The organism is Paractinoplanes deccanensis, from assembly GCF_016862115.1.
In the GTDB taxonomy this organism is placed as follows: Bacteria; Actinomycetota; Actinomycetes; order Mycobacteriales; family Micromonosporaceae; genus Actinoplanes; species Actinoplanes deccanensis.
Map to the genome: position 1 here is coordinate 1 of NZ_BOMI01000070.1, position 54,723 is coordinate 54,723.

The 54,723-nt window shown below is 73.7% G+C and carries 56 protein-coding genes and 1 pseudogene; 33 read left to right on the forward strand and 24 right to left on the reverse strand.

The annotated features are described in order from the left end of the window. Positions 1-72: 72 nt before the first annotated feature. From Ade02nite_RS18650 to Ade02nite_RS18695, 11 genes and pseudogenes are all read left to right on the forward strand, one after another. Positions 73-1,311: a cupin domain-containing protein gene (locus Ade02nite_RS18650; protein WP_203764776.1), complete on the forward strand. Its 1,239-nt coding sequence runs from the start codon at positions 73-75 to the stop codon at positions 1,309-1,311. A gap of 70 nt (positions 1,312-1,381) precedes the next feature. Then, the gene (locus tag Ade02nite_RS18655) at positions 1,382-1,792 is read left to right on the forward strand and encodes a response regulator (RefSeq protein WP_203764778.1); all 411 of its coding nucleotides are present in this window, start codon (positions 1,382-1,384) and stop codon (positions 1,790-1,792) included. Between the two features lie 121 nt (positions 1,793-1,913). After that, entirely contained in the window at positions 1,914-2,093 is a 180-nt protein-coding gene (locus tag Ade02nite_RS18660) for a Flp family type IVb pilin (protein ID WP_239168866.1), read from the forward strand. 20 nt (positions 2,094-2,113) lie between these two features. After that, a pseudogene (locus tag Ade02nite_RS50730) lies at positions 2,114-2,218 on the forward strand (TadE/TadG family type IV pilus assembly protein); the annotation flags it as partial. Positions 2,219-2,272: 54 nt separating this feature from the next. Continuing rightward, entirely contained in the window at positions 2,273-2,482 is a 210-nt protein-coding gene (locus tag Ade02nite_RS49355) for a hypothetical protein (protein ID WP_239168867.1), read from the forward strand. Beyond that, complete coding sequence (locus Ade02nite_RS18670) at positions 2,470-3,516, forward strand: pilus assembly protein TadG-related protein (protein WP_203764780.1); 1,047 nt, start codon at positions 2,470-2,472, stop codon at positions 3,514-3,516. Before Ade02nite_RS49355 ends, Ade02nite_RS18670 begins: the two co-directional genes overlap by 13 nt. A 23-nt stretch (positions 3,517-3,539) precedes the next feature. Continuing rightward, positions 3,540-4,337 carry an RcpC/CpaB family pilus assembly protein gene (locus tag Ade02nite_RS18675; protein WP_203764782.1) on the forward strand — a complete coding sequence of 266 codons (798 nt, stop codon included), beginning with the start codon at positions 3,540-3,542 and terminating at the stop codon, positions 4,335-4,337. Then, positions 4,334-5,506: a CpaE/TadZ family protein gene (locus Ade02nite_RS18680; protein ID WP_203764789.1), complete on the forward strand. Its 1,173-nt coding sequence runs from the start codon at positions 4,334-4,336 to the stop codon at positions 5,504-5,506. The genes Ade02nite_RS18675 and Ade02nite_RS18680 overlap by 4 nt, the downstream gene beginning before the upstream one ends. Next, complete coding sequence (locus Ade02nite_RS18685; protein ID WP_203764792.1) at positions 5,503-6,840, forward strand: TadA family conjugal transfer-associated ATPase; 1,338 nt, start codon at positions 5,503-5,505, stop codon at positions 6,838-6,840. Before Ade02nite_RS18680 ends, Ade02nite_RS18685 begins: the two co-directional genes overlap by 4 nt. Beyond that, on the forward strand, positions 6,837-7,802 hold the full coding sequence (locus tag Ade02nite_RS18690; protein ID WP_203764797.1) for a type II secretion system F family protein: 966 nt from the start codon (positions 6,837-6,839) through the stop codon (positions 7,800-7,802). The genes Ade02nite_RS18685 and Ade02nite_RS18690 overlap by 4 nt, the downstream gene beginning before the upstream one ends. Next, positions 7,803-8,708: a type II secretion system F family protein gene (locus Ade02nite_RS18695; protein WP_203764800.1), complete on the forward strand. Its 906-nt coding sequence runs from the start codon at positions 7,803-7,805 to the stop codon at positions 8,706-8,708. A 35-nt stretch (positions 8,709-8,743) separates the two neighbouring features. Here the strand turns inward: Ade02nite_RS18695 and Ade02nite_RS18700 are convergent, their stop codons facing one another. The 8 genes from Ade02nite_RS18700 to Ade02nite_RS18735 form a co-directional block, all read right to left on the reverse strand. Then, complete coding sequence (locus Ade02nite_RS18700) at positions 8,744-9,454, reverse strand: hypothetical protein (RefSeq protein ID WP_203764803.1); 711 nt, start codon at positions 9,452-9,454, stop codon at positions 8,744-8,746. After that, entirely contained in the window at positions 9,451-12,084 is a 2,634-nt protein-coding gene (locus Ade02nite_RS18705) for an FtsK/SpoIIIE domain-containing protein (RefSeq protein ID WP_203764806.1), read from the reverse strand. The genes Ade02nite_RS18700 and Ade02nite_RS18705 overlap by 4 nt, the downstream gene beginning before the upstream one ends. Positions 12,085-12,138: 54 nt before the next feature. Beyond that, on the reverse strand, positions 12,139-13,020 hold the full coding sequence (locus Ade02nite_RS18710) for a hypothetical protein (RefSeq protein ID WP_203764809.1): 882 nt from the start codon (positions 13,018-13,020) through the stop codon (positions 12,139-12,141). A gap of 4 nt (positions 13,021-13,024) precedes the next feature. Continuing rightward, positions 13,025-13,285 carry a hypothetical protein gene (locus Ade02nite_RS18715; RefSeq protein ID WP_203764811.1) on the reverse strand — a complete coding sequence of 87 codons (261 nt, stop codon included), beginning with the start codon at positions 13,283-13,285 and terminating at the stop codon, positions 13,025-13,027. Positions 13,286-13,514: 229 nt separating this feature from the next. Beyond that, a complete protein-coding gene (locus tag Ade02nite_RS18720) occupies positions 13,515-14,609 on the reverse strand; it encodes a carboxylate-amine ligase (RefSeq protein ID WP_203764813.1) in 1,095 nt (364 codons plus the stop codon). Continuing rightward, positions 14,606-15,571, reverse strand: coding sequence for a methyltransferase (locus Ade02nite_RS18725; protein ID WP_239168868.1), 966 nt, complete (start codon positions 15,569-15,571; stop codon positions 14,606-14,608). The genes Ade02nite_RS18720 and Ade02nite_RS18725 overlap by 4 nt, the downstream gene beginning before the upstream one ends. Positions 15,572-15,630: 59 nt before the next feature. After that, the gene (locus Ade02nite_RS18730; RefSeq protein ID WP_203764815.1) at positions 15,631-16,824 is read right to left on the reverse strand and encodes an MFS transporter; all 1,194 of its coding nucleotides are present in this window, start codon (positions 16,822-16,824) and stop codon (positions 15,631-15,633) included. A 207-nt stretch (positions 16,825-17,031) separates the two neighbouring features. Continuing rightward, positions 17,032-17,412 carry a hypothetical protein gene (locus Ade02nite_RS18735; protein ID WP_203764817.1) on the reverse strand — a complete coding sequence of 127 codons (381 nt, stop codon included), beginning with the start codon at positions 17,410-17,412 and terminating at the stop codon, positions 17,032-17,034. Positions 17,413-17,542: 130 nt separating this feature from the next. Between Ade02nite_RS18735 and Ade02nite_RS18740 the strand changes: the two genes are divergently transcribed. Beyond that, on the forward strand, positions 17,543-20,083 hold the full coding sequence (locus Ade02nite_RS18740) for an ATP-dependent Clp protease ATP-binding subunit (protein WP_203764820.1): 2,541 nt from the start codon (positions 17,543-17,545) through the stop codon (positions 20,081-20,083). 45 nt (positions 20,084-20,128) lie between these two features. On the opposite strand, the gene Ade02nite_RS18745 is transcribed toward Ade02nite_RS18740, so the two are convergent. Together Ade02nite_RS18745 and Ade02nite_RS18750 are read right to left on the reverse strand one after the other, a co-directional pair. After that, positions 20,129-21,118 carry a LysR family transcriptional regulator gene (locus tag Ade02nite_RS18745; protein ID WP_203764823.1) on the reverse strand — a complete coding sequence of 330 codons (990 nt, stop codon included), beginning with the start codon at positions 21,116-21,118 and terminating at the stop codon, positions 20,129-20,131. A 100-nt stretch (positions 21,119-21,218) separates the two neighbouring features. Further along, a complete protein-coding gene (locus Ade02nite_RS18750; RefSeq protein WP_307871220.1) occupies positions 21,219-21,806 on the reverse strand; it encodes a hemerythrin domain-containing protein in 588 nt (195 codons plus the stop codon). A 78-nt stretch (positions 21,807-21,884) separates the two neighbouring features. On the opposite strand from Ade02nite_RS18750, the gene Ade02nite_RS18755 reads away from it, so the two are divergent. Both Ade02nite_RS18755 and Ade02nite_RS18760 read left to right on the forward strand, forming a co-directional pair. Then, positions 21,885-23,192 (forward strand): M20/M25/M40 family metallo-hydrolase, encoded by a 1,308-nt coding sequence (locus Ade02nite_RS18755; protein WP_203764825.1) that lies wholly within the window; start codon positions 21,885-21,887, stop codon positions 23,190-23,192. Positions 23,193-23,213: 21 nt separating this feature from the next. Further along, positions 23,214-23,888 carry a hypothetical protein gene (locus tag Ade02nite_RS18760; protein WP_203764827.1) on the forward strand — a complete coding sequence of 225 codons (675 nt, stop codon included), beginning with the start codon at positions 23,214-23,216 and terminating at the stop codon, positions 23,886-23,888. A gap of 46 nt (positions 23,889-23,934) precedes the next feature. Here Ade02nite_RS18760 and Ade02nite_RS18765 read toward each other — a convergent pair whose 3' ends face one another. The 5 genes from Ade02nite_RS18765 to Ade02nite_RS18785 all read right to left on the reverse strand — a co-directional run bounded on the left by Ade02nite_RS18765 (position 23,935) and on the right by Ade02nite_RS18785 (position 28,102). Beyond that, on the reverse strand, positions 23,935-24,126 hold the full coding sequence (locus tag Ade02nite_RS18765; RefSeq protein ID WP_203764829.1) for a DUF5703 family protein: 192 nt from the start codon (positions 24,124-24,126) through the stop codon (positions 23,935-23,937). Between the two features lie 5 nt (positions 24,127-24,131). Then, entirely contained in the window at positions 24,132-25,193 is a 1,062-nt protein-coding gene (locus tag Ade02nite_RS18770) for a hypothetical protein (protein ID WP_203764831.1), read from the reverse strand. Between the two features lie 61 nt (positions 25,194-25,254). Next, positions 25,255-25,911, reverse strand: coding sequence for a response regulator transcription factor (locus Ade02nite_RS18775; RefSeq protein ID WP_203764833.1), 657 nt, complete (start codon positions 25,909-25,911; stop codon positions 25,255-25,257). Continuing rightward, positions 25,904-27,025 (reverse strand): sensor histidine kinase, encoded by a 1,122-nt coding sequence (locus Ade02nite_RS18780; RefSeq protein ID WP_239168869.1) that lies wholly within the window; start codon positions 27,023-27,025, stop codon positions 25,904-25,906. Before Ade02nite_RS18780 ends, Ade02nite_RS18775 begins: the two co-directional genes overlap by 8 nt. Positions 27,026-27,106: 81 nt before the next feature. Beyond that, positions 27,107-28,102 (reverse strand): aldo/keto reductase, encoded by a 996-nt coding sequence (locus Ade02nite_RS18785; RefSeq protein ID WP_203764845.1) that lies wholly within the window; start codon positions 28,100-28,102, stop codon positions 27,107-27,109. 129 nt (positions 28,103-28,231) lie between these two features. Here Ade02nite_RS18785 and Ade02nite_RS18790 point away from each other — a divergent pair, with 129 nt between their 5' ends. The 7 genes from Ade02nite_RS18790 (at position 28,232) to Ade02nite_RS18820 (ending at position 34,362) form a co-directional block, all read left to right on the forward strand. Then, on the forward strand, positions 28,232-29,284 hold the full coding sequence (locus tag Ade02nite_RS18790; RefSeq protein WP_203764859.1) for an LLM class F420-dependent oxidoreductase: 1,053 nt from the start codon (positions 28,232-28,234) through the stop codon (positions 29,282-29,284). Next, positions 29,284-29,985, forward strand: coding sequence for a histidine phosphatase family protein (locus Ade02nite_RS18795; protein WP_203764862.1), 702 nt, complete (start codon positions 29,284-29,286; stop codon positions 29,983-29,985). The genes Ade02nite_RS18790 and Ade02nite_RS18795 overlap by 1 nt, the downstream gene beginning before the upstream one ends. Positions 29,986-30,094: 109 nt before the next feature. After that, the gene (locus Ade02nite_RS18800; protein ID WP_203764870.1) at positions 30,095-30,688 is read left to right on the forward strand and encodes a DUF3090 domain-containing protein; all 594 of its coding nucleotides are present in this window, start codon (positions 30,095-30,097) and stop codon (positions 30,686-30,688) included. Continuing rightward, positions 30,685-31,500 carry an SCO1664 family protein gene (locus Ade02nite_RS18805; RefSeq protein WP_379036344.1) on the forward strand — a complete coding sequence of 272 codons (816 nt, stop codon included), beginning with the start codon at positions 30,685-30,687 and terminating at the stop codon, positions 31,498-31,500. The genes Ade02nite_RS18800 and Ade02nite_RS18805 overlap by 4 nt, the downstream gene beginning before the upstream one ends. A 52-nt stretch (positions 31,501-31,552) precedes the next feature. Next, positions 31,553-32,794: a cysteine--1-D-myo-inosityl 2-amino-2-deoxy-alpha-D-glucopyranoside ligase gene (gene mshC, locus Ade02nite_RS18810; protein WP_203764873.1), complete on the forward strand. Its 1,242-nt coding sequence runs from the start codon at positions 31,553-31,555 to the stop codon at positions 32,792-32,794. A gap of 425 nt (positions 32,795-33,219) precedes the next feature. Then, positions 33,220-33,525 (forward strand): hypothetical protein, encoded by a 306-nt coding sequence (locus Ade02nite_RS18815; protein ID WP_203764876.1) that lies wholly within the window; start codon positions 33,220-33,222, stop codon positions 33,523-33,525. A gap of 432 nt (positions 33,526-33,957) precedes the next feature. Then, the gene (locus Ade02nite_RS18820; RefSeq protein WP_203764878.1) at positions 33,958-34,362 is read left to right on the forward strand and encodes a helix-turn-helix transcriptional regulator; all 405 of its coding nucleotides are present in this window, start codon (positions 33,958-33,960) and stop codon (positions 34,360-34,362) included. 217 nt (positions 34,363-34,579) lie between these two features. Here Ade02nite_RS18820 and Ade02nite_RS18825 read toward each other — a convergent pair whose 3' ends face one another. The 3 genes from Ade02nite_RS18825 to hpt form a co-directional block, all read right to left on the reverse strand. Then, positions 34,580-35,371, reverse strand: coding sequence for a GntR family transcriptional regulator (locus tag Ade02nite_RS18825; RefSeq protein WP_203764891.1), 792 nt, complete (start codon positions 35,369-35,371; stop codon positions 34,580-34,582). Positions 35,372-35,767: 396 nt separating this feature from the next. Further along, a complete protein-coding gene (locus tag Ade02nite_RS18830) occupies positions 35,768-36,637 on the reverse strand; it encodes a PAC2 family protein (RefSeq protein WP_203764894.1) in 870 nt (289 codons plus the stop codon). Between the two features lie 507 nt (positions 36,638-37,144). Continuing rightward, positions 37,145-37,720, reverse strand: a complete 576-nt coding sequence (hpt, locus tag Ade02nite_RS18835; protein ID WP_239168870.1) for a hypoxanthine phosphoribosyltransferase — start codon at positions 37,718-37,720, stop codon at positions 37,145-37,147. A gap of 97 nt (positions 37,721-37,817) precedes the next feature. On the opposite strand from hpt, the gene Ade02nite_RS18840 reads away from it, so the two are divergent. Next, positions 37,818-38,585, forward strand: coding sequence for a CDP-alcohol phosphatidyltransferase family protein (locus Ade02nite_RS18840; protein WP_203764897.1), 768 nt, complete (start codon positions 37,818-37,820; stop codon positions 38,583-38,585). Here Ade02nite_RS18840 and Ade02nite_RS18845 read toward each other — a convergent pair. Beyond that, positions 38,548-38,967 carry a GNAT family N-acetyltransferase gene (locus tag Ade02nite_RS18845; protein ID WP_203764900.1) on the reverse strand — a complete coding sequence of 140 codons (420 nt, stop codon included), beginning with the start codon at positions 38,965-38,967 and terminating at the stop codon, positions 38,548-38,550. The genes Ade02nite_RS18840 and Ade02nite_RS18845 overlap by 38 nt on opposite strands. 64 nt (positions 38,968-39,031) lie before the next feature. Between Ade02nite_RS18845 and Ade02nite_RS18850 the strand changes: the two genes are divergently transcribed. Genes Ade02nite_RS18850 through Ade02nite_RS18865 form a run of 4 tightly spaced genes read left to right on the forward strand, consistent with a single transcriptional unit; the run spans position 39,032 to position 41,915 of the window. Then, positions 39,032-39,583, forward strand: a complete 552-nt coding sequence (locus Ade02nite_RS18850; RefSeq protein ID WP_203764903.1) for a hypothetical protein — start codon at positions 39,032-39,034, stop codon at positions 39,581-39,583. A 16-nt stretch (positions 39,584-39,599) separates the two neighbouring features. After that, on the forward strand, positions 39,600-40,436 hold the full coding sequence (locus Ade02nite_RS18855) for a helix-turn-helix domain-containing protein (protein ID WP_203764906.1): 837 nt from the start codon (positions 39,600-39,602) through the stop codon (positions 40,434-40,436). A gap of 9 nt (positions 40,437-40,445) precedes the next feature. Beyond that, positions 40,446-41,165: an SDR family oxidoreductase gene (locus Ade02nite_RS18860; RefSeq protein ID WP_203764909.1), complete on the forward strand. Its 720-nt coding sequence runs from the start codon at positions 40,446-40,448 to the stop codon at positions 41,163-41,165. A gap of 18 nt (positions 41,166-41,183) precedes the next feature. Further along, positions 41,184-41,915, forward strand: coding sequence for a hypothetical protein (locus Ade02nite_RS18865; protein WP_203764912.1), 732 nt, complete (start codon positions 41,184-41,186; stop codon positions 41,913-41,915). A gap of 101 nt (positions 41,916-42,016) precedes the next feature. On the opposite strand, the gene Ade02nite_RS18870 is transcribed toward Ade02nite_RS18865, so the two are convergent. Next, positions 42,017-42,292: a YggT family protein gene (locus Ade02nite_RS18870; RefSeq protein ID WP_239168871.1), complete on the reverse strand. Its 276-nt coding sequence runs from the start codon at positions 42,290-42,292 to the stop codon at positions 42,017-42,019. A gap of 107 nt (positions 42,293-42,399) precedes the next feature. Here Ade02nite_RS18870 and Ade02nite_RS18875 point away from each other — a divergent pair, with 107 nt between their 5' ends. Then, positions 42,400-43,182, forward strand: a complete 783-nt coding sequence (locus tag Ade02nite_RS18875) for a class I SAM-dependent methyltransferase (protein ID WP_203764915.1) — start codon at positions 42,400-42,402, stop codon at positions 43,180-43,182. Here the strand turns inward: Ade02nite_RS18875 and Ade02nite_RS18880 are convergent. Both Ade02nite_RS18880 and Ade02nite_RS18885 read right to left on the reverse strand, forming a co-directional pair. Further along, positions 43,145-43,885, reverse strand: a complete 741-nt coding sequence (locus Ade02nite_RS18880; RefSeq protein WP_203764917.1) for a YqjF family protein — start codon at positions 43,883-43,885, stop codon at positions 43,145-43,147. The two genes, Ade02nite_RS18875 and Ade02nite_RS18880, sit on opposite strands and share 38 nt — an antisense overlap. Then, the gene (locus Ade02nite_RS18885; RefSeq protein WP_203764920.1) at positions 43,875-44,840 is read right to left on the reverse strand and encodes an aldo/keto reductase; all 966 of its coding nucleotides are present in this window, start codon (positions 44,838-44,840) and stop codon (positions 43,875-43,877) included. Before Ade02nite_RS18885 ends, Ade02nite_RS18880 begins: the two co-directional genes overlap by 11 nt. A gap of 84 nt (positions 44,841-44,924) precedes the next feature. Here Ade02nite_RS18885 and Ade02nite_RS18890 point away from each other — a divergent pair, with 84 nt between their 5' ends. Continuing rightward, positions 44,925-45,644, forward strand: a complete 720-nt coding sequence (locus Ade02nite_RS18890; protein ID WP_275409925.1) for an HAD family hydrolase — start codon at positions 44,925-44,927, stop codon at positions 45,642-45,644. Here the strand turns inward: Ade02nite_RS18890 and Ade02nite_RS18895 are convergent. Together Ade02nite_RS18895 and Ade02nite_RS18900 are read right to left on the reverse strand one after the other, a co-directional pair. After that, the gene (locus tag Ade02nite_RS18895; RefSeq protein WP_203764923.1) at positions 45,613-48,141 is read right to left on the reverse strand and encodes an ABC transporter permease; all 2,529 of its coding nucleotides are present in this window, start codon (positions 48,139-48,141) and stop codon (positions 45,613-45,615) included. The two genes, Ade02nite_RS18890 and Ade02nite_RS18895, sit on opposite strands and share 32 nt — an antisense overlap. After that, the gene (locus tag Ade02nite_RS18900) at positions 48,141-48,881 is read right to left on the reverse strand and encodes an ABC transporter ATP-binding protein (RefSeq protein ID WP_203764926.1); all 741 of its coding nucleotides are present in this window, start codon (positions 48,879-48,881) and stop codon (positions 48,141-48,143) included. The genes Ade02nite_RS18895 and Ade02nite_RS18900 overlap by 1 nt, the downstream gene beginning before the upstream one ends. A 247-nt stretch (positions 48,882-49,128) precedes the next feature. On the opposite strand from Ade02nite_RS18900, the gene Ade02nite_RS18905 reads away from it, so the two are divergent. The 5 genes from Ade02nite_RS18905 (at position 49,129) to Ade02nite_RS18925 (ending at position 54,696) form a co-directional block, all read left to right on the forward strand. Next, entirely contained in the window at positions 49,129-49,614 is a 486-nt protein-coding gene (locus tag Ade02nite_RS18905) for a toxin-antitoxin system HicB family antitoxin (protein ID WP_203764944.1), read from the forward strand. Positions 49,615-49,637: 23 nt separating this feature from the next. Continuing rightward, positions 49,638-50,873, forward strand: a complete 1,236-nt coding sequence (locus Ade02nite_RS18910; RefSeq protein ID WP_203764948.1) for a DUF4097 family beta strand repeat-containing protein — start codon at positions 49,638-49,640, stop codon at positions 50,871-50,873. Further along, positions 50,873-51,022 carry a hypothetical protein gene (locus Ade02nite_RS18915; RefSeq protein ID WP_203764958.1) on the forward strand — a complete coding sequence of 50 codons (150 nt, stop codon included), beginning with the start codon at positions 50,873-50,875 and terminating at the stop codon, positions 51,020-51,022. The genes Ade02nite_RS18910 and Ade02nite_RS18915 overlap by 1 nt, the downstream gene beginning before the upstream one ends. Positions 51,023-51,259: 237 nt before the next feature. Further along, on the forward strand, positions 51,260-51,874 hold the full coding sequence (locus Ade02nite_RS18920) for a sigma-70 family RNA polymerase sigma factor (protein ID WP_203764960.1): 615 nt from the start codon (positions 51,260-51,262) through the stop codon (positions 51,872-51,874). Positions 51,875-51,951: 77 nt separating this feature from the next. Next, entirely contained in the window at positions 51,952-54,696 is a 2,745-nt protein-coding gene (locus Ade02nite_RS18925; protein WP_203764962.1) for a helix-turn-helix transcriptional regulator, read from the forward strand. The last annotated feature ends 27 nt before the right edge of the window (positions 54,697-54,723 follow it).

Genomic DNA, 54,723 nt, shown 5'->3' on the forward strand with positions numbered 1-54,723 from the left:
GACGGCGGCGCGAACCCGGGCGGCCACGACGGTGGCGCCGACGGCTCCGCGGCCTGATCGGGACGCTCGCCGATGACGATCGACGCGCCGGGCGCGAGCCCGGCGCTCTCCCGTGCCGTGGCGGTGGAACCGGGCAAGTTCGCCGCCGCGTACTGGGGCCGTGCCCCGCTGCTGTCCCGGGCCGCCGAGCTGGCCGGCCCCGACGGCTTCGCCGACCTGCTCTCCCCGGCCGCGGTCGACGAGCTGCTCAGCCGGCGGGGCCTGCGGACCCCGTTCCTGCGTGTCGCCCAGCGCGGCTCCGTGCTGCCGCCGGACCGGTTCACCGGCAGCGGCGGCGCCGGCGCCGAGATCGGCGACCAGGTGATCGACGACAAGGCCATGCGCCTGTACGCCGAGGGCGCCACCCTGGTGCTCCAGGGCCTGCACCGGCTCTGGCCGCCGCTGATCGACTACAGCCGCCGGCTCGGCGCCGAGCTGCGCCGCCCGCTGCAGGTGAACGCCTACCTGACGCCCCCGCAGAGCCAGGGCTTCAGCACCCACTACGACACCCACGACGTCTTCGTGCTCCAGGTCGACGGCACCAAGCGCTGGCGCCTGCACGAGCCGGTGCTCGCCGACCCGCTGGAGAAGCAGGCGTGGGGCGGCCGCGCCGACGAGGTGGCGGCCACCGCCGAGGGCGAGCCGGCGCTCGACGTCGTCCTCGAGCCGGGCGACGCCCTCTACCTGCCCCGGGGCTGGCTCCACTCGGCCGAGGCCCAGGGCTCCCGCTCGCTGCACCTGACCATCGGGGTGCGGGCGATGACCCGGTACGCGATGGTCGAGGAGCTGCTCGGCCTGGCGCTGAACGACGCGCGGCTGCGGGCCACCCTCCCGTACGGCGTCGACGTCTCGGACCCGGAGGCCCTGGAGCCCGAGCTCACCGAGACGGTCGAGGCCCTGCGCGACTGGCTCAGCACCGTCGAGCCGGCCGAGGTCGCCGAGCGGCTGCGCGCCCGTGACTGGCCGTCGGCGCGTCCCGAGCCGGTCAGCCCGCTGGCCCAGCTCGACTTCGCGGCCGGTCTGGGCCCGGACGACGAGATCCGGGCGCGCGAGGGCCTGCGCTGGCGGCTCGCCGACGACGGCGCCGAGCACGTGGTGCTGCGGCTGGTGGGGCGCACGATGCGCTTCCCGGCCTTCTGCGCGCCCGCGCTGCGGCTCGCGCTGGGCGGTGAGCCGATCCGGGTGGGCGACCTGCCGCTGGAGGACGACGCGGACCGGCTGGTGCTGGCCCGCCGCCTGCTCAACGAGGCGCTGGTCGTACCCGGCAATTGACGGTGGGAAACGGCGATCCCCGCCCGCTGCCCCGCGGCTCTCGCTAGCGTGATCGGTGAGAGGGGGAGCGATGTGGAATCGTACGGAACGCAATGGTCCCGTCGTCCTCCTCGTGGAGGACGACGAGGACCTGCGGGAGATGACCGCCCAGATGCTCCAGGTGCGCGGCTTCCACGTGCTCTCCGCCAAGGACCCGGTGAGCGCCATGATGACCTGCCGGGTGCACGGCGGCACGATCGACGTCCTGCTCACCGATCTCGGCCTGCCCGGCGTCTCGGGCGGTGAGCTCTCGCGCTCGGCCGCGGCCGTCCGCCCGGACATGAAGATCGTCTACATCTCCGGCATCCCGGAGGACATCGCGGTCAAGGAGGGCATGATCCGCGTCGGCTCGCCGTTTCTCGCCAAGCCCTTCACGGCGGACGCTTTGGCCGCCACCCTGCGCTCCGTGCTGGCGCACAGCTCCGCGGCCTCGTCGCGCTGATCGGCGCGCACCCGGCGGCGACCGTCCTGCACCATGAGCGCTCTCAAACAAACCTCTCGGCCCCCGATACGTAAGACGACTGGCCGCCGGAACCGGCCGCCGCTGACCGTGGGGGGACGCAGTGGAGATCTTCAAGATGGTGATCGGTTACGTCCGCGCGGCGCACCGGTTGGACGAGGGCGCGACCGCCGTCGAGTACTCGATCCTGGCAGCGCTGATCGCCGGTGGCCTGGTCTCGGCGCTCGGCCTGCTGCGCGACGACATCGAGGCCATGTTCACCAGCCTGATGAACGTCATCTGACCGATCGCGGTGCCGCGGCGATCGAGTTCGCGATCGTCCTGCCGCTGCTCCTGCTGATCCTCTTCGGGATCATCGACCTGGGGCGCTACCTCCAGCAGGACATCCAGCTCACCGAGGCGGCCCGCGAGGGCGCCCGGCTGGGCGCGCTCGACGGCTCGGTCGCCGAGGTCCAGGCCAAGGTGCAGGGCATCGTCGGCGCGGGCGTCCCGCTCACCTACACCGCCGGGCCGGCGGTCTGCGGTACCGGCGTCACCACCGACTCGTCCGTCACCGTGCAACGGGCCTTCGAGCCGGCCACCCCGCTCTTCCCGCTGCTGGCGATGGCCGGGGGCCGCAGCTCGGGCACCGTCACCATCCGGGCCATCGGGGTCATGTCGTGCCTCGGCTGACCTCCCTCGTGCCCCGCCGGCGCTCCGGCGACCACGGCGCCGTCGGCGTCGTCGTCGCCCTGTTCCTGAGCATGAGCGTCCTGCTCGGCATGGGCGCCGTCGTCATCGACATCGGCCTGCTCTACGCCGAGCGCGAGCAGTTGCAGAGCGGCGCCGACGCCGCCTCGTGGAAGGTCGCGCAGTCCTGCGTCCTCGACAAGGACGACTGCACGGTGCCGTTGCAGACCGCCAACGCCAGGGCGTACGCCGTCAAGAACGCCAAGGACGGTTACGCGGACGCGCAGATCTGCCTCGACGACACCGGCTGCCCCAGCCCCTGGGGCACCGCCACCACGTGCCGCCCGCAGCCGGCCACCACGGGCATCTTTCATCAGGTCGAGGTGCGCACCACCACGCTGAACGCGGACCACAGCACGCTTGTCCCGCCGCGGCTGGCCCAGACGCTGGTCGGCGGCACGTACAAGGGCACCAAGGTGGGCGCCTGCGCCCGGGTGGCGTGGGGCGTGCCGGCGAGCGCGAAGGTGCTCGCGCTGACCATCTCGAAGTGCGACTGGGAACGGATCACCGGCCGGGGCGCCAAGCTCGGCGCGGTGCGGGCCGGCGCGGTGCGGATCAGCGACCCCTTGCTGTCGTGGTGCGAGAACATCTGGGACCGGGCCTCGCCGAGCGGCTACGCCTGGCTGACCCCCTCGGCGGACGCGACCTGCCGCACCACCGTCGCGCCGGGCGCGACGACCGACCTGTGGATGTCCACCGGCCCGGCCGGCGCGACCCGCTGCGCCGGCGCGATGAACGCCCTCGTCCGGAGCGGCGAGGCCGTGCTCGTGCCGATCTTCGACCGGGTGATCGCCGCGATCGACCCGTTCCCGGCCGCTTATCGCGTCGCCGGCTTCGCGGCCTTCGTGGTCACCGGCACCGGGCCCGGCTCGGCCGTCCACGGCTACTTCACCAAGTCGGTGATCACCGAGCGTTTCCCGACCACGTTCGGCACCTTCCCGGACTACGGAGTCCAGGTGATCGGCCGCACCGGGTGACCTTTACCTGAGATTGTGGGGAGATGCGACGGCGTGTCCTGATTCTGCTCGCCGCACTGCTGCTGGCCGGTATCAGCGGGGTGGCGGTGCTGGCGTACGCGCGCTCCGCCGACCGCCGGGCCCTGCACGGGGTCGAGGGCATCTGGGTGCTGGTCGCCGGCGAGCGCATCCCGGCCGGCACGAACGGCGCCGACATCCGCGCGAAGGGCCTCGCCGAGCGCATCCTGGTGCCGGCCCGGACCGTGCCCGAGGGGACCCTGACGAGCTGGACCAGCGACCTGGACCGGCTCACCCTGGCCGCCCCCGCCGAGCGCGGGCAGCTGCTGATGCGCCCGCTCTTTCGCGCGGCGGCGGCCAGCGCGCCGGCGTCCGCGCGCGGCCTCACCGTGCCCAACGGCCAGCTGGCGGTGACCGTGCAGCTCAGCGTGCCGGAACAGGTCGCCGGAAACGTGATCGCGGGAGACCGGGTGGCCGTCTACGGCACCTTCCCGGCCACCGCGCAGCGCGCCGAGGAGCAGACCACCCGGCTGCTGCTGCCGAGGGCCGTGGTCATCGCGATCGGCGAGGCGCCGGCGCCCGGCGTCACCCCGGCGCCGTCCCCCTCCCCGTCGCCGTCCGCGAGCGTGCTGCCGGCCCCGCCGGCCACCCCGGCCCCGCAGACGACGTACGTCCGGTACGTGGCCACGCTCGCCGTCGACTCGCAGGACGCGCAGCGTCTCGTCCACGCCGCCCGCACCGGCCTGCTCTACCTCGCCATCCTCGGCCCGGAGGCCAGCGCCGTCCCCGGTCCCGGCGTCGACATCTCGCGGCTGTTCCCGTGAGCCTCTACGTCTACGTGGAGCCCGACGACGCCCGGCGCTCCCAGGTCGGCCCGGGCTTCCGCGAGGCCGGTTGCACCATGCTCGACGCGATGGCCGGTCTGGAGGCGCACCTGCGGCGCTATCCGGAGACCCTTCTCGTCATCCTGGGCGCGACCGTCGACCTGGAGGAGGCGCTGATGGTCGCCGCCTACCAGCGGTTGCAGCGCCCGCTCATCGGCGTGGTGCTGATCCGCAAGGCCGTCGAGCCGGACACGGTGCTGCGCTGCCTCCGATCGGGCGTCCGCGAGATCGTGGCCGAGGACGACGAGCAGGGGCTGCGCGAGGCCACGATCCGCTCGGTCGACCTGTCGAAGGCGCTGAGCACCACGGTGCGCACGTCGGCGGACAACGCCCCGCACGGCCGGGTGGTGACGCTCTTCTCGGGCAAGGGCGGCAACGGGCGCAGCATGCTGGCGACGAACCTCGCCGTGGCGCTGGCCGGTGGCGGCCGGCGGGTGCTCCTGATCGACCTGGACCTCCAGTTCGGCGACATCGCCATCATGCTCAAGCTCGCGCCGGAGCGGCACATCGCGGGCGGGGTGGCGATGGCCGGCCGGCTGGACGAGCCCGGTCTGCGCTCGATCGTCACGCCGTACCGCCCGGGCGTGGACGCGCTGCTCGCGCCGCCCAGCCCGGCCGAGGGCGAGAAGGTCAGCCGCGAGTTCGTCGTCGAGCTGCTCGACGCGGCCCGGCCGTTCTACGACTTCATCGTGGTGGACACCCCGGCCGTGGTCACCGACCAGGTCCTCGCCGCGCTGGACATGACCGACTGGTACGTCGCGATCGTCACCCCCGACCTGCCGGCGCTGAAGTCGGCGCGGCTCACCGCCGAGATGTTCGACTCGCTCGACTACCCGAAGGACAAACGCCTGACGGTCCTCAACCGGGCCAACACCGAGGGCGGCCTGAGCCCGGCCGAGGCGGAACGCGCTGTCGGCATGCCGTTCACCGTGCAGGTGCCCTCCAGCCGCGACGTCACCGCCTCGGTCAACGCGGGGGAGCCGCTGGTCCTCACCGACCCGCTGCACCTGGTCAGCAGGGCCGTCCGCGCGCTGGCCGACCGCTGCGCCGGGGTGGCGGCCGCGCCGGCGCGCCGCCGCCGATTCCTGTCCCGCAAGGGCAGGTCATGAGCCTCTCGTCGCGCCTCGGCGGCACCACGCCCGCTCCCGCCGAGGAGCGCCACCGTCCCGGCCGTCCGGTGCACGACCAGGTGTACGAGGTGCGCCGGCGCATCCAGCGCAAGCTCGCCGACGAGCTCGGCCCCTCGCTGTACGCCGCCGGCCGCGGCGAGGGCACCGAGGAGCTCGACGCCCGGGTCCGCGAGGCCCTGCACGACCTGCTCGCCCGCGAGGAGACCCCGCTCTCCGGCGCCGACCGCGGCCGCATCGTCAGCGAGGTCGTCGACGAGGTGCTCGGCCACGGCCCCATCGAGTCGCTGCTGCGCGACCAGTCGGTCACCGAGGTGATGGTCAACGGCCCGCGGTCGGTCTACGTCGAGCGCCTCGGCCGCATCGAGCGGGTCGCCGCCGAGTTCGACGACGAGGCCCACCTGCGCCGCGTGATCGACCGGATCTGCTCGCGGGTCGGCCGCCGCGTCGACGAGGCCAGCCCGATGGTCGACGCGCGGCTGCCCGACGGCAGCCGGGTCAACGCGATCGTGCCGCCGATCGCCATCGACGGCTCCTCGCTGACCATCCGGAGGTTCTCCTCGGTGCCGCTCACCGTGGGCGACCTGCTGTCGTACGGCACCCTCACCCGGCCCGCCGCGCAGTTCCTCGACGTCTGCGTGCGCGGCCGCCGCACCATCATCGTCAGCGGCGGTACCGGCTCCGGCAAGACGACGATCCTCAACATCCTCTCCGGCTTCATCCCCGCCGAGGAGCGGGTGGTGACCATCGAGGACGCCGCCGAGCTGCAACTCGACCAGGAGCACGTGGTGCGGCTCGAGACGCGGCCGCCGAACTCCGAGGGCCGGGGCACCGTGACCACCCGCGACCTGGTGCGCAACGCGCTGCGGATGCGCCCCGACCGGATCGTGGTCGGCGAGGTCCGCGACGCCGCCGCCCTCGACATGCTCCAGGCCATGAACACCGGCCACGACGGCTCGCTGACCACGCTGCACGCGAACACCCCGCGCGACGCGCTCGCCCGGCTCGAGACCATGGTGCTGATGGCCGGCCTCGACCTGCCCAGCCGGGCGATCCGCGACCAGATCGCCTCGGCGGTCGACCTGATCCTCCAGGTCGGCCGCTTCGCCGACGGCACCCGCAGGATCACGCACATCACCGAGGTGGTGGGCATGGAGTCCGACGTCATCACCCTGCAAGACCTCTTCCTGTACGACGTGCCGGCCGGCGCGGGCGGCCTGCGCGCGACCGGTGTCCGGCCCCGGTTCGCCGATAGCCTTGCCCGCTACGGCGTGACGCTGCAGCCGGCCCTCTTCACCCCGGACGGCGCCCCATGATCCCGTCCGTCGTGATCGCCGTGGGCGCCGCCTCGGCGGCCGGCTTCCTGGCGGCGTACGCGGTGCTCGCCGCCGCCTTCGGGCGCACCCCGATCCAGCGGCGGCTCGCCTCCCTCCAGCACTTCACCGCCCGGCGCGAGGCCGAGACCGAGCCCCGATGGCGGCGGGCGCTGCACGCCGCCGCCCGGCGCATCGAGCGGTCCGAGGCGCTGAGCGCTCTCGCCGAGCGCAGCGCCCCGCTGCTCGACCGCCTCGGCGGCACGACACGTCCCGCGGAGTGGCTGGTGGTGCGGCTGGCGGCCGCGCTGCTGGCGGCCGCGCTGCTGAGCCTGCTCCTGCCACCGCCGGTGGCGGTGGCGGTCGGCCTGCTCGCCGGTTTCGCCGGCACCACCGCGGTGCTGCGCACCAGGATCCGGCGGCGCGAGCGGGCCTTCGCCGACGAGCTGCCCGGCGCCCTGCAACTCATGATCAGTTCGCTGCGCTCGGGCTTCACGCTGCACCAGTCGGTCGAGGCTGCGGTCCGCGACGACGAGGGCCCGGTCGCCGCCGAGCTGCGCCGCGCCCTGTCCGAGACCCGCATCAGCGGCAGCTTCGAGGACGCCCTCGAGCGGATCGGCGAGCGCACCCGCAGCGACGAGATGGCCTGGCTGGTCATGGCGCTGCGCCTGCAACGGGAGGTCGGCGGCAGCCTCGCCGACGTCATGCAGACCACCGCGGACACCATGCGCGAGCGCTCCTACCTGCGGCGGCACGTGCGCGCGCTCTCCGGCGAGGGGCGCATGTCGGCGTACGTCCTGACCGCCATGCCGATCGCCACCGGCCTGATCCTCTCCCTCACCGAGCCCGGCTACCTGCGTCCCCTGTTCACCGAGCCGCTCGGCTGGGCGATGCTCGCCTGCGGCCTCGTGGCGATCACCATCGGCGCCGTGTGGCTGCGCGTCGTGGTGCAGGTGAGGGTCTAGATGGCCGGTCTCGTGCTCGGCGGCGCGGTCGCGGGGATCGTGACGGCGTGCCTGCTCGTCGCGGTGGCGATCCTGCTGCCACCGCCCCGCCACGAGCGGATCCTGCGCGCGCTGGCGGCCTTCGGATCCGGCCCCGAGATCCGGCGCGACACCGGCAGCGCGTTCCGGCGGCGGCTGCGCTCGGCGGTCATCGCCGGGCTCGACCGGATCGCTCCCACCACGGGCCAGGAGCAGCTGAGCCGCCTGCTCGGCCACGCCGGCAACCCGCCGGCCTGGCCGCCGGCCAGGGTCCTGCGCGCCCGCCCGCTCGGCGCGATCGTGGGCGCCGGCGTGGCCGCGTTCTTCGCGTACAGCTGGACGAAGGACACCGGCGCCGTGCTGATCGGCATCCCGGCCGGCCTGGCCGGCGGCTTCCTGCTGCCGCACCTGCTGGTCTACAACGCCGGCGTCAAACGCCAGGAGAAGATCCTCCGCTCGCTGCCCGACGTGATGGACGCGATGGTCATCGGCGTCGAGGCGGGCCTCGGCCTCGACGCGGCCATGGCCCAGGTGGCGAGCGCGGCGAGAGGCCCGATGGCCGACGAGCTCAACCGCGTGCTCCAGGAGATGCGCCTCGGCGTCGCCCGCACGGAGGCGCTGCGCTCGCTGTCGGCCCGCACCACCGTACGAGACCTGAAACGCCTGATGACCGCCCTGATCCAGGCCGGCGAGCTCGGCGTCCCGGTCGCCGGCATCCTCCGCGAACACGCCGCCGACCAGCGCGTCCGCCGCCGCCAGCGCGCCGAGGAGATGGCACAGAAGGTCCCGGTCAAACTCCTCTTCCCGGTCCTGCTCTGCATGTTCCCCGCCATCTTCATCGTGGTGGTCGGCCCGGCGATCATCACCCTCGCCAAGTCCTTCGGCTGAGGACGCCCCCGGAAAGCCGCCCGCGAGCCGCCCCGCTAGCTGGGGGCCGCCGCGCGGACCGCGGCCAGCAGGATGCCGGCGGTCACCAGGCCGGTGATCAGGACGGTGACGACCGTGGAGGTGTCGAGGCCGGTGCCCCGGCGGTCGGCGACGCGCTTGGCGGCGACCACGGCCAGCACCGGGCAGGCGAGCAGGACCAGCAGGGCGACCACCGGCAGGGCGTCCTTCCACGTGCCGGTCGCCGAGCCGCCGTTCTCGCGGAGGACCTGGTGGAGGATGACGCCGATGACGCCGCCGAGGAAGCCGAAGACCGCGAACAGCAGTTTGACGCCGCCCGTGAGGGGGCGGGCCGGGGCCGTGTACTTCACCTTCGTGGCCACCTCGTCGAGGTAGTCGTCGGCGTCGCGGTCGGAGCGCTGGTGGGGGATGGCCGCGGGCGGCACGGTGCGGCCGTAGCGTTCGGCCACCGGGCCGACCTTATGGACATAGTCGGACCACAGGCCGGCGGCTCGGGCGTCCACCGCCTCCAGGGCCCGCTGGGCCGCCTTCACCTCCTCCTCGGCCTCCGCCACCGCCTCGTCCGCGTTGTGGATCGCCTGCTTCGCGGCGGCCACCCGCTCGTCGTGCCAGTGGACCGCCTCGGCTCGCATGGTGGCCGCCTCGTCGTCGAGGGTGGTCAGCCGGCGCAGCACGCTGCGGTAGTCGGCGGTCTCGAAGTCGGCCGGTTGCAGGCCGCCCTGTGTCATGACCCAGCTCCATAGGGGATGATCACCTCGGCGCCACGGTGCACCGAGCGGTCGAAGTGCAGGGCGCGCCACGGCCTCGGGTACCAGGCCGGTGCGCCCGCGCCCGGATAGAACGGCGCCAGCTCGCTGCCGTGCACGTCCAGCGCCACCCACGCGCCGATCGGGTCGGTGCGGGACGCCTGGCCGCCGAGCGCGTCGCGCAGCAGGGCCGCGCCCCGCCACCAGCCGAGCACGTGCAGCCGCCGCTCCGGGCCCTGGCGCAGGATGGTGCGCAGCTGGTCGGCGGCCGCCTTGCCGCCGGGCATCGCGTCCGCCGCATAGATGATCAGGAAGTGCGGGCGGTCGGCGGGCCACGACGCGGACGCCTCGGCGGCCGCGTCCTCCAGCAGCCAGTCGGCGTTGTCCGCCTCGTACCAGCCGCAGTCGGGCAGGTCGTTGCAGAGGGCCGCGGCCGCCGGGCGGGCGTCCGGGTCGAGGCAGAGGATCGAGAAGCGGGCGCCGTCCGGCGGGAACTGCGCGGCGAGCGAGATGCCCGCGGTGGCCAGCACGGCGCACGCCTCGTCCATCCGGGTGCCGAGCACGGCCAGGTTGCGGCCGGGGGCGCGGCGCAGCACCGTCCGGGCCGAGCGGGCCGCCACGTCGATGGTCTCGCCGAGCAGCACCACCGGCGCGGCCATCGACTCGGCCGGGGCGAGCCGCCGGAAGTCGGGGCTGTCGCCGAGCCGCGGCACCACGTCACCGTCGAACAGGCGCGGCGGGCCCAGCTCGGGCGGGCGCTTGCGCCACAGCCGGTGCTGGAGCGCGTTCCACCGTTCGCGGTCGCCGGCGGCGGGCACGCGCACCACCCTGTTGGCCTCGGCCGCGCCCGAGTCGGCGTTGACCACCGCGTGGTAGCGGGGCAGCGACTCGGCCGCCGTGTTGGTCTCGGCCAGGATGCGCCGGGCGCGGGGCAGGGCGATGCGCAGCGAGAACTGGGCGACCAGCGCCGGGCGGCCCCACAGCGCCTCGATGCCGCTGACGTCCTGGGAGGCGAGGATCAGGTGGATGCCCTGCGAGCGGCCGCGCCGGGCGAGGTCCTCGAGCAGGTCGACGGCCTCGGCGGCGACCGCGTCGCGCCCGGAGAGCAGCACCTGGAACTCGTCGACCACGGCCACGATGCGCGGCCAGGCGCCGTCGGGGTCCTCGGCGCGCAGCTCGGCGAGGTTCGTCACCTCGTACCGCTTGGCCGCGTCGGCCCGCCGGCGCAGCTCCTCGCCGAGGAAGCGCAGCAGGGCCAGCCCGAACTCGCGGTCGGTGTTGACGTTGACGCCGACCAGGCGGACGTGCGGCAGCCAGCTCGGGTCGCGCCGGCCCGGGGCGAACCGGGCGAAGGAGACGCCCTCCTTGAAGTCGAGCAGGTAGAAGGCCAGCTCGGTGGGGGAGTAGCGGGCCGCGAGCGCGCCCATCCAGGCGTAGATCAGGTTGGTCTTGCCGGTGCCGGAGGGCCCGGCGATCAGCGCGTGCGGCGGGTAGTCGGCGAGCGTCACCTGCACCGGCATGCCCTGCGGGCTGTCGCCGAGCGGCGCGCTCAGGCCGGTGGCCGCGCTCTGGTTCCACTCCTCCTGCGGCAGCAGGCTGTCCAGCGCGACGGGCGCGGGCCCGGCCTCCACGGCCTCGGCGATCCGGCGGCAGGTCGCTGCCACGACCGCTTGCGGAGGACCACCATCGAGCCGTACGGGCAGAGCACCCGCGCTGCTGAGCCGGGCGTGGTCGCCGGGCGCCGCGGTGATGAACTCGATCCCGTCGCCGGCCGGCACCGGCAGTCCCTGGATGACCAGATGCACCCCGCAGGCGGCGCCGGTGCGCAACAGGCGCTGCAGGTGGGCCTGTTCGGCGCGGCTCAGCTCGCCCGCGCCGAGCAGCACGGCGACCCGCCACGGCTCCGGCCGGCGGTGGGTGGCCGCGTTCAGCTCGCGCAGCGACGTGTACTCGCCGGCCAGCACGGTCTCGTTGATCCGGCGTACGTGGTCGGTCAGGTCGTCGAGGAGCGCGCCGAGCCCGCCCGGCCCCACGAAGGTGAGCACCCCGGCCGGGGCGAGCGGGGCGAACCGGGCGAGCCCGCCGCCCAGATGCTCCGGGTCGTAGCCGATGAGCTGCACCTGGCCGGGCGCGGCGGTGCCGAGGGCCCGCAGCAGCAGGCCGGCCACCACCTCGTCGCCGAGCGCCCGGTCGCCGCGGACGACCACGTGGCCGCGGTCGAGCAGCGGCACCAGCGCCGGCACCTCTTCGGGGTGGGGCAGCAGCAGCCGGCCGACGCGCAGCTCGGCGGCCCGGTCGAGCGGGGTGGCCTGCCAGTCGTCCCAGGGGTCGCCCGCGGCGCCGGGTGCGGCCCGGTCGGCGGCGCCGGCGGCGGCTTCGGCGTACGCGGCCAGGTCGTTCTTGTGCTGCTGGTCGATCTCGGCGAGCCGCGCGTCCCGGGCATCGGCGATCTTGCGCAGGCGCGCGTCGGCGGCCGCCCCGATCCGCCGGCGCCGTTCGACGGCGGCCGCGTGCGCGCCCCGCGCCCGGTCGAGGGCGATCGCTGCCGCGCCGAGCGCGTGCGACAGCCCGGCCCGGATGTCCATCACCTGCTGTGCGGTCGACTCAGCCATATAGCTCAACACGTTCCCGTGGGTTCAGGATGGGGGCAAGGGGCGTCGTCGGGGTCATCCGTGGTCGGTGGCCTCTGTGGGGCGGCGCACCGGGTCGGGCGTGGACGGGTCGAGCGTGCCGGCGTCGCGCCCCAGGCGGGCCAGCAGCACCCCGGTGAGCACGCTGGCGGTGACCGCGTTGTCGGCGGGGTGGCCGGGCGGGCGCTTGCCCTGCTCGACGGGGACCCGGCAGATGCGCGCGATCAGCGTGTCGAGCACGGCGGGGGAGGTGCCGGGCAGCAGCGAGCGGACCCGGCCCTCGGCGGCGGAGCGCAGCCTCGGCACGTCCTCGGGGCGCGGCTCGTGGCCGAGCAGGTCGCCCGCCAGCCGGTGCAGCACCGGCGGGGTGACCGCCGACAGCGCCAGCCCGGTCGAGGCGTTCACCCCGTGCAGCTCGCGGCCGAGGCGTGCCCGGTCGCCCGCGCGCACGCCGGAGGCCACCCGGCGCAGCAGCTCGGCCGTGTCGGGCTTGTCGGTCCGGTCGTCCTTGGCGGGCGGCGGCTCGCCGGTGAGCGCGGCGACGCGCTGCTGCCACCACGGTCCGAGCTGTTCGGGCTTCTCGGGGCTCTCCCCGGCCGCGGGTGGCTCGCCGGCCGGCTGGAGGCCGGCCTTCCAGTCGCGGTCCGGCGGGGCGCTCGCGTCGCCGGCCAGCCCGATCGACGCAAGATACTGGGCGATGGCGTCCTGGGCCAGGCGCAGCGCGGCGGCGGCCCGCTCGGCGGCCTCGGTGGCGTTGGCCAGCTGCGGCACGCCGATCGGGTCGACCGACTGCTCGCGCACCCACATGAGAATCTCGGTGGCGCTGCGCAGCTTCTCCATCGCCACGGTCACCTGCCCGGTGGGCAACTCGTCCGAGGTGGCGCGAAGGCGGGCGCCGAGCTCCTGGATCAGCGACATCGCGTCAGAGCATCGCCGTGTAGGTCTGTGCCTGCTCGACCGCGAGCAGCGTGGCACCCAGGCACTCCTCGAGCGACTGGTCGGCCTGGGACAGGGACGCGTGGGCCGCGCCCACCGCGTCGTTGCCGCTGCCGTCGAGCGCCGCGGCCAGGCTCTGCTGGGCCTCGCCGAGCTTCTCCCGGGCCGCCTGTATCGCCGCCTGCCCTTCGGTCACCTGCTGAAGTGCGGCGTCGACGGCCGCTTTGACCTCGGCGACACTGGCCACCCGTGCAGCCTCCTGCTGTGCGGAAACCTGACTACTGTCCTCAGCGTACTGCCCCCTTCCTGCCCGGCCATCCCCGCACGCCCCATTTGCCACGGGTCCCCGCGCCCTGCGGCACGACCTGCGAAAAGACTCATCGCGCCCGGTCGCGGACAGTCCACTTCGGGCGTTTTCCGGCGGTACGGGCCGTCGCGCTTGAGTGAACAGGATTGAACCCAAGGGTGACCGTGGATCACCCGGTCACCGTGCGGCGCGCGGCGTCCGCGAGGGTCGCGGGCAGGTCGCCGGTGCGCTCCAGCTCGCGGCGCAGCCGGTCGGTGCCGGTCCCCACGGTACGCAGGCACGCCAACAGGTCGTACGCGGTGTCGAGGTCGCCGTGCCGGTCGAGCGCGGGCGTGACCGTCCGGAAGAGCTCGTCGACCAGCTCCCACGCCGGCCGGGCCCGTTCCCGCGACGGGTCCAGCAGCTTGCCGCTCAGCCCGCTGTGCGCCGCGTTCCAGTGCGCCGCCTTGAGCACCGGGTCGGGAACCGGCAGCGCCCGCCGCCCGGCCCTGATGTCGTCGAGGGCCGTGCCCACCAGCGCCCGGACTAGGGCGGTGAGCAGCACGGTGTCCGCCACCGACGGGCACACGTCGGCGACGCGCACCTCGACGGTCGGATAGCGCAGCGACGGCCGCGCGTGCCAGAGCACCAGCGTCTCGTCCAGCATCACGCCGGCGTCGACGAGCAGCCGGACCGTGCGGTCGAGGTCGGCGGCCGACGCGAAGTACGGCGTGGGGCCGAGGCTCGGCCAGCGGTCCAGCTGCATGGCGCGCCAGCTCGCGTGCCCGGTGTCCACGCCGCCGAAGAACGGCGAGTTGACGGTCATCGCCTGCACCACCGGCAGCCACGGCCGCAGGTGGTTGCAGACCTCGATGGCCGTCTCCCGGTCGGGCACGCCGACGTGCACGTGACACCCGCAGACGGCCGGGTCGCCGACGATCGGCCCGTAGTGCCCGGCGATCGCCTCGTACCGGGGATCGTCGGTGACCAGCAGCCGCGGCTCGCCGACCGGGGTGGCGCCGAGCGCGACGAGGCTCGCCCCGGCGGCGGCCGCGGCCTCGGCGGCGGCCTGTCGCATCCGCCGGAGGCTCTCGGCCACCTCGCCGAGGCTTCCGCAGACGGGCGTGACCATCTCGACCATGCTGTGCCGGAACTCGCGGCGGCTCTGCCCGCGCAGCTCCTCGGGCAGCTTGCCCGCCACCGAGGGCGCGGCCGGCACGTTCTCGCCGGTGCGCGGGTCCAGCAGCAGGAACTCCTCCTCGACGCCGACGGTCGGCCCGTTCATCGCGTCGCGGTCAGCAGCACGAGCGCGATCCGCTCGGCGTGCGCGTACGCGGGACCGTCGAGCTCCTCGCCGTACACGTCGGGATCCCACTCGCGGTACGACCACCGCAGGCCGGCCCGGTCGAGGCGCTCGGCCGCGGCCTCGCGGAACGGGTCGCGCCCGCCCACGATGCCGGTGCCGGCGAAGAGCACGAGCGACCCGTGCGGTGCCAGGCGCTCCGCGGCCGCGTCGATGATCGCCATGGACAGCTCGTGGCCGTTCGGCCCGCCGTCCCGGTAGGCCCGCCCCGCCGGGTCGATCATGAACGGCGGGTTCGAGAAGATCAGGTCGAAGTCGCCGTCCACGCCGTTCAGCAGGTCGCTCTCGCACGGCCGCACCCCGGCGGTTCCGGCCAGCTCGGCGTTGACGCGGGCCAGCCGCAGCGCCGCCGGGTTGATGTCGACGGCGAGCACTCCGGCCTCGGGCGCCCGCTTGGCGACCGTGATCGCCCCGGCCCCCGTCCCACAGCCGATGTCGACCGCTCGCCGCACCGGCCGTTCCCGCCCCTCGACGTGCGCGGCCACCGCGTCGGCCATCCGGTAGGTGTCCGGCCCGAAGAAGACGGAGTCCTCCGCGTCCGTCGGGAACGCCGAGTGGGCGAAGAGCTCGCCGTCGTAGCTGGAGAACCGCACGGTGCTGCGCCACTCGTCCCCGTCGCGGTCGAGGACGCGGGCGGCCGCCATCAGCTCGACGAAGCGCTCGGGCAGCACCCCCGGCCCGAACGGCCGGCTCCACCCGAAGACGTCGCGCAGCCCGTACGCCCGCGCGTTCCGCGGCCGCCGGTTGACCCGCGCGTGCGTGGCGGGTGTGACGGTCGTGAAGTGGTAGCCGGCGTCGCGCAGCTCCCGGCCCAGCGCGACGAGCGCGCGATCGGCGGCCCCGAGCTCGGCCGCCGGCGCGGCGGTCATGGCGGTGATCGTCATGACCCGCCGAATGCCCCGGAACGGCCCGACCATGCCTGCCGATTGATCCGCGAGCCGAGTCAGCCGCCGCCCGCCCGCCGTGGCGCGCCGGAGCGGCGCACCACGAGGACCATGGCCGCGACCGCGAGAGCGGCGGCCACCGGCGCGAAGGCGAACCCCGGCCGGACGCCGGTGTCCGTGAGCGGGCCCGCGACGGCCGCGCCGCCGGCGCTCCCCACGCTGAACGCGGTCATGATCCAGGCGAACGCCTCGACGGCGGTGCCCTCGGGGGCCAGCCGGTCGGCCGTCAGGAAGACGGCGGTCAGCATCGGCGGCAACATGAGGCCGCTGACCGCCAGCAGGATCGCCATCCGCACCGGCCCCGGCGCGATGACCAGCGGCAGGTAGCCCAGCGCGAACCACGAGGCCAGCAACGGCAGCCGGCGAGGGCCGCCCGGCGTCGCCCGCGTATAGAGAAGGCCACCGATCAGCGCCCCGCCCGCCTGAGCGGCCAGCAGCCAGCCGGAGAGGGACCGGTCGCCCAGCCCTTCGGCGTAGCCGGTCAGCACCACCGGGATGCTGCCCACGGCGGCTCCCGCGCAGGCCGTCCCCGCGACCATGACGGCCAGACGGCGCTCCCGCAGCGGCCCGAGCCAGTGCCGGCGGGCGGGCCGGCCGCGCCACCGCCGGACCGCGGGGACCCGCACAAAGGCGACGACGCCCGCGAGCTGGAGCGCCGCGGCGGTGAGGAGGCCGGCGGAGGGCCCGCCGATCGCCACGGCGGCGAGCGTGACCAGTGGTCCGGCCACGAAGATGACCTCTTGGAGGGCCACGTCGAGGGCGTACGCGGCGTGCACGGCCGACGGCGGCACCAGGTCGGGCCAGAGGGCCCGCAGGCACGCCTCCAACGGCGGTGTCCCCAGGCCGGCCAGGGCAGCGCCGGTGACCAGCAGCCCGGTGCGGCCGTCGCTGAACGCCGCGAGCAGGTAACCCACCGCGGAGACGACGGCCGAGCCGTACAGGACAGGGGGTTGCCGCCGGCGGTCGACGGCGCGGGCGAGGGCCGGCGCGCCCACTGCCATCCCGGCGGTGAGCACGGCGACCAGCGCCCCGGCGACGGCGAGGCTGACCGATTCGCGGGCGAACAGCAGCAGGGCCAGCGGCGCGGCGCCCAGCGGCAGGCGCCCGATCTGGCTGGCGGTGAGGATCAGAGGAACGTAGGGCTGGCGCAGCACGGCACGAGCGCCGGCGCGCGTCTCCGCGGGTGTGGACATGCGAGTGACTCCGGGGGTACGGCGGACAGCCGTGCCGGGAGCGGGACGCCGGCGACGGCGAGGAGGCGATCAGGAAGCGCGGGGAGCCGGCCGGGGCGCGAGGTCGCGGCGCTCGTGATCGTTGCCGTACAACGGGAGTGGGGGAGTGATCCAGGTCCCAGCGGGAGCCCAGAAACGGGCTACGGACCGTGGGATCATCGTCACACCCTAGCGCCTCGGGACGCTCGACGGGCCCCTCACCTCGGCGCCGAGTTGTGTCACTCGGTCGCGCAGACCGCGGTCGGCCGTCACGACCACGACGCGCCTGGCGGTGGCGGCGCCGCGTACCAGATCGACGATCTTGTCGTCGCCGGAGCCGGTGGCGGGCTCGACCCGCACGCCGCCCTCGGCTTGCGGGGTCTCGCGGGCCTTACCCTCCACGACCAGCGTGACCTCGACGGGGCCGGGGAGATCCGGCAGGCCGGCGCCGATGACCGGAGTCAATGCGTCGCGCAGCCGCAGGGCCGCGCCGGCGCGGTCGCGCCACCATCCGTCGGGCACCGAGCCGACGACGTTGGCCCCGTCGACGATCACCAGAGGTACGGTCATGAAGTTGAGCCTACCCGAGTCAACTTTCTTCGAGGATCGGGAATCAATCGATCCGGCACGGCGCTGATAGGGGTCGTGCAAGGTGGGTAAGGGCCCCCGGCACAACGGCTACGGAGAAGAGAGAAGACGTATGAGCATCGGACCGATCGGACCGGGTGGGCCCGGCCAGTGGGACGACTTCTTCGCGCGCTTCTTCGGCGCGGCGGACCCGCGCCGTTCGCAGCGCATCGACATCACCAAGTACATGAGCGGCGACGCCCGTGAGGTTCTCTCCGCGGCGGCCCGCCGCGCGGCCGAGCTGGCCGACCCGGACCGCACGATCGCCGATCTCGACACGGATCACCTGCTCTGGGCGACCCTGCAGCTCGAGCCGATGAAGCAGACCGTGCGCCGCGCCGGCGCCGACCCCGAGGCGCTGCTCTCCGCGCTGGGCCGCCCGGCCGGGGTGAGCGAGGAGCTGCCCACGCAGGTCCAGCTGACCCCCGCCGCGAAGCGGGCGCTGCTCGACAGCCTCCAGATCTCGCGCGCGCTCGGCTCCTCCTACGTCGGTCCCGAGCACATCCTGATGGCGCTGGGCCTCAACCCCGACTCGGCGGCCGGCCGGCTGCTGGGCGGCAAGCTCGACCCGCAGGCGCTCCAGCAGTCCGCCGAGCAGCCCCAGGGCACCCCGCGCGCGAGCACGCAGCGCGGCGGCAGCGGCGGCAACGCGAACACCCCCACGCTCGAGCAGTTCGGCGTCGACCTGACCGAGCTGGCCCGGCGCGGCGAGATCGACCCGGTCATCGGCCGCGCCAGCGAGATCGAGCAGGCCGTCGAGATCCTGTCGCGGCGCACCAAGAACAACCCCGTGCTCATCGGTGAGGCCGGCGTCGGCAAGACCGCGATCGTGGAGGGCCTGGCCCAGCGCATCGTGGACGGCGACGTGCCGCTGACCCTGGAGAACAAGCGGGTCATCCAGCTCGACCTGGCCGGCCTGGTGGCGGGCACCCGCTACCGCGGCGACTTCGAGGAGCGCCTGCGCAAGGTCATCGACGAGATCCGCGACTCCGGCGACCAGCTGATCGTCTTCCTCGACGAGATCCACACGCTGGTCGGCGCCGGTGGCGGCGGTGGCGACGGCGGCGGCATGGACGCCTCCAACATGCTCAAGCCGGCCCTGGCCCGCGGCCAGCTGCGGGTGGTGGGCGCGACCACGCTCGACGAGTACCGCAAGTACATCGAGAAGGACGCGGCCCTCGCGCGGCGCTTCCAGCCGGTGCTGGTGGGCGAGCCGAGCGTCGAGGACACCGTCTCGATCCTGCGCGGCCTGCGCGACAACTACGAGGCGCACCACCAGGTGCGGATCACCGACGAGGCCCTGCAGGCCGCGGCGGAGCTGTCCGACCGCTACATCACCGACCGGTTCCTGCCGGACAAGGCGATCGACCTGATCGACCAGGCCGGCGCGCGCGTGCGGCTGCGGGTCAAGACCCCCGACGCCGACGTGCGGGAGAAGGAGCGCCGCCTCGAGCAGCTCTCCCGCGACCGTGACCAGGCGGTGGCGGCGGAGAACTACGAGAAGGCGTCCCAGCTGCGCGACGAGATCAACTCCCTCAAGGAGCAGATCGCCACGGCCGGGGTCTCCGCGGACGGCGTGCCGCAGGTGACCGACGCCGACATCGCCGACGTGGTGTCGCGGGCCACCGGCATCCCGGTCTCGCAGCTGACCGAGGAGGAGAAGGAGCGCCTGCTGCGCCTCGAGGGACACCTGCACGAGCGGGTCGTCGGCCAGGACGACGCGGTCGCGGCCGTCGCCGAGGCGGTCCGCCGCTCGCGCGCCGGACTCGGTGACCCGGACCGCCCGGTGGGCAGCTTCCTGTTCCTGGGCCCGACCGGTGTCGGCAAGACCGAGCTGGCCCGCTCGCTGGCCGAGGCGCTGTTCGGCGAGTCCGACCGGATGATCCGGCTCGACATGAGCGAGTTCCAGGAGCGGCACACGGTGTCGCGCCTGGTCGGCGCCCCTCCCGGCTACGTCGGCTACGACGAGGCCGGCCAGCTGACCGAGGCGGTCCGCCGCCGCCCGTACAGCGTCGTGCTGCTGGACGAGATCGAGAAGGCCCACCCCGACGTCTTCAACATCCTGCTCCAGGTGCTCGACGACGGCCGGCTGACCGACAGCCAGGGCCGCACGGTGAGCTTCAAGAACACCGTGCTGATCATGACGAGCAACCTCGGCTCCGACATCATCAGCGGCACCCGGCGCAGCGTCGGCTTCGGCGCGGGCGACCCGGGCGCGGCCGACGAGGAGCTGCGCGACCGGCTCGACCGGCGGCTCAAGGAGCAGCTGCGGCCCGAGTTCATCAACCGGATCGATGAGATCATCATCTTCCGGCAGCTCGAGCAGGAGCAGGTCCGCCAGATCACCGAGCTGATGCTCGACGAGACGCGGCGCCGCCTGCACGCGCAGGACATCGGCCTGGAGATCACCACCGCGGCGATCGACTGGCTGGCGGACAAGGGCTTCCAGCCCGAGTTCGGCGCCCGCCCGCTGCGCCGGGTCATCCAGCGCGAGCTGGACAACCGGCTGTCCAGGATGCTGCTCGGCGCCGACCTGGCGCCCGGCCAGACGGTCGAGGTGGACGCCGCCGACGGGAAGCTGACCTTCTCGGCTCCGGCGCCCGCGAACGCCTGATCGCTTGACGGTAACGGCCCGGCCTCACCAGAGGCCGGGCCGTTGTCATCTGCCGCCGAGCTGCGCGAGGCCGTCGAAGACGCCGAGATGGGGATAGTCCGTCCGCCAGTCCAGGTAGGCGGGGTTGCGCGCGGCCACCTCGACGTACGCGTCCTGGGCCATCTCGATCAGCTTGGGCGCGCTGAGCGCCGCCGGCGAGTCGGGATGCCAGCCGATCACGTACCGCCAGCGCAGCGGGGCCCCGCGCAGCGGCCGGTGCGCGAGCCCGGCGGGCGCCCGGAACGTCGGCTGGCACAGCCCGAGCGCCGAGCCCGCCTCGACCATGTCGACGCAGCCGCGGATGTCGCTCTCGAGCACCCGGCGCGGGGTGAAGCCCGCCCGCGCGCACGCCGCCGCGAAGCAGTCGCCGAAGCAGCCGTCGCCGGTGCCCGCGACCCACTGCTCGTTCGCGAGCTCGGCGAGGTCGACGTCGGTGCCCTTGGCGTTGGGGTGGTCCTCGGGCATCAGCACGCAGACCGCGTCCACCGCGATCGTCTGCCAGACCAGGCCGTAGTCGGCCGACGGGATCGCGTCGCCGCAGACGCCGACCTGGCAGTAGTCGAGCTTGCCGGCGATCACCATGTTGGCCAGCTCGTCGACGTAGTAGGACGCGTACGTGGTGATCTGGGCCTCCGGCTCCGCCATGGAGAGCCGGTGGACCATGCCGCCCAGGATCGGGCCGCCGATCGCCCCGAACCGGTAGCGGCTCATCCGGCCGTCGCCGGTCGCGCCGGCCAGCCGGGCCGCCTCGTCCTGCAGGCCCTTCATGGCCGGCAGGAGCACTCGTGCGCGGGCGAGGACCAGTTCGCCGAGCGCGGTGGGGCGCGCGCCCCGGCGGTCGCGCTCGAAGAGCGGGCCGCCGAGGGTTCGTTCGATGCGCTGCAGCTGCGCGGTCAGCGCGGGCTGGGCCAGGCCCAGTTGCGATGCCGCCTTGGTCACGCTGCCGGTCTCCGCGATGGCGCAGACCACCTTGAGATGCCGCAGCTCCAGGTTCATAGCGTGACGTTAGGGCCACAGAGACATCGATGGCTAGCCCTATGAGCCGCTGAAAGATCCCCCACTTGTGACAAATGGGTTAACGAATCCGGCGTTTTCCCTACAAATCCTTGGAGTACGTGGTGCGGCGAGTGACGACATCGCGCAATTTGTCCACCACGGCGACGGCCGGATCGACCACCTTGTTCCACGGCGGGGTCGACGGCGTGGCCGGATGCGGGCGGGTCGGCGCGGCCTCGGCGGCCGTCTCGAACCGGTTGCCGACCCGGATCAGGTCCTCGACCGGCACCATCTGCACGAGCACCGGAAGAAGCTCCTCGGCGTCCGCGTCGACATGCCGGCGCACCGCGGCGGCGACGTCGGCGGCGTGCTCGGCGCTGCGCGATCGTTGCAATTGTTGCAGCGTCACCAGCAGCGCCTGGTCCTCGGCCAGCTCGCGGTCGGCGAGCTCCTCGCCGCCGGGCACGGCCTTGCGGATCGCGGGGTAGAGATACTGCTCCTCGCAGCTCAGGTGCCGCGACAGCGTGGCGATCACCACGTCCGTGATCTTGCGGTCGCCCGGGTGTGCCAGCATGCGGTCGCAGAGTCTCAGCAGCTCGCGGTGCTGCTGCGCGACGATGTCGACGACGTTGCGGCCGGTGGTCTCGCCACCCACCGGCGGAAGCGGGGGAAGATTCAGCGATGTCACGGCGCGCCCTATACCCGAAGTGGCGCGGCACACAAACCCCCACGGGCCGTGGTAACAAACGGCTGGTAGGAATAGCGGATGAAGACCACCGCCGTCGAGGAGGTCAGCGGCATCTGCCGTGACCTGCTGCGCATCGACACCACGAACACCGGCGACCCGCGTACCACCGTCGGCGAGCGCGTCGCCGCCGAGTACGTCGCCGAGAAGCTCGGCGAGGTGGGCATCGAGGCCGAGATCCACGAGTCCGCCCCGCGCCGGGCCAACCTGTTCGCCCGCATCCCGGGCGCCGACCGCAGCCGCGGTGCGCTGATGCTGCACGGGCACCTCGACGTCGTTCCCGCCGACGCGAGCGAGTGGTCGGTCGACCCGTTCTCCGGCGAGGAGAAGGACGGCTACCTGTGGGGCCGCGGCGCGATCGACATGAAGGACTTCGACGCGATGATGCTCGCGGTGGTCCGCGAGTGGCAGCGCACCGGCTACGTGCCGCCGCGCGACATCGTGCTGATGTACACGGCCGACGAGGAAGCCGGCATGGAGTACGGCTCGCAGTGGCTCGTGCAGAACCACCGCGACGCGTTCGAGGGCGTCACCGAGGCGGTCGGCGAGGTCGGCGGCTACTCGTTCACCGTCAACGACGACCTGCGCCTCTATCTCGTGCAGACCGCCGAGAAGGGCCTCGACTGGCTGCGCCTGCACGCCACCGGGCGGCCGGGGCACGGCTCCTTCGTGCACGACGACAACGCCATCACCACCCTGGCCGAGGCGGTCGCGCGGGTCGGCCGGCACCGCTTCCCGGTCGAGCTCACCCCGACCGTGCGCACCTTCCTCGAGCAGGTCAGCGACGCGCTGCAGATCGACCTCGACCCGGAGAAGCCCGAGCTGACCATCGCCAAGCTCGGCCCGATCGCCAGGATCATCGGGGCGACGGTGCGCAACACGGCCAACCCGACGCGCCTGGAGGCGGGCTACAAGGACAACGTGATCCCCGGCCGGGCGTCGGCCACCATCGACTGCCGCACCCTGCCCGGGCACGCCGACAGCTTCCTGGCCGAGCTGCGCGAGCTGATCGGCCCCGGCGTCGAGATCGAGCACGTCTCGCAGCAGACGGCGGTCGAGACCGAGTTCGACGGCGAGCTCGTCGACGCGATGGGCGAGGCGCTGCGGGCCGAGGACCCGGGGGCGCGCACGATCCCGTACATGATGTCCGGCGGCACCGACGCCAAGGCGTTCTCCACCCTCGGCATCCGCTGCTTCGGCTTCGCCCCGCTGAAGCTCCCCGCTGACCTGGCCTTCAGCTCCTTGTTCCACGGCATTGACGAGCGGGTCCCGGTCGAGGGACTAGAGTTCGGCGTGCGTGTGCTCGACCGACTCCTCCGAAACAGCTGACCCGGGAAGGACCCACCTCACATGACCGACCAGAACGCGGAGCTCGACGCTGCCCTCGAGCGCGTCGTGGAGGCCGCCCGGGCGCACCTCGCGGCGGTCAAGGCGGCCGAGGGCCGCATGGACGACGACGACGTCTGGCAGGCGTACGTCAACCTCAACAACACCTCCTTCGCGTACGACGAGAAGATGCTCGAGGCGTACGGCGAGGTGACGCCCTGGGACGTCGAGTCGATCGACCCGGACGAGGCCGACCAGCGCTTCGGCCTCGGCGTCGACGGCTTCGACCCGGCCGAGTCCACCGACCCGTACCCGCAGGTCATCTCCGTGCGCCAGCGCCGCGACTACCGCGTGCCGAGCATCTCGGCGCTGCTGCGGCGCGCCGAGGTGGCCCGGCGCAGCGCGGTGCCCGAGGACGAGGACCCGGGCGCTGTCGAGACGGTCGGCGAGGCCGTGCTCGAGCTGCTCCAGGCGGGCGACGGGTCGCTGTCGTCGCTGGACGTGCCCGAGCTGGAGCCGCTCGACGGCCTGCTGACCGTGAGCGAGATCTCCGAGCCGCTCGACCTGGAGGCGTTCGAGGACTCCGACGGCGACGGCCCGTTCGCCCCGAAGCCCGGTGACCTGCTGGTGGGCCGCCTCGACGAGCACCCTTACCTGCCGGACGAGGAAGAGGACCACGCCGGTCACCACCACCACTGAAGTTGTCCTACTGAGAAGGGCCCGTCCGCGAGCGGACGGGCCCTTCTCAGTAGCTCAGCCCCGGCTGCGGGGTGGGCTGCACACGGCGGCGGAGCATCACCTTGCGGGTGCCGTCCCGGAAGAGCTGGACGCGGGCCAGCTCCCATCCCGAGAACTCCGCCTGAATGGCGAGCTGCGCCGCCGCGGTCAACCTGTCGACATTTGATGGCAACCGCAGCGGCGCGTATTCGTAGTCCATGCGATCTAATATGCTCCCGCCGCCCGCGCGGGCACCAGCCCCGGAGCCCGGCATTCCTGGCAGGCCGGGCGGCGCCGCAGGTGATATCCGAGCGTCGCGGCGCCCAGCGCCAGGCTCCAGAACGGCCAGGTCGCCATGGGGGCGGCCGCCAGGCCGTTGCCGGTGATCATCTCCAGCCCCTCCGGGTCGGCGAAGAACGCCACCGAGGCCGACATCACAAAGATCGACACCAGGGTCGCCGGCACGGTGGCCATCCTGATCGGCACCCGCCGGCCGGCCAGGCCGACCATCCAGCGCGGGAACACCTCGCCCCACCGCTGGGTGAGGCCCAGCGTGAGGATCGCGCCGGCGGCCGCGAAGCCGCCCAGGCCGAGCGCGCCCCAGACCGCCCCGTTCTCGCGCATCTCGTCGAGGAAGTCCGGGGAGATGCCGAGCGGGATGCCGGCCGCCCAGGCGAGCCGCACGACGGCGTAGAAGAGCGGGATCGCCGCGGCGATGTACGTGGCCCACCGGCCCCAGCGCGCCGCCGACTCCGCCGACGTCCAGCTCGCGCCGCCCGGGCGCCGGCCGCAGTCCTCGCACGCCCCCGCGGTGCGGAACTGCCAGCGCAGCGCGGCCCGGGCCAGCAGCAGCCCGCCGGCGACCGCGAACACCTGGTTGGCCAGCGTCCAGGTGAAGATCTCGGAGTAGTCGACCGGCGGGAAGCCGAACGGGAACCCGATGATCAGGATGGGCGCATAGCCGGTGAGCACCAGGAGCCGCATGTCTGGCACGACGACCAGCAGGCCCGCCACGAGCAGCCACACGTAGCCGAGCAGCGCGAACCGTGCCCAGCGCGGCGGCCGGGACGTGTCGGCCATGATCAGCAGGGCGACCGCGCCGGTCAGCAGCAGGGCGGCGAACAGCGGAGCGCCGGTGTCCGGGCCGAGCCGCGCCAGCACGGCGGTCTGCTCGTCCTGATGGCCCGGGCCGAAGGGGAAGCCGCGGCCGGTGAGCGTCCAGACCAGCGCGACCGTGCCGTACAGGGCGGCCCATCCGGCCGCCACTTTCTGAGCTGCGTTCGTCATGCCTCGACGATCGCCGTCGCGCGAGCCCGGCGGATCCCTGCGGCGGGTGAGGCGCCTCCCCCTAGAGAGGGATGAACCCCGAGCGGTACGCGACGACGACCGCCTGCGTGCGATCGCGCACCCCGAGCTTGCCGAGCAGGCTTCCGACGTGCGTCTTGACCGTCTCGACGCCGAGGAACAACCGCCCGGCGATCTCGGCGTTGGACAGGCCCTCAGCCATCAGCGCCAGCACCTCGGCCTCCCGCTCGGTGAGCCGGGCGCCGGGCAGCCCCGCGGCGCGCGCCGGCTGGTAGGCCGCGGCGAGCCGGCGCACCGCCGAGGGGAACAGCAGCGAGTCGCCGCGGGCCACCACCCGCACCGCCTCGGCTATCTGGGCGGGCCGCGAGCGCTTGAGCAGGAAACCGTCGGCGCCCGCGCGCAGCGCCTCGTACACGTACTCGTCGTTCTCGAAGGTCGTCACCACGAGCACGCGCGGCTGGGGGTCGAGGTCGCGCTCGCGCAGCAGCCGGGTCGCCTGGATGCCGTCGAGGCGTGGCATGCGCACGTCCATCAGGACCACGTGCGGCCGCGACCGCACCGCCAGCGGGACCACCTCGGCGCCGTCGCCGGCCTCACCCACCACCGTCAGGCCGTCCTCGGCGCCCAGGATCGCGCGCAGGCCGGCACGCACCAGCTCGTCGTCGTCCACGATCAGCACGCGCAGCGGCTCGTCAGTCATGGCGTCCTCCCGGCAGGGGCAGGCGCGCCACGACCTGCCACGTCCCGTCGCGCGGCCCGGCGGTCAGCTCCCCGCCGAGCAGCCGCACGCGCTCGCGCATCCCGTCGAGGCCCCGGCCGCCCGTCGCGGCAGCCTCGTCGCCCACGGCGTTGCGCACCTCGATGACCACCTCGTCGCCGGCCGTGATGCGCAACGTCGCGCGGCCGGTCCCGTGCTTGGCGGCGTTCGTGAGGGCCTCCTGCACGATCCGGTAGGCCTCGCGGGAGACGGGGGCGGGCAGCGTCCCGGCGGTGACGGTCGCGTCCACGTCGCCGGTGAGCAGCCGGTCGAGGTCGGCGAGCGTCGGCGCGGGACGCCGGGGCTCGTCCGTGTCGCCGGCGCGCAGCACCCCGAGGACGGCGTCCAGCTCCTCCAGCGCGTCGCGTCCCCGCTCCTCGATCGTGCCCAGCGCCCGGCGGGCGAACTCCGGGTCGCGGTCGAAGACCGTGCGGGCCGCGCCCGCCTGCAGCGTCACGGCGGTCAGCGCGTGGCCGACCGAGTCGTGCAGCTCGCGGGCGAGCCGGTTGCGCTCGGCCAGCCGCCGCTCGCGGGCCTCCAGGGCGGCCAGCCGCTCGGCGGGCGCGGGGCCGAGCAGCACCGGCGCCATGGTGGCGGCGAGCGTGCCGAGGCCGGCGACGGCATAGACCGTGCCGAGCAGCAGCACGACGCCGGCCGCCGTCCAGCCCCACCGGTCGGCCGGCCCGAGCGGGCCCACCTCGGTGCCGGTCAGCGCGCCGTCGGTGATGCCCAGCCGCTCGGCGAAGGTGATCAGCGAGAGCGGCACCGCGATGCCCACCGCGGCGGCGACCAGCGCCCCGGAGACCAGGTGAAGGCCGAACCACACCGCGGCGCGCAGGCGCGTCTCGAGAGCGAGCCGGCCCGGCACCGGCTCGGGCAGGTCGACGCCGAGCAGCGCGCGGACCGCCGAGATCTCCAGCTGGCGGGTGCCGCCGAGGAAGGGCGGCACGAGGGCGACGGTGACCGCCACGAGCGCCGTGGTCACCACGCCGGCCAGGTTGTCGCCCGGGTCGGCGAGCGCCTGCCCGATCAGGCCGGTCAGCAGCGCGTACGGCAACAGGACGACCGCCCCGAGCAGCAGGAAGACGCCGCGCCGATAGGTGCCGGCGCTGAGCAGGGGCCGCAGGGCGCCGACCGGTCAGCCCTCGCCGTCCGGGTAGCCGACCCCTTCGCGCTCCGGGTAGCCCACGTCGATCGCGGAGACGTCGTCGAGCGCCACGGCGATCTCGGCGGGCAGGGTCAGTTCCTCGCTCAGCAGCGCGCCCTGGAGCTGCCCGGCCGTGCGCGCACCGAGGATCGGCGCGGCCACGCCCGGCCGGTCGCGCAGCCAGGCCAGCGCCACCTCGACGGGGGAGACGCCCAGCCCGGCCGCGGCCGTGACGACCGCCTGCACGATGCTGGAGCTGCGCGGCTCGAGATAGGTCTGCACGAACGGCGCGAGATGCTCGGTGGCGGCGCGCGAGTCGAGCGGGCGGCCGTTGCGGTACTTGCCGGTGAGCACGCCGCGGCCCAGCGGCGACCAGGCCAGCACGCCGAAGCCGAGCGCCGCGGCGGCGGGCAGCAGCTCGCGCTCGATGCCGCGCTCCAGCAGCGAATACTCCATCTGGGACGCCACGATCGGCGCGCGCCCGGGATAGGCGGCCTGCCAGGTGGCGGCGCGCGCGGTCTGCCACGCCGCGAAGTTGGAGACGCCCACGTACCGGACCCGGCCGCTGTCGACCGCGTGGTCCAGGGCGGACAGTGTCTCCTCGAGCGGGGTCATCGGGTCGTAGCCGTGCACCTGCCACAGGTCGACGTAGTCGGTGCCGAGCCGGCGCAGCGACGCGTCGAGCGAGCGCAACAGGTTGCCGCGCGAGCCGTCGCGGCGGCGGAACCCGCGCGGGGTCAGGCCCGCCTTGGTGGCGATCACCACCTCGTCGCGGGGGACCAGGTGGTCGAGCAGCGACCCGATCACCGCCTCGGCGTCGCCGTCGCCGTACACGTCGGCGGTGTCCAGCAGCGTGCCGCCGGCCTCGAGAAAGAGCTTGAGCTGCGCGGCCGCGTCGTCGGGGTCGGTGTCCCGGCCCCAGGTCATGGTGCCGAGAGCGAGCCGCGAGACCGCCAGCCCGCTTCGGCCGAGCGGTCGCTGTTGCATGAGTGAACCTTATTCAGACAGTCTCCCTAGGGAAATGCTGACGCCCAGGTCGAACGGGTCGGTTACCCGACCGAGATCACCCAGGGTGCTTCAGTAGGCTGCGAACAGCGAAAACGGGAGGGAGCGCACGTGCGTCTCGGACTGAGCCTCGGCTATCAGGCGGCGTGGACCACGCCGCAGGACCACCTGGCGATGGCGCAGGAGGCAGACCGGCTCGGCTACGCCGTGGCCTGGTCCGCCGAGGCGTACGGATCCGACACGGTGAGCATGCTCGCGTGGATCGCCGGTCAGACCCAGCAGATCGACCTCGGCGCCGCGGTGATGCAGATCCCCGCCCGCACCCCGGCGATGACCGCGATGACCGCCGCCACCATCGACACGCTCTCCGGCGGCCGCTTCCGGCTCGGCCTCGGCGTCTCCGGCCCGCAGGTGTCCGAGGGGTGGCACGGCGTGCGGTTCGGCAAGCCGCTCGCCCGGACCCGCGAATACGTCGAGATCGTCAAGATGGCGATCGCCCGGCAGCCGGTGTCGTACCAGGGCGAGCACTACACGCTGCCCCTGCCCGACGGGCCGGGCAAGGCGCTGCGGCTCGGCTTCCACCCGCCGCGCGAGGCCATCCCGATCTACCTGGCCGCCGTCGGCCCCAAGAACCTCGAGCTCGCCGGCGAGATCGCCGACGGCTGGCTCGCCATCTTCTTCGCGCCCGACGCCGCCGGGGAGTACCTCCAGCACATCGAGCGGGGCCGCGCCAAGAAGGGCCTCGGCCTGACCGGCTTCGACGTGGCGCCGACCGTGCCCGTGGTCCTCGGCGACAACGTGGCCTGGTGCGCCGACGTCGTCCGGCCGTACGCGTCGCTCTACGTCGGCGGCATGGGCAGCCGCGAGCAGAACTTCTACAACCAGCTCGCCGTGCGCATGGGCTACGCCGACGAGGCCGCCAAGGTGCAGGACCTCTACCTGAGCGGCAAGAAGGCGGAGGCCGCCGAGGCGGTGCCGCAGGAGTTCATCGAGCGCACCTCCATCCTCGGCAACAAGATCCAGGTCAAGGAGCGGATCAGGCAGTACGCGGCCGCGGGCGTGGGCACGCTGTCGATCAGCCCGTACGTGGGCGACCTCAAGAGCGGCATCGACACGCTGCGGATCGTCGCCGAGGCGTACGAAGAGTCCGGCGTGGCCGAGTAGTGGCCACCGTCCTGCTGCTCCGCCACGGGCGCACGACCGCCAACGCCACCGGCGAGCTGGCCGGCCGGCGCCCGGTGGAGCTCGACGACACCGGCCGCGGCCAGGCCCGGCGCGCCGGCGAGCGGCTGAGCGCGCTGCCGCTCGCCGCGGTGGTCACCAGCCCGCTGATCCGCTGCCGCAGCACGGTCGAGCTCGCCCTGCCCGGCGTCACGCCGGTCGTCGACGAGGACCTGACCGAGTGCGGCTACGGCGACTGGGAGGGCCGCCCGCTCAAGGAGCTCGCCAAGGAGGACCTGTGGCCGGTGGTGCAGCAGCACCCCAGCGCGGCGGTCTTCCCCAACGGCGAGGCCATGGCGGCGATGTCGGCGCGCGCGGTCGCGGCGGTGCGGCGCTGGGACGCCCGGATCACCGCCGAGCACGGCCCCGAGGCGCTCTGGCTGGCGTGCAGCCACGGTGACGTGATCAAGGCCATCGTGGCGGACGCGCTGGGCCTTCATCTCGACCAGTTCCAGCGGATCGTGGCCGACCCGGCGTCGGTCAGCGTTATCCGCTACACGCCCACGCGGCCGTTCGTGGTGCGCGTGAACGACACGTCCGACCTCGCTTCCCTCGTACCGCCGCAGAAGTCCGCGACGGACGCCGAGGAGCCCGCCGCCCAGTCGGACGCGGCCGTCGGAGGCGGTGCCGGAGCGGGCGTGTGAGAACGCAGTGTGACGGGCGTGTCACCGCTGGCTGGTGAGCGTTGCGCCGTGGGCGAACCCGGCCCCTCGGGAGGAGCGAGGGCGGGGGAGGGTGGATAGGGTTGGTGCTATGACCCACCAGGTGCACTCCTTCGAGCCGCCCGAGCGGTTCGTGGCCGGGACGGTGGGCGAGCCCGGCGACCGGACGTTCTTCCTCCAGGCCCGCGGCGGCGGCCGGGTGATCAGCGTCGCGCTGGAGAAGGTCCAGGTCTCGCTCCTCGCCGAGAAGCTCGAGGAACTGCTCGTCGAGGCCAACAAGCGCTTCGGCGTCTCGCTGCCCGAGGCGCCCCTGCTCGCCGTGCACGACAACGAGCCGCTCGACACCCCGGTCGACGAGGAGTTCCGCGTCGGCACGCTGGGGCTCGCCTTCGACGTCGACACGAGCACCGTGGTCATCGAGGCCATCGAGGCGGGTGAGGCCGAGGTCGAGATCGAGCTCGGCGGCGACCCCGACGACGAGGACGATGAGGACGAGGACGAGGACGACGAGCCCGACGACGACCTCGACCGGCTCCGCGTGCGGCTCACCCCCGAGGCGACCCGCGCGTTCATCGACCGGGCGCGCCGTGTCGTCGCCGCCGGCCGTCCGCCGTGCCCGCTCTGCGGCCAGCCGCTCGACCCCGCCGGTCACCTCTGCCCCCGGCACAACGGCTACCACCGGTGACGGCGGAGCCCGCGGCGGCGCTCGCCGAGAGTGACGCCCTCGAGCTGCTCGCCCACGGCGAGATGGAGATCGAGGGCCGGCTCGTCGACGCGTCCAACACCACGCTGCGGGCCGAGATCACGCTCAACGGGCTGACCAGGCGCTGCGTCTACAAGCCGGTGCGCGGCGAGAAGCCGCTGTGGGACTTCCCCGACGGCACGCTCGCCGGCCGCGAGGTCTCCGCCTACCTGGTCTCCCGCGCCACGGGCTGGGACGTGGTGCCGCCGACGATCCTGCGCGACGGCCCGCTCGGCCCGGGCGCCCTCCAGCTCTGGATCGACGAGCCCGCGACGGCCGAGGCGCTGATCGGCTTCGTGCCCGCCTACGACGTGCCCGAGGGCTGGATAGCGGTGGCCAACGCCCGCGACGAGGACGGCGACGCGTACGCGTTGGCGCACGCCGACGACCCGCGGCTGGCCCGGCTCGCCGTCTTCGACGCGGTGATCAACAACGCCGACCGCAAGGGCGGCCACGTGCTCTACCCGGCCACCGGCTCGGTGCACGGCGTCGACCACGGCGTCTCGTTCCACGTCGAGAACAAGCTGCGCACCGTGCTGTGGGGCTGGACGGGCAAGCCGCTGGCCGATGAGGCCGTCGCCGTGCTGCCCGAGCTGATCGCCCGGCTCGACGGCGAGCTCGGCGAGGCGCTGGAGGAGCACCTCACCATCTCGGAGGTGCAGCACGTGCGCCTGCGGGCCAAGCGGCTCCTGCGCGCCGGGCGCTTCCCCCAGCCGCCGCAGGACTGGCCCGCCATCCCCTGGCCGCCCGTGTAGTAGGTCACGGTCGCGCGCGTTTGTTCCTACCAGCTGGATAGGCTTCTCAACCATGGACGCTTGGACCGGGCACGATGTGCCGACCCTGCCCGGCTCGGCGCAGACGCCGCGCCTGTTCGACACGGCCCGCGGCTCGATCGAGCCGTCGAAGGTCACCGGCCGGGCCGCGACCATGTACGTCTGCGGCATCACGCCCTACGACGCGACCCACCTCGGCCACGCGGCCACGATGATCACGTTCGACCTGGTCAACCGGCTCTGGCGCGACAACGGCCACGACGTGCGCTACGTGCAGAACGTGACCGACATCGACGACCCGCTGCTCGAGCGCGCCGAGCGCGACGGCGAGGACTGGATCGTGCTGGGCATGCGCGAGACCGCCCTGTTCCGCGAGGACATGGAGGCCCTGCGCATCATCCCGCCGGCACACTACGTGGGCGCCGTCGAGTCCATCCCGTCGATCGTCGCGCACGTCGCGGAGCTGCTGGCCTCGGGCGCGGCCTACACGCTCGGCGACGGCACCGGCGACGTCTACTTCGACATCAATGCCGCCCCGCGCTTCGGCTACGAGTCCGGCCTGTCCCGCGACGAGATGACCGTCCTGTCCCGCGAGCGCGGCGGCGACCCCGACCGCGCCGGCAAGCGCGACCCGCTCGACCCGCTGCTGTGGCGCGGAGCCCGCGACGGCGAGCCCGCCTGGGACGGCGGCGACCTGGGCCCCGGCCGCCCCGGCTGGCACATCGAGTGCAGCACCATCGCGCTCAACCTGCTCGGCGACACCATCGACGTCCAGGGCGGCGGCAGCGACCTGGTCTACCCCCACCACGAGTGCTCGGCCGCCCACGCCGAGACCCTGACGGGCAAGGCCCCGTTCGCGTCCCACTACGTCCACGCCGGCATGATCGGCCTGGAGGGCGAGAAGATGTCGAAGTCCAAGGGCAACCTGGTCTTCGTCTCCCGCCTCCGAGGCGACGGCGTCGACCCGATGGCGGTCCGCCTGGGCCTGCTGTCGGGCCACTACCGCACCGACCGCGAGTGGACCGACGAGGTCCTCAAGGCCGGCGAGGACCGCCTGGCCCGCTGGCGCGCGGCCGCGGCGGCTCCGGCGGGCCCGTCGGGCGAGGGCCTGCTGGCGGCAGTACGGGAAGCGCTGGCCAACGACCTGGACGCCCCCGCGGCCCTGGCGATCGTCGACGCGTGGGCCGAGGCCGCCCTCTCCGCCACCGGCGACGACGACCAGGCGCCCGCCCTGATGTCCCGCACCGTCGACGCGTTGCTCGGCGTCCGCCTCTGACCGACCGGCCGGCGCCGTGCTCGGCGTCCGCCTCTGGCCGACCGGCCGGCGCCGTGCTCGGCGTCCGTGGTGCGCCCGTGTGGTGGGCGCTTGGCTCGGTGCCGTCTCTGGTCGCGCCGATGACGCCCTACTCGGTGGCCGCGTCTGATCGGGCTGTCGACGTCCTGCTCCGGGTGGGTCTCAGACCGATTTTCTCGGCGTGTCGCGTTTTGGGGCGCTCTGAGCCCTCCAGGCTGCGGCCGCGAGCGCTCAGAGCCCGTCAGGCCGTGGGGCGCCCCGCGAGGACTTTAAACCGTGATCTTGGGTTACTGGGCGGTTTGAGGATTTTCTACGCGCTTGGTCGGACTTATCCGAAATAAGCCACATTTCGGCTGCGAAAGGGCAAGACTTTCGGAGGTCAAACAACCGTCCGAAAGGAAATTCCAATGCGTCGTCCGGTCATGTACGTTGCGGGCCTCCTGCTGGCTGCCGGTGCGAGCCTCGCGTTCGCCGGCCAGGCTTCCGCCGCCCCGTCGCACGACAGCCACGCGGCCACCGTTGCCCACAACCCCTACGGCGACGACAACGACGTCGACTTCGACTACGACTTCCGTTCCATGAACTACGACCTGGACTACCGCCTGAACCAGGAGGACAACGACGAGTACACCCAGGTGAGCCTGCTCAACCTGCTCAGCCCGAACGGCGAGCGCAACCAGGGCCTCGGCATCCTGACCGGCGGCATCGGCTGACACCAGCCAACCGGCTCACCGGCGAACCTTCGCCGTTGACTTTGACCCGGGGCGCCCGTGAGGGCACCCCGGGTCGCTGCTTTTCCCGGGCCATTCGGCTCGACCCCGTCCCGGCCGCGCTCCCTCCGGTCTTCACGCCGTCCGGCCGCGGCTCTCCGGTCCACTCCGTCCTGACGGCGCTTCTCCGCGTCTTCTGCATGCGGTAGCGCCTCTCTTGGGCCCTCTGGTTGCGGCCGGCCATCTGTGCTGCCACGCCTCTCTGCGGTCCTCTCGTTGCGGTCGCCGCTCTCAGGGACCTCGCGTTTCGGAGGTGCCTGAGAGCCGCCCCGATCCAGGTCCCCGCCTCTCCGGGCCATCCCGCGCCGGATCGAGTTCCGACGAGGCCCATCCCGCACCGAGCGTCTGAGGCACTGTCCCGCGTACTGGTGCACTATGGGCGCCGCCCTGACGTACACCCTTGTGGACGCTTTCGCCGACGTGCCGGCGCTGCGGGGGCCGTGGGTGCTCTTGTTCGGTCTGCTCGCCTGGTGCGCGGCGCAGACTATGCGGCTGGAGCGCAACCGGCTTCGTGTGCTGCGCGCCGAGCGCAAATGGACACAGGAGACACTCGCGGAAAGGTGGGCGTCCCCCGTCAGACCATCAACTCGATCGAGACGGGGGAAGTTCGACCCGAGTCTGCTCGTCGCCTTCGGCTTGGCGGAGGTCTTCGGCTGCCGCATCGAGGATGTCTTCACCCCGACCCCGTTCGAGATCCTGACGCTCCGCAACACCGACGGCCAGAAGCCGCTCCGTCCAAGACAGAAGACGCCGACGCCTATGGCAGCGCCCGCTCCGTGACGCTCCGTCCGCGATCGAAACAGAGTCCCCACACCGTCTTCAGGGCACCGATCGGCGGGTCCGGATGGTCAACGCCAGAGCGAGGCCCCATCGGCTGCGCCAGGCGAGGCTGGAGCGGCTACGCCAGAGCGAGGCCCCATCGGCTGCGCCAGGCGAGGCTGGAGCGGCTACGGCAGAGCGAGGCCTGAGCGGCTGCTCCAGGGCGAGGCCCCATCGGCTACGCCAGGGCGAGTCCCGGATCGGGGTCGGGTTCCGGTGCCGGCGCGGGAATGCGGTATTCCTCGGTGAGGGTGGTCATCGGGCCCGGCCACGTCGCCTGGGCGACCTCGATGGGCTTGCGGGACTCGTCGAAGGCCACGTGCAGCAGGTGCAGCACCGGCGTGTCGGGGCGGATCTGGAGGATCTCGGCCTCGTCGCGGCTCGGCTGGCGGGCGGTGATCGTGTCGGTGGCGGAGGCGTACCGCTTGTTGAGCTCCTCCTCGGCCTCCTGGTAGAGCGGGCGGCCGAAGGCCTCGGGGCGCTCCAAGGTTGTGCCGCTCGTGTCGGTCACCCGGAACCAGGAGGCTCCTAGCTCGACGGTGGCGTCGTCGGTCTTGACGATGTGGCGGCGCACCAGCATCTCGGTGCCGTCGCGCACGCCGAAAGCGTCGGCCACCTCCGGCGGGGCGGGCTCGCGGCCGACGCTGACCAGCTGCTGGCGATAGCGGGCGGCCAGGTCGGCGTGGTAGCCGCGGTGGGCGCCGTAGCGGCCGCGGGACAGGCGGTTCAGGCGGCGGCGGGTGCCGCGGACGTACGTACCGGATCCGGGTTTGGTGATGAGGATGCCCTCGACGCGCAGCTGGTCGACGGTGCGCTGCACGGTCTGCTTCGCGACGCCGAACATCTCGGCCATGGCGGGGATCGACGGCAGCCGCTCGCCGGGCTGCCAGTCGCCGCGCCGGATGCGTTCGCGCAGCTGAGCCGCGATCTGCCGATGGGGGAACTCGGCCGCGCCGGGGTTGATCGTCATACGACCCTCCTAGACCCTAGGTTCCTAGGATGCCGTACGGGGTGAGCGCCACGCGGCAGCGACACGCCGACAGGAGTGCCGCCGTGCGGAAGCGACAATCCGTCACACGGCGCCGCTGAGGGGGCCGCTGTCACACGGCACTGCTGAGGGCCGCCGTCGCACAGCGCTACCGAGAGGGCCGCCTTCACATTGCGCTATTGAGAGGGCCGCCTTCACATTGCGCTATTGAGAGGGCCGCCTTCACACTGCGCCACTGAGAGGGCCGCCGTCACACTGCGCTGCTGAGGGGGCGCTGTCGCACGGCGCTACTGAGAGGGCCGCCGTCACACGGGCGTGGTGCGGGGCGGAAAGGGAACCGCCCGGCCGCCTCGCGGAGAGGGGCCGGGCGGGGTGGTTCTACCAGGAGCCGGCGGTGGGGCCGGCGGAGCCGCCGCGGCGGCGGAGGTATTTCTCGAACTCGCTGGCGATCTCGTCGCCGGTCAGGGGCTGGATGCCCTCGTCGCCGACGCGCTCCTCCAGTTCGCGGACGTATTCGCCGAGCTCGGCGTCCTGTTCGGCGGCGGCTCGGACGCGCTTTTCCCACTCGTCGGCCTCCTCGGCGAGGTCGGCCATGGGCACGGGCAGGTCGAGCACGTCCTCGAGGCGGCTGAGCAGGGCCAGCGTGGCCTTGGGGCACGGCGGGTTGTTGGCGTAGTGCGGCACGTGCACCCAGAACGACAGGGCGTCGAGCTCGGCGCGGCCGGCCGCCTCCTGAAGGACGCCGACGATGCCGGTGGGGCCGTCGTACCGGGTGGGGACCACCTTGTACTTCTCGGCGGCGCTCTTGTCGGTGGCGGAGCCGCTGATCGGCAGGGGCCTCGTGTAGGGCACGTCGGCGAGGAGGGCGCCCAGCAGGACGATGCGGTTGACCTCGAGGCTGTGGCACACCTCGAGGATCTGCTCGCAGAACGTGCGCCAGCGCATGCTCGGCTCGATGCCGCGGATCAGCACGACGTCGCGGTCGCTGCCGGGCGGGCTGGCCACGGTGAAGCGTGTCGTCGGCCACTCGATCTTGCGGGTCTCGCCGTCGGACATGGTGACGGTGGGCCGGCTGACCTGGAAGTCGTAGAAGTCCTCCGGGTCGATGGTGGTGATCTCGCGGGCCTGCCACACCTGCTCGAGGTGTTCCACGGCCGCGGTCGATGCGTCCGCAGCATCGTTCCAGCCCTCGAAGGCAGCGATAGCCACGGGGGAGCGGAGCAGCGGAAGGCCGTCGAACTCAGTCATGCGCAAAGCCTACTTGCGGCCACGGCGCAGCACCCGTCGGCCGCGCCGCGCTCCGCCCCACACGGGCCGCCGCCATTTCGCCTTACAAACCCAAAATCCACTTATTTGGTACGCGCTCCGCGCCGGACTGCAGCGTCGCGCTGACGGGGTGGGGCGGGGTGGCTTCCGCGCGGGCCCGGAGGGGTGGGGGCGCCTCCGGTGCCGACGGTAGGAGGTGCAGGCCCGAAGGCGGCAGGGCTTCACGGGGTGGCGGCGGGGTGCCTCCGGCGGCGGCAGGAGGCGTGGGCACGGGAGGGCGGGGCTCGGGCGGAGCGGGCGGCGGCAGGAGGCGTGGGCACGGGAGGGCGAGGCTCGGGCGGAGCGGAACGGGGCGAGGCGGTCGCGGCTCTGGGGGTGGGCGAGGTGAAGCGGTGAGCCGCTGGACATGCGTCGTGGTGGGCTTGCGGGGCGCGGGGGTGGACGGCGTGGTGGTGCGGGGTGATGGACAGGCGAGCCGATGGCCCCGGGTCAGGCGGTCTTGCGTACGGCCGGCTCCTGGATGTGGGGAGCCAGGACAGCGGCGCAGCGGAGGTTGCGGTAGTGGCCGTTGTGGTCGAGGCCGTAACCGACGATCAGGCCGGGGCCGATGTCGAAGCCCACGTAGGTGGGGGTGTCGGCGAAGCGGGCGGTCTCGGGCTTGCGGAGCAGGGCGCAGACGGCGATGGATCGGGGGGCCCGCTGGGCGAGGTTGGCGATGAGCCAGGACATGGTCAGGCCGGTGTCGATGACGCCGTCGACGATGACCACGTCGCGGTCGGTGATGTCGACGTCGAGGTCCTTGAGGAGGCGGACGGAGCCCGAGGCGCGGTTGCGGGTGCTGTACGACTTGACGGCCATCCAGCCGACCTCGACCTGGGCGGGGTAGGCGCGGGCCAGGTCGACGGTGAACGTGGCGGCGCCGCCGAGGACGCCGACGAGGACGGGCACGGTGGTGGGGTAGTGGTCGTGGAGCTCGGCGGCCAGGGCGGCGACGCGGGCGAGGATCTGCTCCTCGGTCAGAATCACCGCTTCGAGGTCGTCGGCGACGTGGATGGCCTCCACCATGGATCCTCTCGTGGATTTAACGATCTTTGTCTTCCCGCGTTCGTTCACGTTCTAGTAAGGTCCGCGAAGTTCGCAATTCACCTCGATGGGCGGCGGCATGACGCTTTACACGCTGGACGAGATCCGGGCGCGCACCTACAAGCCCAAGGATGCGTGGTGGACCGTGTTGCTGGTCGACCCGCTCGCCGCGCGGCTGGTGCGCCTCGTCGCGCCGTTCCGGTCTGTGACGCCCAATCGGCTCACCGTCCTCGCCTTCGTGGTGGGCGTCGGCTCCGCCCTGTGCTTCTGGCGGGCGAGCTATCCATGGCTGCTCGCCGGCGCGCTGCTGTTCCACCTCAGCTTTGTCCTGGATTGCATGGACGGCAAGATCGCGCGGTTGCGGGACGAGTCGTCGCCGTTCGGGTCGTGGCTCGACTACGTGCTCGACCGGCTGCGGGTGCTGGCGTGCACGGTGGCGCTGTTCGGCGGGCAATACCAGGCGACGCACGACTTCGCGTACGTGTGGCTGGCCGGTCTGGTGATCTTCCTGGACATGTTCCGTTACCTGAACGCGCTGCAGATGGGCAAGGTCCGCGCCGAGATCGGGCTGCCGGAGCCGGACGCGGCGGTCGACGCCCCGGCCGGCGCCACCGTCGCGCCGTCGTGGTGGAAATACCGCAACCTGCTCGTGGGCCGGCGGATCCGGCCGCACCTGTTCAGCGGCATCGAGTTCATGATGTTCGTCTTCATCGTCGGCCCGCTCGTGCATCAGATCGTCGCGGTGACGCTGCTGTCGGCGCTGCTGATGGGGGCGTTCGAGCTGCTGCTGATCTACCGGCTCTACCGGTTCACCCAAGCACATCGTCCATCACTGTCACCTCTGTGAGCGCGGTGAATCCGCTGGTGGCGTAGAGGTCGAGGGCCCGGGTGTTGGCGGTCTCGGTCTGCAGGGAGAGCCGGTGCGCGCCGTTCGCCCGGGCCTGTTCCTCGACGGTGGCGAGCAGCGCCCGCGCGAGTCCGCGCCGCCGCGCCGCCGGGCGCACGTACAGATCCCTGATGAGCCACACGGTGCGCAGGGTGAGCGCCGCCGGCACCACCGCGACCGTGCAGACGCCGTCCGCGTCGCCGGCCAGCCACACCTTGAGCCTGCCGGACTCGGCCTGCTCGTGCAGCCAGGCCGCGACCGCCTCCGGCGCCGGGTTGGCCCCGTAGTGCTGCCGGTATTCGTCGAGCACCCGCGCCGCGCCGTCGAGGTCCGTTCCTGACACCCGCCTCACGTCCACCCCTCCATAATCACCCTCTATAACGCGAAAAATCGGTCATAATTCGAGCGTGGCGCACATCGACCAAGTGCTCGGACCGGACGACGACACGCTGACGTTCTTCCAGCCCAGAGCCATGGTGTTCGTCACGATGCTCTGGGTCGTCGCGGCCGTCTGGGTCAGCGCGCTGGTCCTGTTCGTGCTGCTGCGGCTCGCGCTCGGCGACCCGCCGTCGGCCGGCGACCTCGTGGTCTACCTGGAGCTGGCGCTGATCGTCCCGGTGGTCGCCGCGGCCCTGATCATGCTGCTGGTGTGGCGCCGCCTGGGCCGGCTGCACACGTCCATGCGCGGGCTCGACTTCGCCGCCACCGGCCGCCGTCTCGTGCACCTGCCGTGGGCCGGCGTCGACACCGTGGCGCTGCGCTATCGCGGCCCGTTCACCGAGCTGATCGTCGTGCCGCGAGACGGCGACTTCGTGGAGGTGCTCGACGGCCCCGGCCGGCCGCCGCGCACCCGCCGGCGGCAGGGCCGCACGGCGTACCTGGTCGATGTGGGCTTGATGTCGCCCGGCCCGGAGGTGCTGCTGGCGGAGCTGCACCGGCGCATCCCGGCGAAGGTGTGAGATAGCGTTACCGGGCATGACGGCGCAGGTGCACTCGGTGCCGGTGGACGTGCCGGCGGCGCCCTGCGAGGTCGCGGTGGGCCGGGCTCATCCGCGGCTGCGCGGGCTCGTGCTGGGCTACTCCGGCTTCCGGTCGGGCATCCGGGCCCCGATCGCGCATCGGCTGCTCGCGCTCTCGTACACGACAGTGATCGTCGATTTCGACTCGCCCTGCGGGCTGGTGACCGGGCCGCGGGCGGGTGCGACCACGCACGGCGACACCGCATGGGGCCATGGCGTGTCGGTGGGGCTCACGCCGGACGGTGTGGCGGCGCTGTTCGGCCTGCCGATGAGTGAGCTGACCGGGGCGACGGTGCCGCTGTCCCGCCTGCTGGGGCCGCGCGCCACCGAGTTGCCGGGCCGGCTCGCCGCCGAACCGAGCTGGCGGGCTCGCTACGGCCTGCTCGACGCCGTGCTGGCCGAGTCGTTGCGCGCCGCCGGGACCGGCCCGGCGCCGGTCGTGGCCGAGGCGTGGCGGCGTCTCCAGCGTCCGGGGCCGGTGCGGGTCGGGGAGCTGGCGGAGGAGCTGGGCACGACCCGGCGACGGCTGGAACGGGGGTTCCGCGCGCACATCGGGCTCGCGCCCAAGGCGGTCGCGCGGATCGCCCGGTTCCAGCGGGCCGCCGCTCAGGTCGGCCTCGGCGTGCCGCTGAGCGCGGCGGCGGCCGGCAACGGCTACGCGGACCAGCCGCATCTGACGCGGGAGATCCGCGCGCTCGCCGGGGTGACCCCGGTGCAGTTGCGCGCCCTGTTCCGGCACGAGCCGCTGCCGGGTGCGCATTCGTTCAAGACGGGGGTACGAGCGCCCGCCTAGCGTGCGGGCATGACGCTGACGGGGAAGACGGCTCTGGTGACCGGCGGCTCGCGGGGAATCGGACGGGCGATCGTGGAGCGGCTCGCCGCGGACGGCGCCCGGGTGGTGTTCACGTACCGGCGGGACCGCGACGCCGCCCGCGAGGTGACCGCGCGCGTGCCGGGAACCGTGGCGGTGCGCGCCGATCAGGAGGACACGGCCAATGTGGCGGCGATGTTCGAGCCCGTCCGCGACGGGCTGGACATCCTGGTGAACAACGCGGCGATCGTGTCGGCGATGCCGATCGAGAAGCTCGGCGAGGACGACATCGACCGGGCGTTCACGGTGAACGTGAAGTTTCCGCTGCTGGCGATCCGCGAGGCGATCCCGCTGCTGCGCGACGAGGGCCGCATCGTCAACATCTCGACGCTGAACACGGTGGTCGCGGGGCCGGGGCTCGCGCTCTACTGCGCCTCCAAGGGCGCGCTGGAGCAGATCACCGCGGTGGCCGCCAAGGAGCTGGGCGCGCGCGGCATCACGGTCAACACGGTCTCGCCGGGAGCCACCGACACCGACCTGCTGCGCGGCGAGAACCCCGCGGAGGTGCTGGACCAGATGGTCACGCTGACCGCGCTGCGCCGCCTCGGCCAGCCCGGCGACGTGGCGGCCGTGGTCGCGTTCCTCGCCTCACCCGACGGGCGCTGGGTGACCGGGCAGAACATCCGTGCCACCGGGGGCCTGTTCGTCTGATCCCTCTACGCTGCCCCGGTGCGCATCGTGACCCGTGCCGATCATCCGGAGCTCCAGGACGAGGCCGCGGCGGTGTTCCGGGAACGCTGGCCCGAGTTCATCTTCCACGACGAGGTCCCCAAGAAGTACCTGGGACGCGTCGAGGAGCACTTCGGCCACTTCGACGTGATGGCCCTCGGCGACGACGGCGCGGTGCTGGCCGGCGGCTGGGGTGTGCCGCTGGCCTGGGACGGCACCGTCGCGGACCTGCCGAGCGGATACGACGACGCGCTCGTGCGGGCGGTCGAGGGCCACGAGGCCGGGCGCGAGGCGACGACGCTGAGCTTCATGGCGGCCGCGGTCGGCGCCGCGCACGACAAGCGCGGGCTGGCGACCGCGGTGCTCGGGGAGCTGACCCGCCGGGCGTACGGGAAAGGCCTCTCGCACGTGATCGCCCCGCTGCGCCCCACGGGGAAGCACCGCTACCCGACCGTGCCGATGGCCGAGTACGCGACGTGGACGCGCGCCGACGGCCTCTCCATCGACCCGTGGATCCGCACCCATCAGCGCATGGGCGCCCGCGTCCTCGGCCCGGCGCCGTCGTCCATGGTGATCGAGGGCACCGTCGCGGAGTGGGAGAGCTGGACGGGCATGGTCTTTCCCGTCACGGACGACTACGTGGTGCCGGACGCGCTCAACACGGTGCACATCGACGTCGAGCGCGACCGCGGCGTCTACGTCGAGGAGAACCTCTGGGTGCGGCACGCGTGACGCGCGTCCGGCGTGCGGCCGCGCCCGGTGACGGGGGTGGGGCGGCCGCACGCCGGAGCGGGCGGTCCCGGGCCGGGGCCCGGGGCCGGAGGGGGACGGGCTCAGAGGAAGGAGCGGAGCAGCACGATCGCGAAGAAGACGATGATGAAGGCCAGGTCGATCGACATGCCGCCGGCGCGGATCGGCGGGATGACGCGGCGCACGGGCGCCAGGATCGGCTCGGTCAGGGCGAAGACGCCGCTGGTCAGCCGCGAGCGCAGGCCGCCGGGCGCCGACGGGCCGGCGAGGACGACGCTCCAGTCGAGCACCGCCCGGGCCACGAGCAGCAGCTGCATCAGCAGGAGCACCAGGCTCACGATGGCGAGGACAGCACCCACGGGGAACCTCCAGTAACCGGATGGGTTGGTGTCCCCACTGTGCGTCGGAAAACTGTGGGTTCGCTGTGCGCCCCCTGAGACCCTCCGGCCCGCTAGGTTGATCATCCATGGGTGAGCGTGAACGGCGCACGGTCTTCGGCGAGGCCGCGGACGAGTACCACCGGGTGCGCCCGGGATATCCGCGCCGGCTGGCGGACGACCTCCTGCGGACGGCGGCGCCGGGGCCGGTGCTGGAGGTCGGCGCGGGCACCGGCAAGGCGACCGAGCTGTTCGCACGGCCGGGCGTCGAGGTCACCTGCGTGGAACCGGACGCGCGCATGGCCGGCGTGCTGCGGCGCACCGTCGCGGGCGTCACCGTCGTGGAGTCACCGTTCGAGGACTGGCGGCCGGACAGGCCGTACGAGCTGCTCTACAGCGCGCAGGCCTGGCACTGGGTGGACCCGGGGCGGCGCGCCGACCTGGCGTGGGCGGCGCTGGCCCCGGGTGGTGTCTTCGCGCCGTTCTGGAATCTCTTCCTGGTCGCCGATCCGGCCCTGCACGCGGCGCTCGCCGAGGTGGATCGCGGGCACGGCCTCGACGAGGAGACCCCGCACCGATTCCTCGCGGCGGACGGGTCCATGCTCGGCGAGTTCCGCAGCGAGCTGCCGGCGACGGGCATCACCGACGAGCGTTTCACCGGCCTGGAGACCCGCCGCTACGAGAGGCGCCTGAGCTACGACGCCCGCCGCTACCGCGACTACCTCGGCACGATCTCGATGTACCGCATCCTCGACCCGGACCACGCGCGGGCGGCCCTGGACGACACGACGGCCGTCGTCGAGGCGCACGGCGGCGGCATCGAGTTTCAGGTCTTCACCGACGTCGCGATCGCCCGGAAGGCTCGGGTCTGACCGCGGCCGTGGGGCCGAAGACGGCGGGGACGCCGGGGGAGTAGAGCACGCTGACGGGCGGGCCCTGCGGGGCGGGCAGGCCGGCGGCCGGGAGCAGGCCGTCGGAGAGCGACACCAGCGAGGCGTGGTGCAGGGGCCAGGGCGGGTGCTCGTTCGACAGGTGGAGGGTGCGGCCCCAGGCGCGGGTGTGCAGGCCCCAGCGGGCGGTGAGGAAGAGCTCCAGCGGCGACGGGGTGGTCACCGGCGGGCCGACGCGGACCGTCATGGTGCTCGCGGGGCGGCCCCGCGGGCGGCGGCGGGTCGCGTAGGTCACGGTGTCGTGGTCGCGGGTCAGGCGCATGCGGGACCACTCGTACGGCAGGCGCAGCGCGGCCCGGGCGACCAGGACCGGCACCAGGCGCGACGCCTCCATGGACCGGAAGACGACGCCGCGGCGGCCCTGAGCGTCCACACTGTAGAGACGCACGTTGGTCTCCAGGAACCGGCCCAGGTACGGGATCCGGGGATGCTGGAGCCGGAAGCCGATGAGGCCCGCGTAGCTGACCCCGTCGAGCGCGTCGGGGACCGTGCCGGCCGGCAGCAGCGGCGCGACCGCGGCCGGGTCGACCGGCCAGTGCAGGAACGTCACCTCGGTCCAGCGCTGCGCGAGCAGGCCACGCCGCAGCGGGCGCGGCGTGGCCGGGGTGACGGGCTCAGCGGCCAATCTCGGTCATGTTCGCGTAGCGGTCGCCGGCGGGCGGCCGGATCGCCGTCAGCCGGGCCAGCTGCTCCCCGCTGAGGGCGAGGGCGTCGGCGGCCGCGTTCTCCTCGAGGCGGGTGACGCGCTTGGTGCCGGGGATCGGGGCGATGAAGTCGCCCTGGGCGAGCACCCAGGCGAGCGCCACCTGAGCCGGGGTCGCCGACGCCTCGCGGGCCACCGCCTCGACCTCGTCGACGATGCGCAGGTTGGCCTGGAAGTTGTCGCCGGAGAAACGGGGGGTGCTCAGCCGGAAGTCGTCGGCGTCGAGCTGGCCGGTGGTGCGGATCGTGCCGGTGAGGAAGCCGCGGCCCAGCGGGGAGTAGGGCACCAGGCCGATGCCGAGCTCGCGCAGCGTGGGAACGACCTCGGCCTCGATGTCGCGCGACCACAGCGAGTATTCGGACTGCACGGCCGTCACCGGGTGGACCGCGTGGGCGCGCCGGATCGTCGCCGCGGACGCCTCGGACAGCCCGATGTGCCGGATCGTGCCGGCGGTGACCAGGTCGGCCAGGACGCCGACGACGTCCTCGATCGGCACGGCCGGGTCGACGCGGTGCTGGTAGTACAGGTCGATGTGGTCGACGCCCAGCCGGCGCAGGGACCCCTGAACCGCGGCGCGGATGTTGTCGGGGTGGCTGTCCGGCCGGCCCCGGCCGAAGTGCGACACGAGCCCGAACTTGGTGGCCAGCTGCACCTCGTCGCGGCGGCCCGCGATGGCCCGGCCGACCAGCTCCTCGTTGGTGTAGGGGCCGTAGACCTCGGCGGTGTCGAGGAAGGTCACCCCGAGGTCGAGGGCGCGGCGGATGGTGCGGACGGATTCGGCCTCGTCGGAGTCGCGGCCCGTGTAGTAGGCCGACATGCCCATGCAGCCGAGGCCGAGCCGGGACACGTCGAGCCCGGCCAGCGAAACGCGCTTCATGCGGGCGACGCTACGCCCGGCCGCGGAACGCGTCACAGTGAGGGACGTTACCCGCGCGTGCCCCCTGAGGGCCGGGGAGAATGGGTGGCGGATCCGGCACACAGATGGGGGCTCATCCTGAACGCGCGACGACCGGCAGCGGTGCTCTTCGACATGGACGGCACGCTGGTGGACAGCGAAAAGGTGTGGGAGATCGCGCTGCACGAGCTGGCCGCGCGCGCCGGCGGGACCCTGTCCCCCGAGGCGCGGCACGCGATGATCGGCAGCAGCATGGCGAACAGCATGCGGATCCTGCGCGAGGACCTCGGCCAGCCCGACCGCCCGGAGGCGCCCGACGTCGAGTGGCTGACCGGCCGCGTCTTCGAGCTCTTCGGCGAGGGCCTGGTCTGGCGGCCCGGGGCGATGGAGCTGCTGCAGGCCGTACGCCTCGCCGGCCTGCCCACGGCGCTGGTGACCTCGACCGGGCGCCGCCTCGTCGAGGTGGCCCTCAAGACGCTCGGCGCCGAGAACTTCGACGTGGTCGTCGTGGGCGACGAGGTCACCATGCCCAAGCCCGACCCGGAGCCCTACCGCACCGCCGCCGCGCTGCTCGGCGTGCCGATCGAGGAGTGCGTCGCGATCGAGGACTCGCCGACCGGCGTGGCCAGCGCGCTCGCCTCGGGGGCGGCCGTGCTGGCCGTGCCGGCCGAGCTGGAGCTGCCGCCCACCGACGGGGTCCACCTGCGCACCTCGCTGGTGGGGGTGGACCCCGACTATCTGGCGAACCTGCTCGTCACTCGTGGGCTATTGCAGCCAGAACGTTGAGCCGGGCCGCGCGGATCGACGGCAGCACCGCGGCGAGCACCCCGACCAGGGCGGCCAGGCCCAGGTAGAGGCCCATGCGGTCCCACGGCAGCACCAGGTCGGTGATGCCCTCGCCGTCGAGGGCGCGCACCACGGCGGTGCCCAGCCCGGCGCCGACCACGACACCGAGCAGCGCGCCGAACACCGAGATCACCACCGATTCGACGGTGACCATGCGCATCGTCTGCGCCCGGCCCAGGCCGACCGCCCGGAGCAACCCCAGCTCACGCGTACGTTCGAGCACGCTCAGCGCCAGGGTGTTGACCACGCCCAGCACCGCGATGAGGATCGCGAGCCCGAGCAGCACCTGCACCATCGTGATGACCGTGTCGAAGTCGCCGCTCTGCTGCTCGATGAAGGCGCTGCGGTCGGTGGCGTTGACCTCCGGGCTGTCCGCGACAAGCCGCTTGACCTCGGGCAGCACCTGGCCGACGCTGACGCCGTCGTCGAGCCGGACGTAGCCGAAGATCGGCTGGGTGATCCCGAACTCCTTGGTGGCGGCCGCCGGGAGCAGATAGCTGCCGGGCATCCGGTCCTCGTCGTACGTGGCCGCGATCGAGTATCTGTGCAGCTCGCCTCGGGGCAGCTGCACCTCGTGGACGCTGCCGACGGTCCAGCCGCGCTCCTGGAGCACCTCGGAGCTGACGGCCATCTGGTCGCCGCGCAGCGTGGTCAGGCCCGGGGTGCCGTAGGCGTCGGCGAGCTTGGCCAGGTCGTCGGTGGCGTTGACGTACGTCCGCTCGCCGTCGATGACGGCCTGGTCGTTCCACACGCCCGCGACCGTGCGCACCCCGGTGAGCTGGCGCGCCCTCGTCAGCACGCCCTCGTCGAACGACGGCGGCCGCGGCCCGGTCTGCTCGCCGGAGACGACGATCTGCGCCTTGATGGTGTCCTCGGCCTGCGCCGCGAGGCTCGACTTCGCCGAGTCCATCACCACGGTGACGCCGGTGACCAGCGCGATGCCGACCATGAGGGCGGCCGCCGTGATCGCCGTGCGCCGCGGGTTGCGGCCGGAGTTGAGCCGGCCCAGCCGCCCGGGCACCGACCACGAGAAGAGCCGGCCCAGCAGCGCCACCACCGGCTTGGAGATCAGCGGGGTGAGCAGCGCGACGCCGACGAAGGTCACCAGCACCCCGGCCAGGATCAGCGTCAGCGAGCCGGCGCCGTAGAGGCCCACGCCGAGCAGCGCCGCGCCGGCCGCGCCGACGAGCGCGCCGGCCACGGTCACCTTGGTCAGCGGCCGGTCGGGCGTGGCGACGTCCTGCATCGCCGCGACCGGGGCGATGCGCGACGCGCGGATCGCGGGCAGCACCGCGGCGACCACCGTCACCACCACGCCGACGATCAGCGCGCTGAGCACCGCCGCGACCGGCACGCCCACCGAGGCCGGCTCCAGGCCGCCGCTCATCGTGCCGAACAGGTAGACCAGCAGCGCGCCGACGCCGATGCCCGCGGCGAGGCCGAGCACCGCGGCGATCAGCCCGATCGCGACGGCCTCGGTGAGCACCGAGTTGATCACCTGGCGGCGGCTCGCGCCGAGCGCCCGCATCAGCGCGAGCTCCTTGGTCCGCTGCGCCACGATGATCGAGAACGTGTTGAGGATGAGGAAGACGCCCACGAACAGCGCCACCCCGGCGAAGCCGAGCAGGATGTTGTTGAAGAAGCTCAGCGCCTCCTTGAAGCTCGCCGAGCTCTCCTCGGCCAGCTGCGTGCCGGTCTTGACGTCGTACGCGCCGCCGAGCTCCGTGGCGATGCGGTCCCGTACCGCCTCGGGGGTCTGCCCGTCGGCGACCCGGACCGTCACCTGGGTGAACACGCCGGTCTGGCCGAGCATGGAGCGCTGTGCCACCGGGGTGGTGAAGGCGACTTCCTGCACGCCGCCGAGCGAGTCGCGATCGTCGGTGTAGCCCCAGATGCCGACCAGGGTGAACGTTTGCTTCGGCAGCTGGGTCAGCACGGCCACCTTGTCGCCGACCTTGATGCCGGCGGCCTTGGCGACCTCGGCGTTGACCGCGATCTCGGTGTCGGCGGTGGGGCCGCGTCCCTCGCGCATCCGCATGATGGCGTCGAGGCCGGTCCAGTTCGCGCCGATGCGCGGCGGCCCGAAGCTCGTCACCACCTTGCCGTCCGAGCCGATCACGCGGGCGCCGTCGGTGGCCACCACGCCGATCGCCTCCTTGACGCCGTCGGTCTTGGCCACGGTGGACACCACCGACGCGGGCAGCGGCGTCTCGAACTGCTCGCCCTCCACCTCGGTGACCGAGACCTTGGGCTTGGCGGTGACCGCCACGTCGGTGGTGGCGTAGCCCTCGGCGAACAGGTTGTCGAAGGTGCGCCCGAGCGTGTCGGTGGTGACGAACGCGCCCGAGACGAACATGACGCCGAGCACCACGGCCAGGCCGGAGAGCACCAGCCGCAGCTTGCGGGCGAGCAGGCTCTTCAGCGTCGCGCGCAGCATCAGACCAGCACCTCCCCGGACTTCATCGCCTCGAGCACCGTCTCGGGGGTCGGCTCGTCCAGCTCGGCGACGATCTCGCCGTCGGCCAGGAAGACCACCCGGTCGGTGTAGCTCGCGGCGACGGGGTCGTGGGTGACCATGACGATGGTCTGCCCGTGCTCACGCACGCTGGCGCGCAGGAACGACAGGATCTCGGCGCCGGACTTGGAGTCGAGGTTGCCGGTCGGCTCGTCCGCGAAGATCACGTCGGGGCGGCTGACCAGCGCCCGCGCGCAGGCGACCCGCTGCTGCTGGCCGCCGGAGAGCTGACTGGGCCGATGCCCGAGCCGGTCCTTGAGCCCCACCGTCTCGATGACCGTGTCCCACCAGCCCGGGTCGGGCTTGCGGCCGGCGATGTCCATGGGCAGCCGGATGTTCTCGGCCGCGGTCAGCGTCGGCAGCAGGTTGAACTGCTGGAAGATGAAGCCGACCCGGTCGCGGCGCAGCCTCGTCAGCGCCTTGTCGCCGAGCCCGGTGACCTCGGTGCCGCCGATGTGCACCGTGCCCCGGGTGACCGTGTCGAGCCCGGCGAGGCAGTGCATCAGCGTCGACTTACCGCTGCCGGACGGGCCCATGATGGCCGTGAACTTGCCGCTGGCGAAACCCGCGCTCACCCCGCGCAGGGCGACCACGCGCGCCTCCGCGGAGCCGTACACCTTCCACACCTCGTCGGCTCGCGCCGCGACCGGCGTCGCACTCATCTCGTCCCGCCCCCTGGTCAGTGCGGTGCCGCCCCCGTCGGCCGGCCCGCTTCGATTGGTCCGGCCGGGGCCTGTCCCCGGCCGGCCGACTCAGTCTTTCGGCGCGCCGGGGCGGAAACGTCACCCCAGCGGCGTATCGCGACGCGGAGATTCCGGTCCGGGGATTCCGGAGGTGACATCAGGGTGGAACCCTGAGATGTCACTGATGACGCTTGACTGACGTCACTCGTGACGTCATAGTGGTGGCATGGATCTGACGCCGTACCTCGAGACGCTCCGGGCGGACCTGGCCGCGGCCGCCGCGCCGGGCGGTCCCGAGACCACCCGTGCGGCCGAGATGCTCGGCCACTCCCTCGAGCCGTCCGCCCGGCTGGCGCTGCTCGAGGCGCTCTCCGACGCGGCCGCCGAGATCACCACCCGGCTGCGCGACGCCAGCGTCGAGGTGCGGCTGCGCGGCCGCGACGCCGACCTGGTGGTCACCCAGCACGCCCCGGAGCCGCCGGCCGGCCCCACGCCGGCGGCGCCGCCGGCCGACGGCGGTGACCTCACCCGGCTCACCCTGCGCATGCCGGAGAGCCTCAAGACCCACGTCGAGCAGATGGCCGCCGCCGAGGGGATCTCGGTCAACGCCTGGCTGGTGCGGGCGGTCACGGCCGCCGCGCACGGCCCCGCCGCCCCGTCCGCCCCGCCGCGCCGGTCGTCCCAGCGGATCACCGGATATTTCCAGGCCTGACCTCCCCTCTTCAGGAGACGCAGATGTACGAGTTCGAGCACCCCACCCCGGTGGTCGTGGCCCTGCGCGCCCTCGACGGCACGGTCGAGGCGACCGCCGAGTCGCGCGACTCGGTGCAGGTCGACGTCGAGCCCTACAACGACAAGGGCCGCGCGGCCGCCGACCGCACCCGGGTCGTCCTCGAGGGCGACAAGCTGCTCATCGAGCCGCCCGGCAATGACAACCCGTGGCGGCTGCGCCGGTCACCGAAGCTGCGCATCACCGTGCGTGTCCCGCTCGGCAGCGCCCTGACCGGCCGCAGCGCCGCGGCCGACGTGCGCGCCGAGGGCGCCTGGTCGGCCGTCGAGCTCACCGTCGCCTCCGCCGACGTCGCGCTCGCCGAGGTCACCGGCGACGTCAAGCTCGACGCGGCCAGCGGCGACCTCAGCGTCGGCCGCGTCGGCGGCTCGCTCAAGGCCGAGGCGGCCTCCGGCGACCTGCGCATCGGTGACGTCACCGGTGACGTCAGTGTCAAGACCGCGAGCGGCGACATCCGCGTCGGAGACGTCGGAGGATCGATCCGCGCGTCCGCGGCGAGCGGCGACGTCGACATCGCGCGCCTGCGCGACGGCACCGGCGACGTCCGCACCGCGTCGGGTGACGTCAAAATCGGCATCGCGCCCGGCACCCGCGTCTGGCTCGACCTGAGCAGCGCCTCGGGCCGGTCCACCAGCGACCTCACCCCCGAAGCGGGCACGACGCCGCTGCCGGCGCCCGGCCTCGGCCCGTTCGTCAACCTCGACGCCGTGCCCGGCATCGACGCGGTGCCCGGGCTGCGGGCCATGCTCGAGAGCGTCCCGGGCGTCGGCGTGCCCGTGCCCTTGCCCGACCGGGACTGGGACCCGTTCGGCGGGCGGTCCGGCCACCCGTTCTCCGGGCCGTCCGGCCACCCGTTCCCTGGGCCGTCCGCGCGGCCGGGGCCGCCGTTCCCGCCGCCGCCCGCCGCCCCGCCGGCACCGCCCACCTCGGCACCGCCCGCCCCGCCCACCTCGGCACCGCCGGCGGCTTCGCCCTCCGCGCCGGCCTCACCGTCGCCGGCCTTTCCGGCGGCTTCGCCCTCCGCGTCGGCTTCGCCGTCGCCGGCCTTTCCGGCGGCCGAGCCGGTGCCGGACGACGAGGTCCCGCCCGCCGCCGCCCCCGGCTCGATCGAGCTGCGGGTCCGCACGGCCAGCGGCGACATCCACATCCACCGCGCCACCACCGAGAGGAAGGCAGCCTGATGCTCCCCGACAACCGTTTCGGCATCGAGACCACCGCCCGCGGCGTGCGCCGCCGCCTGACCGCCGGCCGCAACGGCCGCGCCGCCCGCTTCGCCCCGCCGGAGTGGCCCGTGAGCCGAGGCCCCACCCCCAACCCGCGCCGCGCCTGAGCGGCCCGCCTCCGAACGCCCCGGGCCCACGCTCGGGGCGTTCGCGCGTGGTGGCCCCGCCACGCGACCACGGGCCCGGCCACGTGCCGCCAAGGGCTCGACGGGCCGCCGGGCCGGGTGATGGTGGGCGCACGGTCCGTCCCGCCGATCACGCGGGGCCGCGACGCGGCCTCGTCTTGCTTCCCCGTGATCGCCAGGCCGGGCCTGGCCGGAGGCGTGGCGACGGGAGGCGGGACCGTGACGACGAACTTGGCGGAGTTCTCCGCGGCACGGCCGCGGCTGCACGCGGTCGCCCTGCGGGTCCTCGGTGACGCCGGCGACGCCGAGGACGTGGTGCAGGAGACGTGGCTGCGCTGGGAGCGGGCGGACCGCTCGGACGTGCGCAGCCCCCGGGCGTTCCTCGCGGTCACCGCCCGGCGGCTCGCGATCAACGCCGTGCTCTCCGCCCACCGGCGCCAGGAGACCCCGGCCGGGCCCTGGCTGCCGGACACCGCCGATCGCGGCGCGGGCGCGGACACGCTGGCCGAGCGGGGCGACGCCGTAGACGCCGCGCTCCGACTGCTGCTGGAACGGCTGACGCCGGCCGAACGCGCGACGTACCTGCTGCGCACGGCCTTCGACTACCCGTACCGGCGCATCGCGGACGTGACCCGGCTGAGCGCCGCCAACTGCCGGCAGCTGGCCCGGCGCGCTCACCTCGCGCTGGCCGCCGGGCGATGCCGGCCGGTCGACGCCGCCGCCCATCGGCGCCTGGTGCGCGCCTTCCTCGGCGCCGCGCGCGGCGGTGACCTGCGCCACCTTGAGCGTCTGCTCGCGGCGGATTTGCCCCAGATATCGGCACGGCTCCGGTGATCGGCGCGTTCCTGCTGGTGGGAGGTCCTATCGCGAGCTGACCAACGGCTCTAGCCTCGGACGCGGGGGTTGCAGCCATGACGAGCGGTGCCGCACCGCGCGCGTTCCGTGGCCGGCAGGCGGAGAGCGCGGTCCTGGATCGAGTGGTCGCTGACGTGTGCGCCGGGCGGGGACGCGCCCTGCTGATCCGCGGCGAGGCCGGCGTGGGCAAGTCCGCCCTGCTGCGGCAGCTGGCGCGGCGCTCGGCCGGCTGCCGGGTCGCGCGGGTCGCCGGCGTCGAGTCCGAGATGGAGCTTCCCTTCGCCGGCCTGCACCAGCTGTGCGCCCCGATGCTCGATGTCCGCGACCGGCTGCCCGCCCCGCAGCGCGAGGCCCTGGCCGTCGCGTTCGGCCACGCCGCCGGCAGCACGCCGGACCGGTTCCTGGTCGGGGTGGCCGTGCTGAGCCTGCTGGCCGCGGTCTCGGAGGACCGGCCGCTGCTGTGCCTGGTCGACGACGCGCAGTGGCTCGACCGGACGTCCGCCCAGACGCTCGCCTTCGTCGCGCGCCGGCTCCTCGCCGAACGGGTCGGCGTGGTCTTCGCGATCCGCGAATCGGCGGCCGGCGCCGACTGGCGAGGGCTACCCGACCTGCGGCTCGGCGGCCTGCCGGACGATGAGGCCCGCGCGCTGCTCGACGCGGCCGTCCCCGGCCGGCTCGACGAGCAGGTCCGCGACCGGATCGTGGCCGAGACCCGCGGCAACCCGCTCGCGCTGCTGGAACTGCCCCGCGGGCTCACGGCCGCCGAGCTGGCCGGCGGCTTCGGCCGGCCCGACGCCCGGCCGCTGGCCACCACCATCGAGCGCACCTTCGCCCGGCGCATGCGGTCACTGCCCGCGCCGGCCCAGCAGGTGCTGCTCACGGCCGCCGCCGAGCCGCTCGGCGACGCGCTGCTGCTGCGCCGCGCCACCCGGCTGCTCGGCCTGCCCGCGGGCGCGGGCGCGCCGGCCGAGGCGGCCGGGCTGATCGAGCTGGGCTCGCGGGTCCGGTTCCGCCATCCGCTGGTCCGCACGGCGGTCTACCGCGCGGCCTCGCCCGCCGAGCGCCGCGACGTGCACCGGGCCCTCGCCCTGGCCACCGACCCGGTCGCCGACCCCGACCGGCGCGCCTGGCACCGCGCGAGCGCCGCGGACGAGCCGGACGAGGAGATCGCCGCCGAGCTCGCCGGCTCCGCCGAGCGGGCGCAGCGCCGCGGCGGCATCGCGGCCGCCGCCGAGTTCCTGCGGCGCGCGACCGAACTCACCCCCGACCCGGCGGCCCGCGCGGTGCGGGCGCTGGCCGCCGCGGAGGCCGAGATGCGCTGCGGCGCCTTCGAGACCGCGCTGAAGCTGCTGCTCACCGCCGACGAGGGCGCGGCCGGCGAGCTGCACGGCGCGACGGTCGCCCTGATGCGGGCCCGGATCGCGTTCGCCTCCGGTCACGACATGGCCGCGCCCCGGCTGCTGCTCGACGCCGCGCGCCGGCTGGAGCCGCTCGACGCGGAACTGGCCCGCGACACCTACCGCGACGCGATGGGCGCGGCCGTCCTGACCGCCGGCTTCGCCGAGGACTCCGGCGTCGGCGAGGTGGCGCGGGCGATCCGCGCGGCCCCGCGGCCCGCCCGGCAGCGGCCCGGCGACGCCCTGCTGGACAGCCTGGCGGTGGCCCGCACCGACGGCTACCTCGCCGCAGCCCCGCTGATCCTCGACGCCCTGCGGCCGTTCCGCGACGAGCACCCCGCCGGCGCGGACGAGCAGGGCTGGCTGTGGCTGGCCGCGATCACCGCCGCCGACTGCTGGGACGACGAGACCTGGTCGGCGGCCACCGCCCGGCACGTCCGCGTCGCCCGCACCCACGGCGATCTGAGCTCGCTGCCGCTGACCCTGAACTCGCTCGTCTGCGCGGAGGTGCTCGCCGGCGAGCCGGCCGTGGCCGCCTCCCTGGTCGCGGAGATCCAAGCGATCGGCGACGCGACGGGGCAGGCGCTGGCCCCGTACGGCGCCCTGACGGTGGCGGCCTGGCGCGGCGACGAGGCGATCGCCCGGCCGCTGATCGAGGCGAGCATCGCCGACCTGGTCGCCCGCGGCGAGGCGGCCGGCATCATGGTTCTGCACTGGACGCAGGCGGTGCTGTTCAACGGCCTCGCCCGCTACCAGGAGGCGATCACTGCGGCGCAGGCGGCGGCCGCCCACCCGATCCACTCGGCGATCGTCTCGTGGTCGCTGTCCGAGCTCGTCGAGGCGGCGGTGCGGGGCGGGCAGCGGGAGACGGCCGAGCGGGCGTACGACCGCCTCGCCACCAGCGCCCAGGCCGGCGGGACCGACTGGGCGCTCGGCACGCTGGCCCGGGCCGGCGCCCTGCTGGCGACCGGCGGCCGGGCCGACGCGCTCCACCACGAGGCGATCGAGCGCTTCGGCCGCACCCGGATCCGCGTCGAGCTGGCCCGCTCCCACCTGCTCTACGGCGAGTGGCTGCGCCGGGAGAACCGCCGCCGGGCGGCCCGCGCCCAGCTGCGCCCCGCGTACGACATGCTTACCGCGGCCGGCGCCGACGCGTTCGCCGACCGGGCCCGGCACGAGCTGGCCGCCGCCGGCGAGCCGGTCGCCGAGCGCGCCGCCCGCGTCAGCGACGCCCTCACCGTGCAGGAGGCACACATCGCCCGCCTCGCCGGGCGCGGCCTGACCAACGCCGAGATCGGCGCCCAGCTCTTCCTGAGCCCGCACACCGTCGAATGGCACCTGCGCAAGGTCTTCACCAAGCTCGGCATCACCTCCCGCCGGCAGCTGCGCCCCGCAGCCGGCTAGGGCTCCGCCACTGTCACGGAAGCGGCC

Excerpts from the sequence above, each read along its gene's own strand:
- Ade02nite_RS18675 (WP_203764782.1), top strand. The coding sequence starts at position 3,540 with ATGCGACGGCGTGTCCTGATTCTGCTCGCCGCACTGCTGCTGGCCGGT.
- Ade02nite_RS18765 (WP_203764829.1), bottom strand. The coding sequence starts at position 24,126 with ATGGACTACGAATACGCGCCGCTGCGGTTGCCATCAAATGTCGACAGG.
- Ade02nite_RS18710 (WP_203764809.1), bottom strand. The coding sequence starts at position 13,020 with ATGTCGCTGATCCAGGAGCTCGGCGCCCGCCTTCGCGCCACCTCGGAC.
- Ade02nite_RS18875 (WP_203764915.1), top strand. The coding sequence starts at position 42,400 with ATGGGTGAGCGTGAACGGCGCACGGTCTTCGGCGAGGCCGCGGACGAG.
- Ade02nite_RS18895 (WP_203764923.1), bottom strand. The coding sequence starts at position 48,141 with ATGCTGCGCGCGACGCTGAAGAGCCTGCTCGCCCGCAAGCTGCGGCTG.
- Ade02nite_RS18830 (WP_203764894.1), bottom strand. The coding sequence starts at position 36,637 with ATGACTGAGTTCGACGGCCTTCCGCTGCTCCGCTCCCCCGTGGCTATC.
- Ade02nite_RS18915 (WP_203764958.1), top strand. The coding sequence starts at position 50,873 with ATGCTCCCCGACAACCGTTTCGGCATCGAGACCACCGCCCGCGGCGTG.
- Ade02nite_RS18700 (WP_203764803.1), bottom strand. The coding sequence starts at position 9,454 with ATGACACAGGGCGGCCTGCAACCGGCCGACTTCGAGACCGCCGACTAC.
- Ade02nite_RS18925 (WP_203764962.1), top strand. The coding sequence starts at position 51,952 with ATGACGAGCGGTGCCGCACCGCGCGCGTTCCGTGGCCGGCAGGCGGAG.
- Ade02nite_RS18885 (WP_203764920.1), bottom strand. The coding sequence starts at position 44,840 with ATGAAGCGCGTTTCGCTGGCCGGGCTCGACGTGTCCCGGCTCGGCCTC.
- Ade02nite_RS18655 (WP_203764778.1), top strand. The coding sequence starts at position 1,382 with ATGTGGAATCGTACGGAACGCAATGGTCCCGTCGTCCTCCTCGTGGAG.
- hpt (WP_239168870.1), bottom strand. The coding sequence starts at position 37,720 with ATGGTGGAGGCCATCCACGTCGCCGACGACCTCGAAGCGGTGATTCTG.
- Ade02nite_RS18760 (WP_203764827.1), top strand. The coding sequence starts at position 23,214 with ATGACCGACCAGAACGCGGAGCTCGACGCTGCCCTCGAGCGCGTCGTG.
- Ade02nite_RS18690 (WP_203764797.1), top strand. The coding sequence starts at position 6,837 with ATGATCCCGTCCGTCGTGATCGCCGTGGGCGCCGCCTCGGCGGCCGGC.
- Ade02nite_RS18820 (WP_203764878.1), top strand. The coding sequence starts at position 33,958 with ATGGGCGCCGCCCTGACGTACACCCTTGTGGACGCTTTCGCCGACGTG.
- Ade02nite_RS18685 (WP_203764792.1), top strand. The coding sequence starts at position 5,503 with ATGAGCCTCTCGTCGCGCCTCGGCGGCACCACGCCCGCTCCCGCCGAG.
- Ade02nite_RS18910 (WP_203764948.1), top strand. The coding sequence starts at position 49,638 with ATGTACGAGTTCGAGCACCCCACCCCGGTGGTCGTGGCCCTGCGCGCC.
- Ade02nite_RS18775 (WP_203764833.1), bottom strand. The coding sequence starts at position 25,911 with ATGACTGACGAGCCGCTGCGCGTGCTGATCGTGGACGACGACGAGCTG.
- Ade02nite_RS18725 (WP_239168868.1), bottom strand. The coding sequence starts at position 15,571 with ATGACGATCACCGCCATGACCGCCGCGCCGGCGGCCGAGCTCGGGGCC.
- mshC (WP_203764873.1), top strand. The coding sequence starts at position 31,553 with ATGGACGCTTGGACCGGGCACGATGTGCCGACCCTGCCCGGCTCGGCG.
- Ade02nite_RS18840 (WP_203764897.1), top strand. The coding sequence starts at position 37,818 with ATGACGCTTTACACGCTGGACGAGATCCGGGCGCGCACCTACAAGCCC.
- Ade02nite_RS18825 (WP_203764891.1), bottom strand. The coding sequence starts at position 35,371 with ATGACGATCAACCCCGGCGCGGCCGAGTTCCCCCATCGGCAGATCGCG.
- Ade02nite_RS18785 (WP_203764845.1), bottom strand. The coding sequence starts at position 28,102 with ATGCAACAGCGACCGCTCGGCCGAAGCGGGCTGGCGGTCTCGCGGCTC.
- Ade02nite_RS18905 (WP_203764944.1), top strand. The coding sequence starts at position 49,129 with ATGGATCTGACGCCGTACCTCGAGACGCTCCGGGCGGACCTGGCCGCG.
- Ade02nite_RS18745 (WP_203764823.1), bottom strand. The coding sequence starts at position 21,118 with ATGAACCTGGAGCTGCGGCATCTCAAGGTGGTCTGCGCCATCGCGGAG.
- Ade02nite_RS18720 (WP_203764813.1), bottom strand. The coding sequence starts at position 14,609 with ATGAACGGGCCGACCGTCGGCGTCGAGGAGGAGTTCCTGCTGCTGGAC.
- Ade02nite_RS18855 (WP_203764906.1), top strand. The coding sequence starts at position 39,600 with ATGACGGCGCAGGTGCACTCGGTGCCGGTGGACGTGCCGGCGGCGCCC.
- Ade02nite_RS18740 (WP_203764820.1), top strand. The coding sequence starts at position 17,543 with ATGAGCATCGGACCGATCGGACCGGGTGGGCCCGGCCAGTGGGACGAC.
- Ade02nite_RS18730 (WP_203764815.1), bottom strand. The coding sequence starts at position 16,824 with ATGTCCACACCCGCGGAGACGCGCGCCGGCGCTCGTGCCGTGCTGCGC.
- Ade02nite_RS18735 (WP_203764817.1), bottom strand. The coding sequence starts at position 17,412 with ATGACCGTACCTCTGGTGATCGTCGACGGGGCCAACGTCGTCGGCTCG.
- Ade02nite_RS18650 (WP_203764776.1), top strand. The coding sequence starts at position 73 with ATGACGATCGACGCGCCGGGCGCGAGCCCGGCGCTCTCCCGTGCCGTG.
- Ade02nite_RS18755 (WP_203764825.1), top strand. The coding sequence starts at position 21,885 with ATGAAGACCACCGCCGTCGAGGAGGTCAGCGGCATCTGCCGTGACCTG.
- Ade02nite_RS18860 (WP_203764909.1), top strand. The coding sequence starts at position 40,446 with ATGACGCTGACGGGGAAGACGGCTCTGGTGACCGGCGGCTCGCGGGGA.
- Ade02nite_RS18770 (WP_203764831.1), bottom strand. The coding sequence starts at position 25,193 with ATGACGAACGCAGCTCAGAAAGTGGCGGCCGGATGGGCCGCCCTGTAC.
- Ade02nite_RS18695 (WP_203764800.1), top strand. The coding sequence starts at position 7,803 with ATGGCCGGTCTCGTGCTCGGCGGCGCGGTCGCGGGGATCGTGACGGCG.
- Ade02nite_RS18705 (WP_203764806.1), bottom strand. The coding sequence starts at position 12,084 with ATGGCTGAGTCGACCGCACAGCAGGTGATGGACATCCGGGCCGGGCTG.
- Ade02nite_RS18800 (WP_203764870.1), top strand. The coding sequence starts at position 30,095 with ATGACCCACCAGGTGCACTCCTTCGAGCCGCCCGAGCGGTTCGTGGCC.
- Ade02nite_RS18900 (WP_203764926.1), bottom strand. The coding sequence starts at position 48,881 with ATGAGTGCGACGCCGGTCGCGGCGCGAGCCGACGAGGTGTGGAAGGTG.
- Ade02nite_RS18815 (WP_203764876.1), top strand. The coding sequence starts at position 33,220 with ATGCGTCGTCCGGTCATGTACGTTGCGGGCCTCCTGCTGGCTGCCGGT.